Below are 57,671 nucleotides of genomic sequence, written 5' to 3'. Positions count from 1 at the left end.
GAAGCGGCATTTCAAAATGTGTATCGTTGGTTTGTGCCTGATAAGTGCTTCGCTCTTGTACCCATCCTTCAAAATCTTTTTCAGTAATGGTGTTCGGATAATTCAATACACTATGTTTGGGTAATACGAATTCTACGGGTGAATTTTCTTCTGTAACCCGTGGACTTCCATTTACCAAAAAAGAATAAGGCCCTGCTTTTACAGGTTTGTTATTAATATAGTTGCTTTTGAAATATTGAATAATCAGGTTACCCCCATTGTAAATGTAGCGATTGAGAATATCGTTTTTAGTGGTTAAAAACTCATGAATATTATAGGCACGAATGCCAATAATAACGGCATCAAATTGACGTAACTTTTCATCCGTTATATCTTGCTCCTGCAACATTTGCACGGAATAACCTAATTGCTGAATGGCTTCGGGTAGTTTATCGCCTGCACCGGCTACATATCCAACTTTCGTACCCACCACCTTTATAGGCTCGGTAATTACTTTTACACTGTCGGTATAAAAATAATGTATGGTAGGAATATGATTGTAGGCTATACGTTTTAAATTGTAATGATAGGTTTCTTTTTGACCCAGTACGGGCAAGGTTACCGAAGGTTGAATTATTTGTGGCTGATTGGTTTGAAATACTGTATTTAAAGGAACAGTCCATGCATAGTTTTTCCCGTTTTCAAATTGCAATACCGTATCTTTTGAATAAATAACGTTAGTCCCTTGTCGTAATTGAAATGTTACCGGTACAGAAGCGGCATTGTAATTGGCCTGTAATTGCAAATGCATGTCGGGCGTGCGTATAGGCTTCCCATTACGAATAACATTATTCAATGCTACATTGGGTTGCAAGCCAACAATAACGGGCGGCGTAACAACAAAGGGATCATACACTTCTCCCCTAACAGGATCAACATACTTGTATTGCACAGGCTTTTGAATAGTAAAAGCAATATCATCTACCATAAAAGTAAAAGTTGCAGTATAAGCAGGCTTACTTTCAGGTCTGCCAATTAAGGTTTGGTCCGTTACCGTAAACATACCCTCATTCTCCATGGGTTTGGCCAACCAATAAGGTTGAGAAATGGGCTGTTGCAATGCCACGGGGAATTGTTTATCGAAGGCAATATTATTGTTGGTTGATAAGTTGGTGCGTAAGGTTGTATCAAATAAGGTAGTTTGTTCGCTGGCTAAGCTAATTTGCTGTAACTGTACAGCAGCGGGTAACCGTTTGTTTACAAAAAATTGTAATTGCATGTGTTGGCCCTGTACGGCATATTCATTGTTACTGGCAACTTCTGCCATTAAACCACTGCAGGCAACTATTAAATCTTTCACTTCTTTCAACTTCTCTTTTGTCCAGTTATTTTGTTCAGGCAGTTGTTCTATGGCATGATAGATTTCTACCAATGCAGGAATTGATTGTTCGGGATGTTGAATATCATATTGTTTCAACAATGCATCAACTTTTGGTATAATGGCAGCGCCACCTTTAATTCTTGTCCAGGTAATATTAATCCCATCCATCAAAGTACTATCGGGTGGTGTACCCCCGGTAGTGGTAAAATATTCCGTAATATTGCCTGCTCTTCTTGGCCTGCCTTCGCCTTGGCTTTTGTGCATACTTCTTGCTTCACCGCCAATTTCTCCATAGCTCTCGCCTAACAAAGCATTGTATCCGCCTACCTCAATTTTCAACTGATCATTAGCAGTTGTATTCACACTTCCAAAGTTGTATGTGTTCCACAAAATACGCTTGGCTTGCCAGGGCTTCACGCCGTATTGAAATTGTTCGGGAAATTGTGTTGGGTCGGCGGCAGCTTTAAAGGCTTCATTGGCTAAAATAGCCGAAGCCCAATGGTGGCCATGGCCTGCACGCTTATCGCGTGGAAATCGGGTAATAATAATGTCGGGCTGGTATTTGCGTATAACCCATACAATATCTGCCAATACTTTGTCTTTATCCCAAGTGTGTAAAGCCTCGTCGGCACTTTTACTAAATCCAAATTCGTAAGCACGGCTAAAATATTGGCCACTGCCGTCAATGCGGCGGGCAGCCAGCAATTCTTCTGTTCTTATTAAGCCCAATTCAAAACCCTGTTCATCACCAATTAAATTTTGTCCCCCATCACCACGGGTTAAACTTAAATAAGCAGTTTTATACAATGCGCCCTTCGCTAAATATGGCAATAAAGTATTGTTTTCATCATCGGGATGCGCAGCAACATATAAAACACTACCCAATACATTCAATTTTTTCATTTGCAAGTAAATGGTAGCACTGTTTTCTATAGGAGGCAATTGTGCCCACAGTGACCCATTGCACAGAAAAATAAAAATGCTTGCCAATAATAAATTAATTTTTCGCATAAAATAATTTAATAATTAATTTCTGAAAGCCAACAGAAAAAAACAGATATTGGGTGGCAACCCTTATTTAAAATGTGTACGAAGATAACTGAACCTTTTAAAACTTAACAAGGCATCAGGATGAATGGCTGCATACACACAACGCCACATTAATACCTTTTTAATGTATGGGCATTTGTAGTATGGCCCTTGCAGCACGTAAACCGGCTTCAACTGCTCCATCCATATAGCCGCCGAATTGCTGTGCTGTTTCAGTGCCCGCCCAAAATAACCGTTCATTCATATAACTGTTGGTATATAAATAATGACCGTTATTTTGGTGTGGCAACAAGTGGTTTTGTTCTTCGCCACAGCCTACCCAAATATTACACCATACATAATCCGTATATTGAATAAATGTATTAGCCATAGTACCAAAATAGCGCTGAACTTGTTGTGCCACCCACTCTTTTCTTTGTAATGGCATTGCTTTACTCAATTGGGGCAATAAAAATCCTTTTAAAGCAAAATGCTGCTCCGTTGCATCGGTATGGTCGTACATTTCTGTAGCCGGACCTTTATCGCTATATATAGTGCTTATATTGAATGCTTGTTTCCAAAATGGGGCTGTATAGGCTAAGGCAAATTTAATGGAACCGGCCATCCAGGTTTGGGTTTGCTGCATTACTTGTAATAATTGATTGGGTAATGAAGGTTGAAATGTGATAGTTTTAGCAGCCACTTGTGGGGGAATAGCAATAATAACGGAAGTAGAAGTGTATGAATTTCCATTGCTACACATTACTTGCACATAATTATCCTTCAATTCAATAGCGGTTACTGCCGCATTCGTATGAATGGTTGCAGGGCCTATGGTTTTAGCAAGGTATTGTATAATGGAAGAACTGCCACCGGCTATTCTATAATAAGGCTCTGCCGCCGGCATGGCATATTGTTCCATTACACCTTGTGCTTCAATAATGGCATTACCACCTTGCCATTGTTCAAACAAGGTTATACCGGATTGCTTTAATAATTGCCGTAAAAAAGTATGCTTGTTACCCAACCAGGTAGCACCCATTTCCATAGGTGTACCGTTGATACCGGTATAAGTTTGAATTCTACCCCCAATAATTGACTGAGCTTCCAGCACCAATATTTTTTTACCGAATTGCTGCAACTGCTGCGCAGCCACCAATCCACTTAACCCGCTACCCACTATAATTACATCATGCATACTTAAACATTTTTCCGCGTATAATAATGCCTTACTCAAAAGCGATAAAAAACTTTCAAGTCTTTTACCTGCATTTCACTTTATCAACAAAAATAGTATTGGGTTGTTGTGAATTTTTGCCTATTGATCAACAAAATGCTGTTTTAACCAATTACATTATAAAAATAAATACTGTTTGGCAGTTGATTAATAGAAAAAAATGATAAGAAACTACTTCAAAATATTGTAGCTTCGGGCAACCGAATTATAAGATAGATTCCATTCAATTATTACAAATTTTTCTTAATCATGAATGCACCCATTAAAACAGCGCTACTTTCATTTGGAATGAGTGGTAAAGTATTTCATGCGCCTTTTATTGATGCACATCCGGGTTACCAGCTAAAAGGAGCCTGGGAAAGAAGCAGAAAACAAATACAACAAATTTATCCGCATGTAAAATCGTATGATAGTATTGATGAATTGTTGGAAGATGATATTGATTTAGTAATTGTGAATACCCCTAACGATACCCACTTTGAGTACACCCAAAAGGCATTGTTAGCCGGAAAAAACGTTGTTTTAGAAAAGCCGATAACCGTTACAGTACAAGAGGCAAAGCAACTAAAACAATTGGCCATTGAAAAAAATAAAATAATATGCCCTTACCAAAACAGGCGCTACAATAGCGATTATTTAACCACTAAACGCATTATTACATCGGGGGTATTGGGCAATATTGTAGAAGCGGAGTTAAGGTTTGATCGCTATGCGCCTCAATTAAGTTCAAAAGCCCACAAAGAAACCGGTAAACCCGGTACCGGTGTTTTATACGATTTAGGATCGCATTTAATTGATCAGGCATTGCAACTGTTTGGCAAACCCGAGGCATTATTTGCCGATATTGCTTATACCCGCCCCGGAAGTGTAATTGACGATTATTTTGAAGTATTGTTGTATTATCCTAAAACCAGGGTTCGTTTAAAAAGCGGCTATTTTATTCGGGAACCTTTACCAGGATATATTGTATTTGGCACTTTAGGCACTTTTTTAAAATCGAAAGCAGATGTGCAGGAGAAACATTTAATTGAAGGTATGAAACCCACTATGCCAAATTGGGGTATTGAACCGAAAGAAGAAGAAGGCTTACTGCATACCGTAATCAACGGCAAAGTGGTAAAAGAGCATGTACCCACTGAAAAAGGCGATTATATGGGCTATTTTGAAGATTTATTTCAGGCGCTGGTTCATGGCAAGCCCTTACCCGTTACCATTGATGAGAGCACTGAAGTGATTGATATTATTGAAAAAGCATTTGAAAGTAATCGATTAGGCCGCAAAGTATTATTAACTTAATTTTATGTAGCCGGCTGTGTGTTGAATGATGCCGGATTTTGATGAAATATTTTTTCTAACAGCTCATACAATTGCGGATGATGTTCCGCCAATAAATGGGGTTGTGAAAAAAAATATTCACTTACAACTGCCAAAAATTCTGCAGGATTGGTTGCCCCATAAATGTTAATGTCTGAATGTTGTTGCTGCATTTGTTGAATGGTTTCATGCATCAACTTTACCCAAGGCATTACATAAGGTTTGGATAATAAATTTTCGGGAATACCATCGGTAGCACCATCCGACTTGTCTAACAAATGCACAAATTCATGAATGGCTGTATTGCTTTTTGAATAATTGTTCAAAAAACCTTCCCTAAGTGCATCTTGCGATAATATCATCATCTGATTCATGACTCCCGTTCCTACCATACCCAATACATCGCGGTTTTCACCTTGTATATCAAAAGTTTGTGCCTCAAATGCGTTGGGATACAATAGAATATGTTTTAAATTAAAATATTGCCATTTAGGAAAACCCCAAATAGGAATAATGGCACTGCTGCCAATCAACACCGTATCTAAATCCGTTAAAGTAGTTTTCACCGGATGAATAGCTACATTACTCAAAAATTGCATTACCCTTTGCTCAAATATTGCTTTTTCAGATGCGCTTAAAGCCCTGTAAAATTGAACATTTTGTTGCAACAATTGCCGCCAATTATTGGGCATGGGTTTAACCTTTTTATGGCGTGGCCAAAAAATAATGATGGCAATTATGATAATTGTTGCAGCAATAAGTACCCAAGCAAGCATAAAGAAAGATTTTCTATTAAAAAAAATCTACATACAGTGTATGTAGATTTTCTGATATAACTATGAAACTAAACATTACATTTTTTTAGCATCTTCTAAAAACTTGGCTAAACCAATGTCAGTTAAAGGATGTTTCAATAAACCTAAAATTGAATCGAGGGGGCAAGTGCAAACATCGGCACCGGCTTCTGCACACTTTACTATATGTAATGAGCTGCGAATTGAAGCAGCTAAAATTTCTGTTTCAAAACCTTGTACGGAGTAAATGTGCGCAATTTGAGCAATTAAATCAACCCCATCCCAATTGCTGTCATCAATACGACCCAAAAAGGGAGATACATATTTTGCACCTGCTTTAGCAGCTAAAATTGCCTGACCGGCTGAAAACACTAAAGTACAATTGGTTTTAATACCATTGTCCGTAAACCATTTTATGGCCTTTACACCATCTTTAATCATGGGCACCTTAACCACAATGTTTGGATGAATGGCTGCTAACTTTTTACCTTCAGCAATAATGCCATCAAAGTCTGTAGAAAATACTTCTGCACTGATATCACCATTCACCATTTCACAAATGGTTTTATAATGATTCATAATTGCGTCTGTTCCTTTAACACCTTCTTTTGCCATTAGTGAGGGGTTGGTGGTAACACCATCTAAAATACCTAAATCGTTGGCTTCTTTTATTTGAGCCAAATTAGCGGTATCAATAAAAAATTTCATGATAAACTATTTAAACCGTGAATAATAGACTGAAGCTGTAATATCATTTCACGAAGTGAAAAGAAAAATGGCAGGCTACTCACATCGCACCGCTACAACCGCCTATCCTTGCTGCATTCCTGCCCTGGGGAGGTTCAGCAGGAGCTGGTCGTGTAAGACCTGCCGGGTGCAAATGTAAGACAAGTAATTAAATTATTACGAATTGATGGTATCGTTTTTTTAACGAGTGCCATTATTTGTAAACCATCCGCAGTAAAAAAAGTAATGCTTTATGTATTTTTTTTACAAGTTGTGTGACTTTTGTTCTTTTGAAGCCGAAAAAGAGTAATTAATTTTGCAACGGTAATAAAAAGCAATATCACCTTGCTTTAGTTCACCCGCTTTTTCACCATTACCCGCTAAACAAATTCTTTATAAAAAAAGTTTGGCAATGAAGGGTAATAAAAAATTTTACATATTTCTGGCAGTTTGGTTCTTCATCAATCTGATACAAGCCATATATACCAATATTCAAGAAGATGAGGCTTACTATTTTTTATACAGCCGGCATTTAGCGTGGGGTTATTTTGATCATCCGCCATTTGTTGCATTATTAATTCATCTCAGCAGCCTTATTTTTCATAATATTTTGAAAGTGCGTTTTTTTAGTGTTGTTTTACAACCCATTGTTTTATGGCTTATTTGGCAACAATTAAATTTAAAAAACAAACCCACCAACCAACAAATTAATTTCTTTTTTCTTTCAGCCTTTTCTGTGGTAATGTTCACGGTATATGGTTTTTTAAGTACCCCCGATGCACCGCTGCTTTTTTTTACGGCACTTTTCCTGTATGCTTACCAACAATTCCTGTATAAAATAAATGTATGGAATGTGGTATTACTTATTTTAAGCAGTACAGGCCTTTTGTACAGCAAATACCAGGGTTTTTTAGTGATAGCACTTACCTTATTTTCTAACCCTGCCTTGTTTAAAAAACCGGTAATGTATGCTATTGCAAGTGCAACCTTACTGCTTTTTTTACCTCATATTATTTGGCAGTTTAACAATGGGTTCCCTTCTGTAAAATTTCATGTAGTTGAAAGAGCTGTAACGTTTAAATGGGCCTATTTCTGGGAATACATTCCTAACCAATTATTATCGTTTAACCCCATAATTTTCATTACTGCCATTTTTATGATAATAAAATATCACAAATCCGATTTATATCATAGGGCACTTTATTACAATATTGTAGGATTTGTTGTATTATTTTGGTTAACTACATTCAGAGGGCATGCAGAACCGCATTGGACCATTGCTGCGGCAGTACCCATGTTAATTGTTGTTAATGAATACTTAACAGATAGTACTTCATTTTTAAATTTGAGCAGAAAACTAATAGTAGCTTCTGTAATACTGATTTTAGGTTTACGAACAGCATTAATATTAAATATTTTGCCAAAACAAATGGGCTTTTCGGGCAATGCACTGAAATATGAGGCCATTGCAAAAATGGCCAAAAATAAACCCGTTGTTTTTATAGACAATCATATAGAACCTGCCTTGTATTATTATTTTACCGGAAAACCTGCCGTGTCTATTGCCACCATTGATAACAGAAATTCGCAATTTGATATTTGGAATGAACAAAAAAACTGGATTGGGAAACCGGTACTCATTGTTGGAAATTTACCCGATACGATTGCCGCTAGCCCCATACCCTATTCACAAGAAAAAGAATGGAGTACCAATGCTTTTTTTTCAACACAATTTTTACAAATCCATTATACTTTACCCGATAAAACTTTACACAGCGGCGACACCATTCATGTTCCCATTATAGTTAAAAACACACTGCCTAAACCTTATTACTTACACACCAACGATTTTAAAACCGATGTTGGCATTGTATTGATGCATAAAGGACAAAACAAAATCATTAAAAGCTTACATTATCCGGAATACCGGCATATTGCAGCTAACCACTATATTGTTGATACGTTGAAAATTGCCTTACCTTCTTTAAATAAGGGGGCTTACAAAATGGCTATTTGGGCGGGTAATAATTTGGGACAAACTTTGAATAGCAACATTTCAACCGTTGAAATTGTAGATGAAGAGAATACGCACTAATTATCGCTGCCGATTGAATCGGGAGTTAATGGTAAGCATGCCCACTAATTCATCATATCTGTCGTTTAATGAACGATAATATACAAAAATGGTATAATCATTTTCCGTTTCCCAACTATTACCATCGGTAAGTTTCAAAAATCCCGGTCCCGAAGTTTCATCGGCAGGACGTGTAACATAAGTATAATTGTAATATCCCTGTTTCAAAAACAAAGTTTTCTCATAAACACCTTTATCTGCATTAAAATGCATTTTATTCTTTTCTGTTAATTGATTGTTGGTAAGTGCTCCTAAAATATAAACATTCTGCCCGGTAAATGCATGATTGCCGGGAGGTACAAAAGTGAAATGCACATAAGCATAGTCGGTTTGCCACCAGGGATTCACCATTTCAGTGGTACTAATGGTGTACCAACCATTAATATCGTTCATTAACAAGTAGGGTTGCCCCGATAAGTCATAATCATTCTTCAAATATACCTGATATGGAAAGGTTGATTTATCAACCGCAGCCACTCTTTCACTTTGATAACGGAAGCTTTCTAAATTAGCCCAACGGTATTCTTTTCCACCCGGGAATACGCAATCTTGCTCAGCATTGTATTGATAAATATTGTTATTAATAAATACAGGTTGAATACCCGTAATGGCATTATCCCATCGATAATTTTGCATAATCATTACCTTTAGCTGCTGCTGCGGATTTAATATATTTAAATCTTTTATGTTAATGCTTAATTGCACTTTTTGATGGGTTAAAAACAACTGGCTATTGAATGGCTGAGCAATATTCGCAGCAATATCAACCCTGTTGTGCACCACAAAAAAGCGGCGGGTAAATGCCAATTTGGAAGTATCGCCATCTAAAAAAACTTTTAAAATATAATTTCCGCTTACTGCAGGCATAGCATTGGCATCAGGTAATAATAATTGGTAAGCCACATACCTTTCGGGTGTAATGGATGAAATGCGGTATTGATTAATGGTTTGCTGTTGAAATCCTTTTAAGTAATCGAAAATACTAACATCGGCAGGTTGCCAGTCGGCATTGCATAAGACAAATGTATAGTAATAATTACGGGGATAACTAACCATATCATCAAAATGCAATTCCAACTGTTCGCCCGAGTTTAAGTGAATAACGGGCATGCTTTGCTGATTGTTTTGAATAAAAAAAGAAACATTGCCAATGGTGGGCATATAAACCGAATCAACATATACCTGTGCTTTTAATACCGACATACAACAGGTGAACAACAGCAGTGATAGCCATTTCATGTTTCAAACTTTTAAATAAAAATACAGTACTATGTTTGAATGTCATAATTTAATTGCGTTTTGCCGATTGGCACCTACCCCTTAGTTTTGACCATTCAAAATACATTAGCTTGAATGTTGCTTTCCACATAGCCCGAAAAATTACTTTTAATCATCAAAAAACCTTTTCACGGTTTATTATTCGTTTGGCCATTGCTGCTACAGCGGTAAGTGTAATGGCTATGATTGTTACATTGGCTTTTGTAAACGGATTTCAACAAACCATCTCACAAAAAGTATTTAGCTTTTGGGGAAACATTCGGGTACAACATTTTGAAACCGATAAAGCTTTGGTAGCTGAAGAAAGTCCTATTGAACGAAATGATACCGTTGAATATATTTTAAAACATCAACCGGGCATTAGCCATTTTCAGGTATTTGCCACTAAAAGTGCGGTATTGGCACACCAAGGTGAAATTGAAGGAATTTTATTCAAAGGCATTGATGCGGGTTATGACAGTGCTCGCCTAAAACCCTACTTAACGCAGGGGCATTGGCTTAAATGGAATGACAGCAGTTATTTAAAACAAATTATTCTTTCCAATAACATTGCCAATAAATTGAACATTAAAGTTGGCGATACGTTGCGCATTTTTTTTATAGCTACCGACGGCAGTAGCAATACCTATCGCAAACTTAAAGTAGTAGGTCTTTATAAAACCGGTATTGAAGAATACGATAAACTTTTTGCCATTGGCGATATTAAACTGATTCAATTGATTAATAATTGGCCGGCGAATGCTATTGGCGGTTATGAAGTTTTTGTGAACAACTACAAAAACATGAATGCCATTAATAATGATTTATTAAATGAACTTCCAAATGTTTGGGGCAGCAAAACAATAGCAGATGTATATCCGAATATTTTTGATTGGCTTAATATTCAAGACGTCAATCGCAACGTAATATTTATTGTAATGGCCATTGTTGCCATTATAAATTTGGTTACCTGCCTGCTTATTCTGGTATTGGAACGTACCCGAATGATTGGCGTTTTAAAAGCAATAGGCGCCCCCGACAAACTAATACAAAATATTTTTTTGTTGTATGCATGGTTTATTTCCGTTTTTGGTATCGGCATTGGGTTAATTGCAGGGGTAGGCATTTGTTTGCTGCAACAATACACGGGCTTTATTCATTTAGACGAAAGCAACTATTATGTATCGGTTGCTCCGGTACATTTAATAGCCTGGCAGGTAGTAATGGTATGTGTGGGTACCGCAATAGTTTGCTTATTGGCTTTAATGATTCCTACTGCCTTGGTAAAGAAAATACAACCTGTTAAGGCAATTACATTCCGGTAAGATGTGAAATTAAAATACCGCTTGCCACTGCTGCATTTAATGATTCTGCACCACCCTTTTTTACAATGGTTACCGGCTCAGTTAAGTAAGGAAATAATTCGGGGCGAATACCTTTTCCTTCACTGCCAATTACCAAAACAGCATTATTATATTTTTGAATTTGTTGTACGGGTTTACCATTTAAAACGGCCCCTAATATTGGCACATTTAGTTGCTGTAACCAGGTGGGTAATGAGGTGTACCAATGTTTTACACGCAAAAAACTGCCCATGCTGCTTTGAATAACTTTAGGATTATACCATTCCACGGTATCATTGCTGCATACAATTTGCTGAATACCAAACCAGTCGGCAATGCGAATAATAGTACCCAAATTGCCCGGATCTTGAATACCGTCTAACACCAATACCCAACCATTAATTTGCTTGCTTAAAATGCTCGCAGGCTTTTGTTGTACCACTAAAAGCACTTCATTGGGAGTTTGCAGCTGACTAATGCGTTTTAATTCAGCTTCCGTAATAACTTGAACAGGCACATTCATTGCCTTGTGTCGGCTATACCATCCCTCAGTTGCATATATTTTTTTAATGGTATAATCTGATGCCAAAATTTCATCGGCAATTTTTACCCCTTCTGCTAAAAATACCCCATCTTCGGTACGTTGTTTTTTGTGGCACAAAGATTGAATATATTTGACCTCATTCCGACTAAGCATTGATATGTATTTTAAACTAAAGCAATTATTTTTATATGTTTTCCTTTTGCTGCTATTGATATATTTAGCTGCTTGTTCTATTGTAAAAAATTACCCCATTAATAAACCCTTTGTTTTTGATAACAAAATTGAATTAAATGGTAAGGTTTCCAAAGATGAGAAAAAACGTTTAAAAAATGAACTAAGTAATTATTGGGATGATAGCTTGCAAGCCAGGTATATTAACGAAATAAAACTTTCCTTTAAACAACCCCTTATTAGCAAGGTTTTAAAAAATCCCCCGGTTTTCGATACAGCCAATATTAGCCGAACCATCCGTTTCATGAATGCCTATTTAAACTCGCAAGGTTATTATTATGCACAGTTTAAAGATTCAGTACCCAAATTCGATACCGTTAAAAACCAAATTAGGGCAACCATTATCATGCAAATCAATTTGGGAAAAAACATTACTATTGATTCTGTAAGTTATCATTTAATTGATACGGCCATTAAACCAATTGATTCCAGCTTACAAAAAATGGCTTTGGCCAACAGCAATAAAACGCTGTTAAAAAAGGGAACGCCTTACACCAAACAAGTTATAAGCAATGAGTTAGACCGGCTTACACTTTTGTTTAGAGATAGTGGTTATTATAAAATAACCAAAGACAACTTTTATGCAGAAATAGACACTACTAACACGCAACTTTTACAATTGGCATTCGATCCGCTTACACAAGCCAAATTAATTGAAGAAGCCAATAGAGCCCGATATGAAAACCCCAAATGGAATGTTGAAATTAAGCAAAGGCAAACAAAAGACAGCTCTATACTTGAGCAATACTATATTCACCACATTTATTACTATCCCGAATTAAAAATTACCGACCAACCCGATAGCGTAATGCTGCAAAAAAATTTAAAACAATTCAATTACAAGCATTTAACCATGCGCTATAAAGAAGGTAAGTTTGTTTACAAACCTTTAATTGAACATACCTACCTGCGCTACAACCAACTGTACAGTGAAACAAAATACTATAAAACCATTAACGACCTTAGCCATTTACCGGCATGGCAACAGGTTGACGGAAAGGTGATACCGTATACAAAGGACTCATTAGACTTATACCTTTTTTTAACGCCTGCACCCAAACAAAGCTATAGTGTAAATTTGGAAGGCAGCCGTAATACCGGCGACATCACCATTGGTAACTTATTTGGTATTGCCACCAACTTTTCCTATACTAATCGCAATATTTGGAAACGCTCTATTCAATCGTTAACCAACCTGCGTTTAGGAACAGAATTAAATATTGGACAAGCCCAAAATCCGGGTGTTACAGGTGCCCCCTTGTTACAAACTTTTCAAATAAGTCTTAGTCACGCATACAACTTTCCCAAGTTAATTATACCCAGAGTTATTGATTCTAAGTTTTTCAGATCGGCCGATAACAAACGTACCTTATTATCCATGGCAGGTTCCTATACCGACCGCCGCGATTATTATCAACTTCGTTCCCTAACTACCAGCTGGGGATACGAGTTTTCAAAAAATGCACGCAAATCCAATGCCGTTACCAGTATATCATTCAAACCTTTAAATGTAGAATTGTATAAAATTGATACCCTTCCCGGTTTAGATACATTATTTAAAAACAACCCCTTCTTACGCAATTCTTTCCGCGATGGAAATGTTGCAGGGTCGGCCATTTCAGCTATTAGAACCTTTAACAGTAACAGAGATCCATCTAAAAGTCATTACATTCGTTTAGGCTTGGAAGAGTCAGGCACACTTACTTCTTTATTAAACATATATACCGATCGCATTTTTAAATACATTAAAACAGAGGGTGAATACCGCTATTTAAAAAAATACCGAAAAACCGAATTGGCCACTCGTTTTTTTATTGGTGCTGCCTTTCCTAAAGCAGGTCAAAGTATCCCTGTTTTTAAACAATATTTTGAAGGGGGACCCAATAGCATGCGTGCATGGAGTTTAAGGGAATTGGGTTTAGGTTCTTCCATTTTAGTTGATACTATTTCTTACACTAACTACAAAGAACGTTTTGGCGATATGGCATTAGAAGGAAACATAGAATTCCGTTTTCCCTTGTTTACCTTCAGTGCCTTTAAATTAAGCAGTGCTTTGTTTACCGATATGGGTAACGTATGGAGCTTGACGCCCAACCCCGCCGATCCGAATTCTGTTTTTCAGTTACACCGCTTAGGCAAAGATTTGGCCATTGGTGTAGGTACCGGTTTGCGTTTTGATTTTTCTTACTTCTTGCTTCGCCTTGATTTTGGCTACAAATTAAAAGACCCTGCTCGCCAATACAACAATGGATGGGCTGAGCTAAATAAACTAACCTGGACCGAAAACAGAGGCAATGCAGTAGTGAATAACTATGCCATACAATTTGGTATTGGCTTACCATTTTAATGAATGTTATACCGGCTGTTGTTTTTCATAGCATCGCCTGTTGCGTCGCAATCACTTCATCGTTCCGCACACTGGGCAACCATTTGTACTGAAAAAAATTATGTATTAGAAGTATTTTTTAGCATAGCTATTTGTGCTTCAAAAGCTGCAATTTCCATGGCATTGTCCAATGTGTATTCACCAATAGCAGTTCTGCACAAGCTGCTTAAATAGCCACCTACACCTAATGCAGCGCCAAAATCGTTAGCCAAACTTCTAATATAAGTACCGGTTGAACAATGCACCCTAAAATGAACAATTGGTAGTTGTATATTGGTAATTTCAAAAGCATGAATGGTAATAGGCCGGGGTTGTACTTCAACGGTAATGCCTTTGCGTGCAGAAAGGTATAAAGGTTTACCATCTTTTTTAATGGCAGAATGCTGTGGTGGCATTTGCAATATATTACCAACAAATTGCTGTGTGGCTGCATAAATAGCCTGTTCAGATACATTGAGGGCATCAGCTACAGGCTCCGGTTCCGTTTCTAAATCGTATGATGGAGTTACAGCGCCTAATGTAATGGTGCCGGTATATACCTTATCTAACCCCATAAAATCATTTATTTTTTTTGTAAACCCACCGGTACATACAATAAGCAAACCTGTTGCCAGCGGATCTAAAGTGCCGGCATGCCCAACTTTAGAAATGCCGGTAGCAATTCTCACTTTTTTCACCACGTCAAACGATGTCCAATGCAATGGCTTATTCAACAGCAACAACTTGCCATCTAAGAATGGCTGTAATGCAGCACTTACAGGCTTTTGTTTCAACTATTTTAATTTAAATGAACATTAATTTACTTAACGCTACAAAGCAAAAACAATCATTGTACCACTAATAAGCACGAGCAAATAATACCCTTTGGGTAGAGGGTTTGCCGGTTAATATACATTGCCCTGCCTCCTTTGGATTGTTTAAAGGAATACAACGTATGGTAGCTTTTGATAATTCTTTTATTTTTTCCTCAGTTTCTGAGGTTCCATCCCAATGTGCTGAAATAAAGCCGCCTTTATTTTCCAAAACATCCATAAATTCATTCCAAGTGTTTACAGGTGTAATGTGTGCATTTCTGTAGGCTAAAGCTTTTTCATAAATACTGCTTTGAATGTTGGCCAACAATTTCTCAACATGCACATCAATTCCGTTTAATGAAACTGTTTCTTTGGTTTTAGTATCACGGCGGGCAACTTCAACCACATTGTTTTCAATATCGCGTACACCTAAGGCCAATCTAACGGGTACACCCTGCATTTCATACTGTGCAAATTTCCAACCCGGGCGAGCATTTTCGCTATCATCAAATTTAACAGATATGCCTTTTTGTTGCAGTTGATGCACAATTTGCAAAGCTTTTTCAGCAATAAGTGCTTTCTGTTCATCACCCTTATAAATAGGCACTATTACTACCTGTAAAGGAGCAATTTTGGGTGGTAAAATCAGTCCGTCATCATCGCTATGCGCCATTACCAATGCCCCAATTAACCGGGTACTAACACCCCAACTGGTAGCCCATACATAACTTAATTTGTTTTCTTTATCACTAAATTTCACATCAAAAGCTTTGGCAAAATTTTGTCCTAAAAAGTGTGAAGTACCTGCTTGCAAAGCTTTCCCATCTTGCATTAAAGCTTCAATACAATAAGTATCCTCAGCACCGGCAAAACGTTCATTAGGGGTTTTAACTCCTTTTATTACCGGAACTGCCATCCAATTTTCTACAAAATCAGCATATACATTCAGCATTTTTACTGTTTCCTCCAATGCTTCTTCTTTGGTTGCATGCGCTGTATGCCCTTCTTGCCATAAAAATTCAGCGGTACGTAAAAACAAACGGGTACGCATTTCCCAACGTACCACATTCGCCCACTGATTAATTAATAAGGGTAAATCGCGGTATGATTGTATCCAATTTTTATAAGTATTCCAAATAATGGCTTCACTGGTTGGCCTAACCACCAACTCTTCTTCCAATTTAGCATCGGGATCAACCATTAATTTTCCGGGTTTTTCGGTATCGGTTTTTAGCCGGTAATGTGTAACCACCGCACATTCTTTGGCAAAGCCCTCAGCATTTTTTTCTTCTGCTTCGAACAAACTTTTAGGAACAAAAAGCGGGAAATAAGCATTTACGTGTCCGGTAGCTTTAAACATCCTGTCTAAGGCATCACGCATATTTTCCCATAATGCATAGCCGTAAGGTTTAATCACCATACAGCCCCTTACGGCACTGTAATCGGCCAAATTGGCTTTAATTACCAAATCATTATACCATTGCGCATAATCTTCAGCACGAGCGGTTAATTCTTTTGCCATAACTTTTTCTATAGTTTTTTGTTATAGTATTGCAGCATTTGGCATATTATTAACATAAAAATTAATTAATGCTTAATACAGGCAATATTTTTGATGTAATTTTAATTCGTAAATAAAGTGCAGCAAATGTATGTAACTTAGTATTACGAACTTTGTAAAACGCATGAATATGAAAACAAGTTTTTTAAGCATAATAAGTTGGGTTGTTGTTTTAAGCAGTTGTACTACAGCTTACAAATCAACGCAAACACCTGACGATTTATATTATTCGCCTACCACCGGCAATGCCATGGTAGCAGAAACTCGTTCGGAAAATCGTTATCAGGAATTTCAAAATTATAACGATGACCGCTATTTAAGCATGAAAGCGCGCAACTATTATTTGTGGGCACCATTAGATGACTATAGTTATTGGAATGATAGCCGTTATGATTTTCCCATTTATAATAATTGGGCATACATGAGTAATTGGAGCCCATATTATAATCCTTATTGGAATATGTGGAGCCCTTACTATACAACTGGCTTTGGTATGATGCCATTTTATGGTTACGGTTATGGTTATGGTTTAGGTTATGGATGGAATAGTTGGTATAACCCGGCTTCGGTATTAATTGGCTATAAAAGTCCTTCCATCATCAGCCGCTCTACTTCAGGCAGCTATCTTTCTGCTTATTTAAACAGAAATTACAGCAACAATAATTACCAACGCCAATTGAAGAGTGACAATATTTACGCACCGGGTAATAATTTTGGCAGCTTGGTAAGAAGGGTATTTTCATCATCACCATCTACTAATGGCAACTTGCCCAGTAATAATAACAGTTGGTACAGACCAGCCAGAACATTCAATACTAACGGTAACACCTTTACGCCTAGCAGTAATGCCGGCGGAAGAAGTGGTGGCTTTAACAGTGTGGGAAGCAGTGCTTCCGGAAGCCGAGGGCCAAGAAATTAAGATACCCTGATTTAAGAAACACTTTTAATTATTTAAGATTCAGCACCAAAGCCAATCTATGAAGAAAGTACTACCCTTTTTATGCCTGCTATTGAGTCAATGGGCAATTGCGCAAACACCTGAAGATGCTTTAAGAACCGCTTGGTTTACCCAAAATGGATCTGCACGAAGCATGGCGGCCGGTGGCGTAATGGCCTCATTGGGTGGCGATATTGCAGCAGCCAATATTAATCCGGCAGGTTTAGGTTTATATAAAACTAGAGAATTGGTATTATCGCCCGGCTTTTTAATGAACAACAATAAATTAAATTATCGCGGCACCGACACTACTGCTAAAAAAAATGCATTTATGTACGGCGCCAGTGGATTAGTGATTGGCTCACCCAGCCGTTACAGCGACAGCAAATTTACCAGTACAGCTTTTTCTATTTCCGTGAATCAACTGGCTAATTATAATAACCATATTCAATACACAGGTTTTAATAATGTCAGTTCATTCACCGAGCAATATTTGGAAGAGCTTACCCGCGACAGGGCTGACACCAACGCCGCTTTAAGCAATTATATTTTTGGTTCATCATTGGCATTTCGTGCTTTTTTAATTGATACCATTAGCGGACCCGGTGGAACTGTTGCCGGTTACCAAAGTTTAGTGCCCATTTCAACCGGTGTTATACAATCATACGATGCCATTACGCGTGGCGGTTACAATGAAATTGCATTGGGCTTAGCCGGTAATATGGCCGATAGACTATACATTGGCGGTAGTTTAACTGTTCCGGTGGTTTATTATGAACGGAATTTGACTTACTCAGAAACTGACCCTACCAATAATCCTAATAACAACTTTTCGAGTTTTACTTATCAGGAAAACTTTAAATCGCAAGGTGTTGGCGTTGGGCTTAAATTAGGAATGCTATACAAACCTAAAGAGTTTTGGCGGATAGGATTTGCTTTGCATACTCCGCAACTCATTTCTTTTAACGATCAAATACGCTCGTCCATAACAGCCAATACGGAATCTTATGCCGGCATTAGAACAGTTACCAGTGATGAACTAAACAGTGGCAATCCCGGCACACGTCAATACAGTATCGTTACACCATGGCGTGCCATTGCCAGTGCCAGCTATGTATTTAGGGAAGTAGCCAATACACACCAACAACGTGCATTTATAAGTGCCGATTTGGAATATGTAAATTACAGAGGTGCACGCTTTCGTGCTGCAGCCAATGCCGACCAGTCGAGCATTGATTATTACAGCCAATTGAATAGCACCGTTAAGAGTTATTACAAAGGAAACATTAATGCCAGAATTGGCGGTGAATTAAAATTTGATCCCTGGATGTTTCGCTTAGGTGCTGCTTATTACGGTAGCCCCTATGCAGGTTCCGACATTAAAGCCGATAGAATTGTTACCAGTGGTGGTATTGGATATAGAAACCATGGAATATTCATCGACTTAACTTATGTGTACACCTTTGTTAAGGATGCTAATTTCCCTTACTACTTAAATGATAAGCCCAATACTTATGCCATTCAAACCGGCAATTTGGGTAACATAGTAGCAACTATAGGTTTCAAGTTTTAATTTAATAAGCGCACATTTTATTTGAATAAATCAACAACACCGCTTGCAGGCTTAATTCTTTTTTAAGCAAGATGGTGCATTGGCTATTCATTAGCCTGAGAATATTTCTGTAAATTGCTGTAATAAATTGATTACTGCTATTCATAAAAAAATTACCATGTTCGTCCCCAATTGCTTTAAAGCCATTCAATGGAATAAGTTTTTCGTTGCTGTTTTAATTGTAAGTTGTTCTTACCAAACTTCTTTCAGTCAGAGTGAATTAATAGGTGCCGGTAAACAAATTGATCCCTATCATTACACCATTCCAAAAGATGCAACTTTTCAGCATGCATCTGTAGCTTGTGCGCATCCTTTAGCCAGCATGATTGGCGCTGCAGTTATGCAAAAAGGCGGCAATGCGTTTGATGCTGCCATTGCTACACAATTGGCATTAGCTGTGGTTTTCCCGGAAGCCGGCAACATTGGCGGCGGTGGATTTATGGTGGCCCGAACTGCTAAAGGACAAACCTTGGCACTTGATTATCGGGAAATGGCACCTGAAAAAGCTTCACGGAATATGTATTTAGATAAGGATGGTAATCCTAATATGCATCTTTCGCAAGACGGGCATTTGGCCAGTGGTGTTCCCGGAAGTGTTGCCGGAATTTTTGCCATGTATAAATATGCCAAATTACCCTTTGAACAATTAATTACACCTGCCATTATTTTAGCTGATAAAGGTTTTGTAATTAGCGAAAAAGAAGCCCATTTATTAAATGCTACACGTGCCGATTTTATTAAATACAATACAAAACCCAATGCATTTGTAAAACCAACACCATGGAAAGCCGGTGATACTTTGGTACAAAAAGATTTGGCCAAAACTTTGATGCGTATTAGTCAATTTGGGGCAAAAGGATTTTATGAAGGCGAAACGGCAAAACTAATTGTTGCTGAAATGCAAAGAGGTAAAGGCATTATTAGCTTAGAAGATTTAAAACAATACAAAGCCATTGACAGAACGCCGCTTTCTTTTCAATTTAATGAATATACCATAGTTGGTATGCCACCACCAAGCAGTGGCGGTATTATTGTTGAACAATTAATGAAAATGATTGCGAATCGGCCTTTGTTTAGTTATGGTTTTGAATCGGCTAAAATGGTACAATTAATGGTAGAAGCCGAGCGTAGAGCCTTTGCAGATAGAGCTGCTTACATGGGTGATCCTGATTTTTGGAAAGTACCGGTTAAAACGTTAACCAGTAACGCCTACTTAGCACAACGTATGGCGAATTATGATAGTACCAAACCAACCCCTAGTTCAATGATTAAAGAAGGGCAAATTCCGGAACATGATGAAACCACACACATCAGCATTATGGATGCTGAAGGCAACATGGTAAGCATTACCACCACATTAAATGGTTGGTATGGCAGCAGAACCGTAGTAGGCGGTGCCGGCTTTTTCTTGAATAATGAAATGGATGATTTTAGTGTAAAGCCGGGTGTGCCGAATATGTTTGGTGCCGTAGGTGGCGAAGCCAATGCCATACAGCCCCGCAAACGCATGCTAAGCTCAATGGCACCTACCCTGGTGCTGAAAAACAATCAACCTTTTATGGTTTGCGGAACTCCGGGTGGAACTACCATTCCCACCTCAGTTTTCCAAACTTTGGTAGATGTTTTAATATTTAACATGAGTGCGGAACAAGCCATTGCAGCACCCAAGTTTCACCACCAATGGTTACCCGATGTAATTTTTGTAGAACCTAATTTTCCTAAAAACACCATTCAGCAGTTAGAAGCAATGGGATACAAAATTCAACAACGCGGCCCCATTGGCCGTACTGAAATTATTAAGGTACTTACCAATGGTAACAAAGAAACTGCTGCAGATATTCGTGGCGATGATGCAGTGGCCGGTTACTAACTTTATTATGATTAATACATTGATACTTTTTTATGGCAATACCTCCTTTCGGCGTGGCATTTGATTTAGATGGCACTATTATTAACAATAACGATTACCACATAAAAGCATGGCAGGAATTTTACAAAAAAAGAAATTTACCCACGCTTACCAAAGAGGAATATTTAAAGCAGTTCAATGGCAAAACAAATGCAGATGTTTTAAAATATATTTTTGGGCCTGATATAGATGCAGCATCCATTAAAAGCCTTACTGATGAAAAAGAGGCCATTTACAGGGAAATTTATGCGCCTGATATTCAGCCTGTAAAGGGATTAATACCATTATTGAACACCCTTGCAGAAAAGAACATTCCCATGGTAATAGCTACTTCGGGTATTAAAGACAACATTGATTTTATGTTGCAACACATACCTATAGCACACTTTTTTAAAACCATTCTTTATTCAGTACATATTACGCATGGCAAGCCACATCCTGAAATTTATGAAAAAGCAGCCCGGGCTTTAGGTTTACCCCCTTATCAATGCATAGCATTTGAAGATGCAGTTGCGGGTATTCAATCGGCAAAATCAGCCGGTTTAAAAACCATTGCACTAACCACTACTCACGCTGTAAATGAATTGGCAATAGCCGATAAAATTATTACTGACTTTTCAGAAATAACATTTTTACAACTTCAGCAACTAGTGCATATATAACAAAATGTTTACTTTCATTCGGAATTACTTTTTATTAAGCACAGAGAAACCTTAGTTTTGGTATTGAATTTGACCTATTTTTAAACCAACTTTTTTTGTATTAATAACCCATTGCTCTGAAAAGAACATTAACCATATTAAGGCGCACTGTTTTCATTATAATTGCACTTCTATTATTGGCCTTCATTGCCATACAAACCACTTTTGTACAAAATTGGTTGGTAGGCATTGCTACCAAAAAATTATCAAAAGCATTAGGCACTGAAGTGCGCATACAAAAAGTAAATTTTACACTTCTTAATAAAGTAAATTTAGATGGCACTTTAGTTCGCGACAAACAAAAAGATACCCTACTATATGCAGGTGCATTGAAACTAAGAATTACCGACTGGTTTTTTCTAAAAGACTCTGCCGATTTGAAGTATATAGGCTTAGATGATGCCTATGTGAATATAAACCGAAAAGACAGTACCTGGAATTTTCAATACATCATTGATCACTTTGCTTCACCCAAATCATCCGGCAACAAAAATGGCATTACGTTAAATTTAAAAAAATTAGAACTTAATAATATTCGCTTTATTAAAAACGATGAATGGCGAGGGGAAAAAATGATTGCCCAATTAAATTCTTTATTGCTAGATGCCGACAATATAAATTTAAACAAAGGCATTTTTTCTATAAACCAATTAAACCTTGATAAACCTTTCTTCGAAATTATTGATATGCCGGCTTTAAGGCCTGATTCTATCAGAATAAGAGACCAACAAAGCAATTCACCCGATACAGGTTTACAATTGAATACAGGTAACTTGCTAGTGCACTTAAAAAAATTGCATCTAAAAAATGGAACACTTTCTATTCAAGGCAATAAAGATAAGCCATTACCATATTTCGATGGAAGCCATATATACATTCAAGGCCTTACAGGCGACTTTAATAACATTAGTTTAATTAAAGATACGTTGAAATGCAATCTAACCCTTGCTGCGCATGAACGCAGTGGCATAGAAATTAAAAAATTAAAAACCAAATTAACCATCAATCCTCATATTATTGAATTAGCCGATTTAGATTTATTAACCAACAGAAGCAGATTAACGAATTACTATGCCATGAAGTTTAAACACTTTAATGATGATTTTAGTGAATACATTACTTCAGTAACCATGGTAGCTCGTTTTAATGATGCTTCAGTGAACACCGATGATATAGCCTACTTTGCTCCCGAATTGAAAGACTGGAAAAAACAAATTGTACTAAATGGTCATTTCGATGGAACAGTAGCTAATTTTTCGGTGAATGACTTATTTAGCAGAGTTGGTAGTAACAGCTATATTAGTGGTAGTTTAGCCATGAAAGGTTTGCCCGACCTGAATAAAACCACCATTCATTTTAACAATGGCGTTATTAAAACCAACTATAATGATATTACGTTATTTGCACCCGTTGTAAAAAACATCAATGTTCCCGACCTAACTACCTTGGGCGATGCAATGTTTAAAGGAAACTTTAATGGTACTATTTACAACTTTACAGCAATGGGCACTATTACTTCGGGCTTAGGTGGTGTAGCTGCAAATGTTACTATGAAAATTCCCCCGAAAAAAGATATTACCTATTCCGGTAATATTACTACAAATCATTTTAATATAGGAGAATTTTTACGCATCAATCAATTAGGCTATGTTGATTTTACGGGAAAAATTTCAGGCAGCAACTTCGATATTGATAAATTAAAAACACAAATTGAAGGTAAAATTGCTTCACTCGATTTTAATAGTTACACTTATTCAAACATTACTACCAACGGTACCTTCCAAAAAAAATATTTTAATGGTGAAGTAAAAATTGATGATCCCAATATGAACTTTAACAGTAATGTTGAAGTTGATTTAAGTAAACCGGATCCCAGCTTTAATATTTTGGGCGACCTGGTAAATGCCAATTTAAAAGTGTTGAATTTTTATAAAGACAGTTTGCAGTTAACCGGTTTGTTAGATATTTATTTTACCGGTAAAACAATTGACCAATTTTTGGGTAGTGCTAAATTTTTAAATGCCACCATTACATCCGCCGACTCGCAATTAAGCTTCGATTCACTGAATGTAACTTCCGGATACACTGCTGATTCAATTAAATTCCTAAGAGTAGGCAGTAATAATTTTAATGGAATGATTACCGGTAAATTTACCATACTTGATTTACCGAATAGTTTCCAATCATTTTTACATCGTTATTATCCTGCTTATTTTGAATTACCTTCTAATGTTGCACCTAATCAAGATTTTACGGTTAGTCTTAAAACAGATTACATAGAACCCTTGTTAAAAATTTACGATAAAAAAATTGCCGGATTAAATGACATGAATATTTCCGGTCGTGTAAATACTGCCCATAGTTTGTTTCAACTATCTGCTTCTATACCCTACGCCAAATATGATATTTATACTGTTTCGGGCATCAACATGCAATGTGTGGGTAACTATGATAGTTTGCTGTTAAATGGTAATATCAGTGCCATTCAAATAAAAGATAGTCTTTCATTTCCAAACACACAAATATTAGTAAAATCGGCTAACGACCATTCCGTGGTGCATTTATATACCAGCACCAACAATGTTTTAAAAAATGTGTATTTAAATGCAGATGTGTTTACCCTAAATGATGGCGTTAGATTACACTTTAATCCTTCTTCCTTTATATTAAACGAAAAAAGATGGAACCTTGATAAAGAAGGGGAAATAGTAATGCGGAAAAATTTTGTATCGGCTAACAATGTAAAATTTATTCAAGGCTTTCAGGAAATTACCGTAGAAACCGATGAAGAAGAAGGCGGTAACACCAATAACCTAATTGTAAAACTTAAAAATATTTACTTGGGTGATATTACTGCACTGTTTTTAAAGAACCCCAAACTGGAAGGCATCACCAATGGTGAAATATACTTACGCGATTTTTACGGCCCTTTTACTGCCGAAGCCAAACTTAACTCACGCCAATTTAGATTGAATGATGATTCAGTTGGCGTTGTTAATATTGAATCAGTATTTGCCAGCAAGTCAGGCAAGTTAGATTTTAAAGTAATAGCTCCAAATAAAGAGTATAACATAAGCGCCACCGGATACTATAAAATAAAAGATTCGACCAACAGGCCTTTGTATGTAGACATTCAACTGCAACACACAAAAATTAATTATGTAGAACAATTTATCGGCGACATTTTTAATAGAATTAAGGGCTATGGAACAGGTAATTTAATTATTCAGGGCAATCCCTCAGAGCCGGAACTGAGCGGCAATATTGTTTTAAAGAAAGCAGCATTGAATGTATTATACACACAAGTTTACTACACTATTGATTCTGCTAACATTGTATTTGAAAATGATGGCATAAACTTCAATGAATTTTATATAAAAGATAGTTTAAATAACACCGGTTTGGTAAAGGGTAAGCTTTATGAAAAAGGATTTACCGATTTGGCATTTGACTTTGATTTGTTTACCAACAAATTAATTATGCTAAACACAAAAGCCGTTGATAATAGCCAGTTTTATGGAAACGCTACGGGTAAAGCAACACTTAGCTTTAAAGGGCCTGAACAAAATGCACGATTAACCATTATCGGCGATATTAATGAACCCTCGCACATATATATACCCAATACCGTTAGTAAAGAAAGTGGTGATGCTGATTTTATTGTTTTTAAAACCTATGGTACAGAAATGGTGAATGAAAACAAAAACAGCAACTTTAATTTATTGGTTGATTTAGATTTATCGGCCAACAACAAATTAAATGTAGATGTTATTTTAGATCCCCTTAGCGGTGACGTAATTAAAGCGAAAGGTAATGGCCGGCTTAGAATTAGAGTAGGTACTCGCGATCCTTTAACGATAAGAGGAAGATACAATATTGAAGAAGGTAGTTACGATTTTAACTTTCAATCATTCATTCGAAAACCCTTTATTTTAAAGCCTGACGCCGGTAATTTCATTGAATGGAATGGAGATCCTTTCAATGCCGACGTGCACATTGATGCACAATACACTGCAGAAAACATTAGCGTGAATGATTTAATTAGTAACCAATCCGGACAATTTAGTGGAACTAGTCGTGCCTATCGGGGTACCGTTTACGTAATTGCGGAATTACGCAACCGACTCAGTCATCCGGATATTTCATTTAAACTAGATTTTCCACAGGGAAGCCCACTTAAAACTGATCCAACTTTCAGTGAATTCATCAATCGTATTGAAAACAACCAAAACGAAATGCTAAAGCAGGTTACGTACCTAATTGTATTAGAGCGTTTTGCACCTTATGGTGATATTGGTGGTGCCAATACAACTTTTACTAACCTTGGCGTAAATACTATTTCTCAAATCATTACCAAAGAATTGAATAAAGCAGTATCGAATATTGTATATAAAATAACAAAAGACAAAAGCCTGAAAGTAGATTTAGGTACATCTGTATATAGCAGCAGCGATATTTTGTCAAGTGCAACCGGATCAGGTATTAGTAGCGGATCTAACGCATTAGATAGAAGTCGCATTAATTTTAAAGTGGGCAAAAGCTTCTTTAACGATAATGTTATTGTAAGCTTTGGTGGTGATTTTGATTTTGGTATCAGTGCTGCAGCGCAAAGTGGCAACTTTCAATGGCTTCCCGATTTTAACCTGGAAATTGTTTTAACCAAAGACAGACAATTACGTGCCATTATATTTAGTAAAAACAGTCTTGATATTAATGCAGGTGCATTAGGGCGCACCAGCAGACAAGGTGCCGGTATTTCTTACAAAAAAGATTTTGAAAAAATATTCGGTAACCGCGAGAAAAACAAAACCTTACAGCCCCCCACTTCCGACAGTACTTTGCACAACTAAACAAGATAAACTATAAAGCTATGGGTTGTGGTAATGCTTTACAGTTTTTCATTCTATATATATAAAAATAACGAACTATTTTTCCGCCCCGTATTTGCGGTATTATTTCCGGTTGCTCAATAACAGAAAAATATTGCGCAAAAGCTTCATTAGGATTGAAAGGCAAGTTTGAGGGCACAACACAATAGGCATCATCACCAATTTTCAAGGGCTTTCTATCTTTATTCAACCATGCAAATTTGTGAATTTCATCTAAGGGTCCAATGGCTAACACTCTGTGTCCTGTTATTCTATGCGTGTAATACTCTAAATGTCCACCCGGAAACATTTTTCCCACTATAATAGGTGCATCAGGTTGCATAATGCCTTTTGCAATATCATGTTGCATTAAAGTATCTAACTCATGGCTAAAATGGTTCCAACCACTTACATCTAATGTTGGACAATATTCCCCAAAGTTGGCCTTATCCTGACTACCTAAGTTAAAAGGCGCTAACTGAACTATAAATACACCTAATATTAAAACACCCAGCAATAAGCCATAAGCCGTTTTTAAAAATGCAGGCACCACTTTTACCGATTTTTCTTGCAAATAAACGGCAGCAAAAAAATACAAAGGAATATAACCGGGACCACTCCAATGCGGCAGCGTTGCATTAAATAAGGAAATACCCCAAAACAACGCAATCATAGGGATACTCATACACACTAACCAAGTGTTAATGGCATTGTTGAAAATAGCTTTTCTATTTTTAATAGCATAAATTAAAGCCACTACAATAAGTACAAATACCACAGGATTTTGATAAGCAAATTCACCTAGTACTTCACGGAAAAAATCATCAATATGTAAGGAAGTGTGGGTTACCCTTTCAGAATGGTAACGATAGGTAATAAAATTATTTTGAACATTCCACCAAACAATGGGTATTACAAACAACAAGCTGATTATTACACCTGCATATAAACGATAATTCAACAGCCATTTAGGTCTTTTAATTAAAATAAATAATCCAAAACCAGCCCACAAATACAAACCATGTACTTTGCTGTATAAAGCCATCCCAATCATTAATCCCAACAAAAGCCACAACCCAAGCGATTTTTCTTTATTATTCACAATAAGCACCGCCATGATATATAGTGCCGCCGTCCAAAATACCATTTGCGGACTATCGGGCATTATAAACATTCCGGCAATGATAGCGGTATAAATGGCGCAATTGTAAATAAGTGCTGCATACCAGCCCACCACTTCATTCTTTAATAATTTCCCTGTTTTAAAAATGAATAATGTGGCAACTGCACCGGATATAATAGCCCCTAACCGCATACTTACATCGTTTACCCAGTGCATATGAAAGGTAGATAATTCAATTAAAAAGCCTACCATGGGCGGATGATCAAAATGATTCCAATCGGGCTGAATAGCATACATCCAGTAGTACGACTCATCAATTCCCAATTCTACAAATAAAGAAAGGATGATTTTAATGGCGATTGTAATGAAGATGAGCCGGTAAACTAATTTGTTGTATGAAATTGCCTGCATGAAATTCATTTAATTCAGCAAAAATAATTGATGTAGCATTAACCCTCTATCTTAGAAGAAATGGGTTTATTCTATCTGGAAAAAAGGTTCACATGGGTAGCATTACAATTTTCTTACTTTTGCACTTTCAATTCACCGTATTTTTTTGATTAATTTTAAAGAAAGTAGCCCCAACTGTTTGTTGCAATAGCTTTTACATGCAATTGCATTGAGCATGACTTATATTCCAATACCGGGAATATAAACACATTTTTTAATGCGATAACGGATGAAAAAGATAAAACAAACAGCTCGGCAAAAATAAAATTTACATGAAAGTAGATACCATGCGTGAAATAGATAGGTATGCGGGCGTCCCCCTTACTTTTCTATTGTCTATTGTTGCTTCTATAGCCCGAATTTTTAGAAAAATTCCAGCGAAACCTAACTTACAGCGCACCCTTTTTATCGAATTATCGGAAATGGGTAGTGCCATCATTGTTGACCCTGCCATGCGGAAATTACAACAAGAAGCACAAGCAGAAATATTTTTTGCCATTTTTAAATCGAATAGTAAAAGTTTGGAAATATTGAATACAGTTCCTGCTGATCAAATTTTCAAAATGCGTTCGGAAAATATTTTTGTTTTAACAGTTGATGTTTTTCGGTTTATAGGTTGGTGCAGAAAGAAAAAAATAACAACTGTGATTGATTTAGAATTATTTTCCCGATTTACTGCCATACTTACTTTTTTTTCAGGCGCACTATCAAGAGTAGGGTTTGCCAGTCCGCACGATGAAGGCTTGTATAGGGGGAACCTCATCAATTACCCGGTGCGTTATAATCCGCATGTACACATAGCCGTAAATTTCTATTCATTAATTAATACGGCATTGGGCTATCATGACACATTCTATGCCACTACTCCGGTTCATTTTAATGACATTCAATTACAAAAAGCAGCAATAGATGAACAAGCAGTGCAACAAGTAAAAGCTAAAATAAAACAGCTTTATCCTGCTTATACCAATCAACCGATTTACCTGTTAAATGTAAATGCATCTGACTTATTACCTCAACGCAAATGGCTACCCGAACGCTTTGCAGAAATTGCTGAATTGTTATTACAGGCCGACAAAACTTGTATTGTACTGGCAACAGGCGCCGCAGCGGAGTATGAGTATGTAGCCAATGTTGTGAATATGGTAAAGGATGAACGTTTTGTAAACTCAGCAGGCACCTTTAAATTTGAAGAATTGGTCCCCCTGTATTCAATTGCACAATTCATGCTAACCAATGATTCAGGCCCTGCCCATTTTGCCGCTGTTACTAATTTAAAAGTGTTTGTAATTTTTGGCCCGGAAACCCCGCATTTATATTTACCATTGGGTGGAAATGCCACGCCTATTTATTTAGGTTTACCTTGTTCGCCCTGTGTAAGTGCCACTAACCACAGAAAAACAACGTGTATTACCCGCCCCTGCATCACCGGAATTCCTACACAAATGGTATGGGGTTATTTGCACAATTTTTTACAGCAACAAAAATTAGTAGAAGTTGGTTGATTTAAAATAAAGAAAGGTTTATTGTTCACTTAAAAACCGAACAGCCAAATCATATCCCTTTAAGCCCAAGCCAATAATGCTGCCTTTTGCTTTAGCACTTACATGAGAAATTTTTCGAAAATCTTCTCTTGCATGTACATTGGAAATATGCACTTCAATAACGGGGGCTTTAATGGCGGCAATTGCATCGCCAATGGCTACGGAAGTGTGCGTATATCCACCCGGGTTTAATATGATGCCATCATAGGTAAATCCATATTCTTGTAACGCATTAATTAATTCGCCTTCCACATTGCTTTGAAAATAGGTAAACGTAATGTTAGGAAAATTACCTTTTAACTGTTTCAAATAATCTTCAAAAGTTTGGCTACCATACACATCAGGTTCTCGCTTTCCCAATAAATTTAAGTTAGGTCCATTAATAATGGCAATTTTCATATTATGCAAAAATTTATTTTTTTAAAATGGTCTTTGCAAATATTACAAAATAAAACCCATATTGCTGAAATAGTTTACAATATGGGTTAATAGTGGTAAAGCAACTAATTTACTTAGTTTTTATGCTGTTGCACCAGTGCAATAAAATCGTCGAACAAATAACGAGAGTCATGTGGACCCGGTGTTGATTCGGGATGGTATTGCACACTAAATGCAGGTTTATTTTTCAACCGAATACCTTCAATACTTTCATCATTCAAATTAATATGCGTGATTTCAATATCAGGATGTGCTTTAACTGCATTGGGTTCTACTCCAAATCCATGATTTTGAGTTGTAATTTCCGATTTGCCGGTGATTACGTTTTTAACCGGATGATTTAAACCTCTATGGCCATGGTGCATTTTAAAAGTAGGTATGCCATTGGCTAATGCCAATAATTGATGGCCCAAACAAATGCCAAACAAAGGTTTGTTTTCAGCTAATAAGGCTTTTACGGTTTCTACAGCGTAAGGCATAGCTGCAGGGTCACCTGGGCCATTGGATAGGAAATAACCATCGGGTTTCATTTCCTGAATTGTGGCAATGGGTGTTTTAGCGGGAAATACTTTTAAATAAGCACCACGTTGTTCTAAGTTTTTTAAAATATGGTGTTTAACACCATAATCAATAACAGCAATTTTACAACTGGCTGTTTCTGGATTTCCCATTTCATAAATTTCGGTGGTACTAACAGTACTGGCTAATTCCAAACCATTCATATCAACACAAGCATCTAACACCTTCTTTAATTCATTCAAATCGGTTATTTCTGATGAAATAACACAATTCATGGCGCCTTTTGTGCGAATATGTGTTACCAATGCCCTGGTGTCAACACCCTCAATAGCAACTATTCCATTTTGCTCCAAGTATTGTTGCAAGGAAGCTTCCGCCAAATAACGGCTGTATTGTTCTTCTAAATTCCTTCCAATTAAACCTTTAATTTTTATACTATTACTTTCTGTATCAGAACTTTTTACCCCATAATTACCAATATGCACATTATTCATAATAATAATTTGCCCTGCATAACTGGGATCGGTAAATACTTCCTGATAGCCTGTCATACCGGTATTAAAACAAATTTCGCCGGCAGTGGTACCAATTTTGCCAAAAGCAAAACCATATAATACAGTACCATCGGCTAATAATAAAATGGCGGGGCGTTGTTCCTGGTTCATGTTGTATGGAAATTGTTGTGCAAATAAAATTGTTTTTATTGGTGTTTTACTGAAAAAGTTTTCCTCAAATACGCACACACATAAAAAAAGCAAGACGGTAAAGTCTTGCTTTGATATGTTATTAAAGTATTCACTTATTCAGCTGCTTTATTTTCGGTTGAAGTTGTTTCCGGTGCGGCTGCTTCAGTAGAAGTGGTTTCAGTAGCTGCTGCTGAATTTTCAGTGGCAGTTTCTGCAGATTTTTTAGGACGACCTCTTCTTGTTTTCTTAGCAGGTTCAGCAGCGGTTTTAACAGCTTTACCGTAAATTTCGTTGAAGTCAACCAATTCAATCATTGCCATTTCACCGTTATCACCGGGACGAATACCTAATTTAATAATACGGGTATAACCACCGGGGCGAGAAACTATTTTAGGAGCTACAACTGTAAATAATTCTTTTACGGCTGCTTTATTTTTTAAATAGCTAAACACAATTCTGTGTTGATGACTAATTTGTTCTTTTGTTTCACCTTTTTTAGTTTTAGTTAATAAAGGTTCAACATAAGTACGTAAAGCCTTGGCTTTAGCTAAAGTAGTAACAATACGCTTATGTGTAATTAAAGCGGTGGCTAAGTTGGCCAAAAGCGCATCTCTGTGAGCTTTTTTGCGGCCTAGGTTTTTAATTTTGTCTCCGTGACGCATGACTTTTTAATTTTGAAGCTTATACCGTGTCAGGAATTATAAGCTGTGAATAAATAGAAATGTTTATTCGAACACTTCTGTATTAGTTATCAAGATTATCTAATCCTAATTTTTGTAAATCCATTCCGAAATGCAAGCCTCTTTCGTGTAAAACCTGCTCAATTTCAGATAAAGATTTTTGACCGAAGTTTCTAAACTTCATTAAGTCTTCTTGTTCGTATTGAACCAATTCACTTAATGAATTAATTTTAGCAGCCTTCAAGCAGTTGAAAGCACGTACAGAAAGATCTAAATCTTCTAAAGGTGTTTTCAATACTTTGCGTAACTGTAAAACTTGTTCATCAACCACATCCTCTTTCTTATCTTCTTTATTATCGAATGTTATATTTTCATCGGTAATAATCATTAAGTGCTGAATTAAGATGCGAGATGCTTGCTTAACAGCTTCTTCAGGATGTATGGTGCCATCGGTAGCTACTTCCAAAATTAATTTTTCGAAGTCAGTTCTTTGTTCTACACGATAGTTTTCGATTGAATAGCGAACATTCTTAATAGGAGTGTGAATTGAATCTATGGCAATGTACCCAAATGGAGCATCCTTAGGTTTGTTTTCTTCAGCAGGTACATAACCACGACCTTTGGCTATGGTTAATTCAATGTCTAATTTAGCGGTAGTATCCATGGTGCAAATAACCAAATCAGGGTTCATTACCTGGAAACTGGCAGTTGCAGCACCAATCATACCTGCGGTAAATTCAGTTACACCTTTTACAGACAAGGTAACTTTTTCAGAAGTAACATCTTGATCGGTTGTACGTTTAATTCTAACTTGTTTTAGGTTAAGAATCATTTCCGTAACATCTTCAGTAATGCCTTTAATGGTAGCAAACTCATGATCTACACCATCAATTTTAATACCTACAATGGCAAAACCTTCTAAGCTACTTAATAATACACGACGCAAAGCGTTACCAACCGTTAAACCATAACCTGGTTCAAGTGGGCGAAATTCAAATAAGCCTTCGAAATCAGTTGCTTTTTGTAAAACAATTTTATCGGGCTTTTGAAAGTTTAATATGGCCATATTAAAACTTGGTTTTTTATTTTTCATCAATCTTAATACAAGATTGAAAAATTTGGTTTGTAAGAATGTGCTGAAAGAATTATTTAGAATACAATTCCACGATTAATTGTTCTTTGATATTTTCAGGAACTGCTTCTCTTTCGGGGTAGGTAATGAAAGTACCTTTTTTCTCGCTTTCATTCCAATCTAACCAGCTTATCTTAGCATTTTTTCCGCGAACTTTACTGGTTATAGAAGAGTTTGCAGCACTTTTGGGTTTATAGCCAATAATATCGCCTGGTTTACATATATATGAAGGAATATTCATGGTTTCACCGTTTACGGTAATATGTTTATGGGAAACCAACTGACGAGCTTCAGGACGAGAAGCGGCTAATCCTAAACGATATACGGTATTGTCTAAACGAGCTTCTAATAATTTAATTAAGTTTTCACCTTTTACACCTTTCATTCGTGAAGCCTCTTCGAAGTGTTTGCGGAACTGACGTTCTAAAACACCATAAGTGTACTTGGCTTTTTGCTTTTCTTTTAACTGTAAAGCATATTCGCCTAAAGTTTTACGCTTCTTAGAAGCACCATGCTGTCCGGGAGGATTGCTGTTTTTGTCTAAATATTTGGCATTTCCTAAAATAGGTTCGCCAAACTTTCTGCAAATTTTGGTTTTTGGACCTGTGTACCTTGCCATAAATAATAAAATTTGTGATTTTTTAGTGACGAACAGGTATCATTAAAAATCTAAAATCAATACCTGCCCCTTGTTTATGAAATAAAAAATTAAACTCTACGTTGTTTGGGCGGACGACATCCGTTGTGGGGTATAGGCGTAATATCTTTTATAGATGTAACCTCAATACCATTTTGAGCAATAGAACGAATGGCACCTTCCCTACCGGCACCGGGTCCTTTAACATAAACATCCACTCTTTTCAAACCGGCTTCTGAAGCAACTTTTGCAGCATCGGCAGCAGCCATTTGTGCAGCATAAGGTGTATTCTTTTTTGAACCACGGAAACCCATTTTACCAGCAGATGACCAGCTTATAACCTGACCTTGCTTATTGGTAAAAGAAATAATAATGTTGTTGAAGGTAGCGCTGATATGAACGTCGCCGGCAGCATCTACTTTTACAATTCTTTTTTTGGCTGCAGCTTTAGCGCTGTTTTGTGCTTTTTGTGTTTTTGCCATAACTTTTTTGTAGGTGATCGTTAAAAATTCATGTTTAAAAACTTCATTCAAGAAGTTCGGATGTAATTCTCCTCCTGTGTTTCAGGTATCCAATACTACATCCTATAAAAAAAGAAACTTCCCTGAACAACAGGGAAATTCCAATTATTTATTTCTTAGCTGCTTTTTTCTTACCGGCAACTGTTTTACGTTTACCTTTACGAGTGCGGCTATTGGTTTTAGTACGCTGGCCACGAACAGGTAAGCCTTTACGATGGCGCAAGCCTCTGTAGCAAGCAATATCCAACAAGCGTTTAATACTCATTTGCACTTCACTACGTAACTGACCTTCTACCTTAAACTCATTAGTAATGGTATTTCTGATGGCTGCTAACTCATCATCATTCCACTCACTTACTTTTTTATTGTAATCAATGCCACATTTGTCTAAAATATAGCGGGCAGTTGAGGGGCCAATACCATAAATGTAGGTTAAACCTATTTCGCCTCTTTTGTTTTTGGGTAAATCTATACCGGCAATACGAGCCATATCTAAATTTTAATTTTATACGTTCAATAATTATCCCTGACGTTGTTTATAACGAGGATTTTTTTTGTTAATAACATACAGCTTGCCTTTGCGTTTTACGATTTTGCAATCGGCACTGCGTTTTTTAATTGAAGCTCTTACTTTCATAAAAAGGTGTTTTGCTATTCGCTTAAATTGAATTCCCTATCATTTTATTTGTATCTGAATATAATTCTACCTCTTGATAAATCATATGGACTCATTTCCACACCCACTTTATCTCCTGGCAATATTCGGATATAGTGCATACGCATTTTTCCTGAAATAGTAGCCAAAATTTCGTGGCCATTTTCCAATCTAACTCGAAACATTGCGTTACTCAATGCTTCAATGATAACTCCATCTTGTTTAATCAAAGGTTGTTTCGACATACAAATTTTGGGGCTGCAAAGATATACTTATACAACCGAAATATGAAAATTTTAATAAAAAAAATGTTCTTTTTTTATGTTTTTTATGGGATTACCCCTTTAAAATGTGCAAAATTAGGGTTTTTAGAGGAACTTTCCGGTATAACTATCTTTAATATCTTTTAATCCGGCGGGTGTACCGGCATAAACCAAATACCCCCCTGCATCCCCAGCTTCAGGTCCTAAATCTATTACCCAATCAGCACACTTAATTACATCAGTATTGTGCTCAATTACTAGTATAGAATGCCCTTGATCAATTAAGGCTTTAAATGATAGCAACAATTTATTAATATCATGAAAATGTAAGCCGGTTGTGGGTTCATCAAATATAAATAAAATGTGTCCGTGCCCTTTGCCTTTACCCAAAAAGCTGGCTAACTTAACCCTCTGCGCCTCACCACCGGAAAGGGTACTTGATGACTGCCCCAGTTTTACATATCCCAAACCCACCTGCTGTAAGGGTAGTAATGCTTGAAATATGTTTTTTTCTTCTTTAAAAAATTCTAAAGCCTCATCTACACTCATTTCTAATACATCAAAAACAGACTTGCCTTTATAGTTTACTTCCAGCACCTCCTCCTTGAATTTTTTTCCATTACAAACTTCACAGGTTAAATGAATGTCAGCTAAAAACTGCATTTCCACTAATTGTTCGCCTTCACCTTTACATGCATCGCATCGGCCACCATCTACATTAAAAGAAAAATGTTTGGGCTGATAGCCCCTTATTTTGGATAAAGGTTGACGCGAAAACAAATCACGAATGGCATCATAGGCTTTAATATAGGTTACAGGATTACTGCGAGATGATTTGCCAATGGGATTTTGGTCAATCATTTCTATATGATCAATGTCCTGCACATTACCTGAAATGGTTTTGTGTAAGCCTGTTTTATCGGCCGGCTGACCTTTAAGCTTTAAAAGGCCCGGGTACAATATTTGTTTCACCAAAGTGGTTTTACCACTGCCACTAACACCACTTACTACACAAAATACATTTAAGGGGAAATGAACGGTTATGTTTTTTAAGTTGTTTTGTCGTGCCCCTTCAACCGTAATAAAATTTCCGGGTTTCTTGGTATGTGCAGGTGGTTCAATACGAAGTTCACCGGTTAAATATTTCCCCGTTAGGCTATTTTTATTTTGTATAATGGATGTATAATTTCCGGCAGCAATTACTTCACCCCCCAGATGTGCCGCCAATGGCCCCATATCAATAATATAGTCGGCTTCCCGCATCATCAACTCATCATGTTCAACAACAACAACGGTATTTCCTAAATCGCGAAGGTTTTTAAGCACTTTGATGAGTTTTTCCGTATCGCGTGAATGTAACCCAATAGAAGGCTCGTCTAATATGTACAAAGAATTGGTAAGATTACTGCCTAAACTCCGCGCCAATTGTATGCGTTGACTTTCACCACCGCTTAAGCTATTGGCTAATCGGTGCAAGGTTAAATAACCTAATCCAACATCTATCATGGTTTGTAATCGCTGATTAATTTCAAGCAGTACGCGCTTGGCTACTTGCTGTTGGTATTCTGTTAATTGAATATTGGTGAACCATTGCAACAAATCTTTAATGGGCATGGTACACAACTCACCAATATGCTTGTTATTAATTTTTACATACAATGCCTCTTTACGCAACCGATAGCCATTACAATCGGGACAGGTAGTACGGCCACGATACCTACTTAGCAAAACCCGATATTGTATTTTATATAAATTGTCTTCAACCTCTTTAAAAAATGCGTGTATTCCTAAAGCATTACCGGTTCCATTCCACAACTTATTATATTGCTCGGTTGTTAAGTCGGCAATGGGTTTGTGTATAGGAAAACCTTTTGCGTGTTGTATAAACTGCTCTTTCCACCAACTTAATTTTTCCCCTTTCCATGGTGCTACCGCCCCATCGTAAACACTTAAACTTTTATCGGGTATTACCAAATCTTCATCAATTCCCAACACTTGACTAAAGCCTTCACAGGTAGGACAGGCACCGTAAGGATTATTGAATGAAAACAAGTTAGGCACCGGCTCTTCAAACAAAATACCATCTAACTCAAACTTGTTACTGAAATGCATAACGGTTGTTTCATTTACTTCCAGAAACATTTCCCCTTCACCTTCATAAAATGCGGTTGTAATAGAGTCGGTTAACCGATGAATATCTTCTTCTTCAAATGCTTTTACAATAATTCGATCAACTAACACATAGGCCTTGGCAATATTTGCAAAAACGGTTTTTGCTAAAGCACCTTCATCTTCCAATAATTCTTCAATATCCAATAATCGCGCATTGTTGGCAGATGCTGCATTTTCTGTCAAATAAATTCTTGAGAAACCCTTTTGTACTAAAATATTTAATTCCTCAATAACGGAACGATGCGCATGTTGCTTAAACTGAAACAAAAGATAACATTTACTACCGTGTTTTAACTGTTGTATAGCATCAATCACATCATTAACATCATCTTTCTTAACCACCCTTCCGCTTATTGGTGAAATTGTTTCACCCACTCTGGCAAATAACAAACGCAAGTAATCATAAATTTCTGTCATGCTACCCACAGTGCTTCTTGGAGTACGGGTAATTACCTTTTGCTCTATTGCAATTGCCGGGCATAACCCTTTAATGTAATCCACATCAGGCTTTTCCATGCGCGACATAAATTGTCTTGCATAGGCACTTAAACTTTCCGCATAACGACGTTGTCCTTCTGCAAACAGCGTATCAATAGTTAATGACGATTTTCCGCTTCCGCTCACTCCCGTTACAACAATTAGTTGGTTGCGGGGAAAAGTTACGGTTATGTTTTTTAAATTATGAACACGGGCACCATGTACCAAAATATCATTTGTTGAAACCGGTGTTTCATCAACAATTGTCATTTTTTTGCTTTCCTTACTACGCATACTAATACAAATAAACACAATTATAGCTTTTATGTTGCAAGGCCCATTTTAAAATGTGCATATTGTAGAATACATTAAAATAGTTTTCAACATTAACCATAAATGTTTGTAAAAAAAAATAGGTTATTTAATTTCAAATTATTAAGCATAATTGAATAGCCTTTTGCAAACATCAAAACTAAATTGGCATTTAATAAATGTAAAGAAATAAAACACCCTAAAACCAAAATATATTTAAAAAATAATACATTTTTAACCATAAAAATCCAATGATTATTTTTTAAATAAAACCTTTAACAAACCTCTTATGAAATCGTTACAACATTTGCCCGACAATGATTTAATACACTCGTTTCAGGCGGGGAATCAAGCAGCTTTAGAACTATTGATAAACCGGCATAAAGAGAAGATATTTACTTCCATATTGTTTATGGTGAAAGATAAATATTTAACGGAAGATCTTTTTCAGGAAGTGTTTATTAAAATAATTGATACACTGCGCAGTAATCGATACAATGAAGAGGGTAAATTTATTCAATGGGCTTTGCGTATAGCCCATAACTTATGTGTTGACTATTTTAGAAAAATTAAACGCAACTCAATCATTAGCAGTGATGATAAAGATGTATTTGATTTATTAAATCTTACCAACGAAAGTGCCGATACCCGTATAGTACAACAACAAACCCGGCAAAAACTGCATTTAATGTTAAGCTGTCTTCCCGATGAACAAAGGGAAGTAATTGTGCTTAGGCATTTTGCTGATATGAGCTTTAAAGAAATTGCCAAAATTACCAATACCAGCATTAACACTTCACTTGGAAGGATGCGTTATGGCTTAATTAATTTGAGGAAAATGATGGTAGAAAACCAAATTGTATTATAGCTGATTGATTATTGCATCTTTTTTTCGAATGCTTCTTTTACGGCATCTAAGTGTTGAATAAATTTAGTAACATCAGGGTCATATCCATATTTGATATTACTTAGCGGCTCGCCATTTAAATCTAAAAACATATATAATGGTTGAGCATTTAACCCAAATTTGGTAACCTCATAGTTTAGATTTTTCTCACCTACCGTAGTAAGTTTAGCGCCATTGGGCAAAGTAACCTGTTCGTTTAAAGGCAACTCAGTGCTTTCATCAACATAAAGACTCACCAACACAAAATTGTTTTTAATTCTATCTAACACTTCAGGATTCTTCCAAACCTGCTCTTCCATTTTTCTGCAATTGGGGCAAGAATGGCCTGTGAAATCGAGCATGATGGGTTTTTTCAAAATTTTAGCAGCAGCCATTCCTTCATCTAAATCAAAATAAGCTGTTAACCCAAAAGGTACTTCTAAACGATCAGTATATTTTTGAGGCGGTAATGCTTTAGCTCCATCCGAATTAGACGAATGAAAGGAAGCGCCTTTCAAGTCATCAATTTTATATTTCAGATTGTCTAAATTAAAGTCCTGCGTAGTAGCCGGTGGAATAAAACCACTTAAGGGTTGCAAAGATGCACCCCATAAACCGGGTACCAAGTATAACGCAAATGAGAATGTAATGATGGCAAAAAACAAACGGGGTACCGTTAGGTATGGCAGGTCGCTATCGTGGGAAAATTTCAATTTACCCAATAAATACATCCCCATTAAAAAGAAAACAACAATCCAAAGTACCAAAAAAACGTCCCTGTTCAATAAATGCCAGTGATAAATTAAATCAACATTTGATAAAAACTTTAATGCTAATGCTAATTCAATAAAACCAAATACTACTTTTACCGAGTTTAACCATCCGCCACTTTTGGGTAATGCAGACAACATAGAAGGGAAAAAAGCAAACAATGAAAAAGGTAATGCCAACCCTACCCCAAAACCCAACATACCCAATACCGGCGCAATACCTACACCTTTTGTACTGGTTTGCCCCAATAAGGTACCTACAATTGGTCCGGTGCAAGAAAAAGAGACAATTACCAAGGTTAATGCCATAAAAAATATTCCGATTAAGCCGCCTTTGCCTGCTTTTTGGTCGGCTTTATTGGCCCAACTGCTGGGTAAATTCAGTTCAAAAGCGCCAAAAAAAGATATAGCAAATACAATGAATATAGCAAAGAAGAATAAGTTAGTAATGGCAGCTGTGGAAATAGTATATAAAATAGTATCGCCAAAAATTAGGGTTAACAATAAAGTAGGTATGGTATAAATGGCGATAATTGAAATAGAATACCACACGGCATTACGAACCCCTTCCGCTCTCGATTTACTGCGCTTTAGGAAGAAACTAACCGTTACCGGTATTAAAGGAAATACGCATGGGGTAATGATAGCTAATAAGCCGGCACCAAAAGTTAATAAAAAAATTGACCATAATGATTGTGATTTTCCATCACTTCCATTATCAGTTAAAGTGTTACCGTTTGCTGCAGGTATAATGACTTTTACTTTTTCCTCATTACTGGGATAATCATCGCCCTTTTTGCCCAGCCATACAAAACTGCCTTTTAATGTTGTACTGTCTTTTGTAAGATGCAATGGATAAATAAAAGTAACACTATCCATATACAGCGTCAATGAGTTGCCCGTTGCATCTTTTTGAAAAATGGGTGTACCCAATGTTTTTACTTTATTCAAAACAACCATTTGCGAATCAATTCCGCTTAAATGTAATTGTGCCGTAAATGGATTATTATTGGCTGTTTGCTCAGCAGCAAAAAAAGCTGTGCTGTCTGTACTTTTCAATTGTATTTTTAAAATACCGGAAGTATCGGTTAATCGCTCAGCTTGAATTTGCACACTAACCGAGTTCTGTGCATGAAGTGAAGACACACCCAATAATATAGTTATTAGCGTTGTAAAAAGAAACTTCATGCAATTAATTTTAATGGTACAAAAGCAGGAAATAAATTTTTAATGTATGATGATATCAATTTAGATGAAATCTTAAGTGAAAACTTTTGAGACATTAGAGTTTTATCTCAAAACTTTTTTTGGTGGGTGGCAAACATTGTTGATCATCACATACCATGTATTCTACAACACCGGAAACATTGGTTTTTACATTACCTTTTACTTTTACCAGTTGTTTAAAAACTACTTGACCGGAATAATACAATACATTGGTTTTAAAATTATTGTCGTAGGTTTTTTGAAGCTTTCCCACTTCTTGTGTCTTCCCGCTAAAATCAACCAATGGATTTTTCTTAAATGTAAAGTTGGTAGGAACGGGTCCACCGGCACCTGTGTTTTGCGAATAAATGTGCCAAGGTTTTTCAACAGTGGCAGTTATTACTAACTCATAAGTATCACCACTTTTCTTAACAGCCTCATATTTCCAACTTACAGGATCTTTTATTTGTGCATGTATGTAAGAAAAAAAGAACATTAAAGCAAATGCAAAAACAATTTTTTTCATAGCTTCTTTTTAAAATTTGAATTTATTAACACTTTAGATATTAATTTGTTAGGCAGTGAGGCCTAATAAAGCAAATATTTTTTTTCCATCTTCATTGCCCAAAAGCGGCGAACTTGCCCTTTCGGGGTGAGGCATCATACCAAATACGTTACCGGCTTTGTTCTTAATACCGGCAATATTCTGCAATGCACCATTCGGGTTAGCATCTGCAACTATATTTCCTGCTTCATCACAATACTGAAAAAGAATTTGATTATTTGCTTGTAATTCCTCTAAAACCTCATTAGAGGCGTAATATCGCCCGTCGCCATGCGCAATGGGAATGGTAAAAACTTCTTTTCCATTTGTAATATTTACATTTTTGCAAACGTACTTCTGATGGATATTCTGCAATAAAACACCGGGCAGCAAACCGCTTTCACACAAAATTTGAAAACCATTACATACCCCCAGTACCTTTCCACCCCTTTGCGCAAATTCAATAACACTTTCCATCATATTACTAAATCGAGCAATAGCACCACAACGCAAATAATCACCATAGGAGAAACCACCCGGTAAAACAATGCAATCATCTGTTGTAAACATGCTTAAATCCCTGTCTTTATGCCATAGCATTATTACTTCCTTGTTTAGGTCATTCTGTAATGCGTCTTGCATATCTCTATCACAATTCGATCCCGGAAATACTACAACACCAAACTTCATATAATATATTTATATAATTAATTATTTTTTTTACACAACACACATTAACAAATGTTACACAATTTCCAATTAATGCAAATTTACAAATGCCATAGCTAAAACCACGCTAAATTTTGCTAATGAACCAATTATTGTAAAAAACAAGTGCCAATGCTGCCCAAAAAAACAAATTGGGCAAAAATGTTTTACTTGGATACAAAAAATAATTGGCGAAAAATGCTGACAAAGGAATAATCCAAATAAATGCAGCGGTGAGACCTGCATAAGCAAATACAAAGGGACTAATTAAAATTACCAGCAAAAAAACCAGTACTATCATCCAATTTTTTCTAATTTGAATGACCATTCGGTTTACATGCAACTGCCAATAATAAAATGATAAAAGCAACAAAAGAACGGCATAGGCAATAGTAATACTGAACCAATAAGTGGGAAAAGGCAATGGCCAGGCAATTTGAAAATGCGGTAAAATCCCTTTAATTAAATTGGTTTGATTGGTAATAAACAAAATTGCTGCAGTAAAATAATATGGCAAAATAACACCAAGTAATAATACCAACCATTCTGCCAATCGAAATGGACGTACCACCAACAAAGCAAAAAATATTACCAATATGAAAATTACGGTTGGATGGTAACATAAAATTACTGCACCGGTAATAAATCCAATATTAAACAACAAAGTTTTGGGTGATGGATTATTGTACAAACGAATTAGCTTAACAAAAATCCAAATAATAAAACTATTTACCAGTAAAGCAGCACTTATATAATTCCATTGTGGCAATAAACCGGTTAAAAGTATATAAGCCATTCCGGTAGTATAGCCCTGTTGTTGAAACATGTGCGCATTATTCAAAGCTATATTAAAACGAATAGCTTGAAAAAGTACCAATAATGCATATATTAAGAATAAAGCAATATCAGGTAAGGGTTGAATATATTGTTGAATGATTACTTCAAAAAAACCACTGTGTGTTGGTTTAGTTATTTCGGGCGCATGCACAAAAAAATTAGCATGCACTACCAAAAACAATAATGCTAATAATACAATGCCACTATATGATTTATTTCGGAATAATTGAACCACATTACTTGCTTTAAAGTTATATCACAACTTTAGCAAAAGTAATGTATCCGCGATATTGACAAGGTATAATCATTTGCCGCAAACCTGTTTGCTTTCCCTGACGAGGCATAAACTGGTAGCCTCTATCTAAATTTTTAAACAATGGATTGCGAATGATTTGGCCATCGGGTGTTATGCTCTGATCAGTTAATAATAGCTGCCTTCTTTCTACCGAATTAAATAAAAAATGCAATTGATCGCCTGAATTCATTAAACCATATCCAATAAAGGCATCCGTGTTATCATCAAACTGCGATTTATGAATAACATTGCTCCATTCTAATGAGTCGCCGGGATTAAAAGACAACACCATAATATTATCCGCATAAAAACGATTCATATTATACATGGGATTGCCGAACGACCAAGGATAAAAATAGGAACCCATTAAGCCCATTCCATAACCGTAGCCATAATAATAGTTGTAAGGATTAAAAAACGGTGAACCGTACATATAATCCCAACGGTTATAAGGATTTCCTCGTGAAGAAGAGTAAGCCGATTCTGCAGCTAAAATATACCCGCCATCTTTACGCATAATAATGTTGTGAATATAATAGTTGTTAAATGCAGTTCGCATACCACTTTCACCTCTGGCATCCGCTCTTAGCTCATCGGGGAAGGTAAGAATGCTGTTGTGCATAATTTTTTGTTGTATTTCATCCCAAATACAATTATAAAGTCCTTCAACATTACCCCGCCTTTGTTTAGCAAAAAAACCTGTAATTAAGCAGTGATGATTTTCATTGTCAAATTTCACATGCATATCATCTAAAAACAAGCTTTTGGTATTTAGCGGTGTGGTAACAACAGAATTTTCAAGCGCAGGTTTAAAATAAAATTCAAGACCGGTAATATTATCGTTTTGAGAAGAACCCCATGCCCGTAAAAAAGCCAAATTACCATCATTATCTAACTCAAAGCCTGTTAGATAATCGTTTTTTTCAGGCATATCAATATTTAAAACACTTTTGTGTAATAATGTTAAATCAGGGTTATACAATAAAGTTGTAACTACATATTGTTTGTCGCTTTTAGTGTTTATTTTAAAAAATGTAATACGCTGCTTATTTTCACTGTATGCTGATGAATAAATTTTATTGCTGGCATTAAAAGCTAATACAGTAGTATCTAATTCTAAAGGTTGCCCTACTTGTTTGCCCCTTGCATCAATTTTTTGCGCCATACAATACACAATATTCTTTTTTTGGTATTGATAAAACATGTAGGCATAATTGGGATAGGTAATAAAATCGGCATTGAACAATTTATCCGGCAACCCCTCTATTCTATTTTTTTCAATCAACTTCATGTTATCATCATATACGCTAATGGTATGTATATTCCGATAATTTTTATAGATTAAAAAATTGCCTTGTAGTTTTCCCAGCACTTCAAAATTCATATTGCGAGCATCATCCCTATCGGGTGCTGAGTAGGTAATGGATTGTGCATTTACTGCCACACATATAAACAAAGTAATTCCAAGAAATAAACAATGCTTTAATTTCATACTTATTGTTTTATACAACTATACGTTCGTTTAATAAGAATAATGTTAATACAAATTTGCAGTCTTTACAAAATTAAGCGAACCCTGTAAAGAAATAGTGAAAAAGATTTCAGGTTTTCTTATACAGATACCTTTTGGCAAAATAATTTTACTATACATTTGTTAATATTTTTTTACGCAATTATTTACTGTGAACAAATCCCTTAGTAAAGTAACGCCGGCCAGTTTGTTAATTGCTTTAGGTATAATTTACGGCGACATAGGTACCTCACCATTGTACGTATTGAATTCGGTAATTAGAGACCGACCTATTAATGACCTATTAATTATAGGAAGTCTATCCTGTATTATATGGACATTAACCTTGCAAACCACTGTAAAATATGTAATCTTAACCTTACAAGCCGATAATAAAGGCGAAGGTGGAATATTCAGTTTGTTTGCTTTGGTACGTCGCAGAAGAAAATGGTTGGTATTTCCGGCAATGGTGGGTGGGGCAGCTTTATTAGCCGATGGAATAATTACGCCGCCTATTTCCATTACTTCAGCTATTGAGGGTTTGCGACAATTGCCGGGACTTAGTATTCAGGAAGGCGATCCGATTATCGTTTATATAGTTCTTGCAATTCTTACATTATTGTTTTTTGTTCAACAGTTCGGCACCAATTTTATTGGCCGATTTTTTGGGCCGATTATGTTTATTTGGTTCAGTATGTTGGCTGTAATTGGATCAAGCCATTTGCTCGATGACATTTCAATTTTTCGTGCTTTCAGTCCGCATTATGCCATAGAACTATTAACAATTTATCCTAAGGGTTTTTGGATATTGGGTGCCATCTTCCTGTGTACAACCGGTGCCGAAGCCTTGTACAGTGATTTAGGACATTGTGGCAAGAAGAATATTCATATATCTTGGATTTTCGTAAAAATTTGTTTAATTCTTAATTACTTAGGTCAGGGAGCGTGGTTGTTAGCTAAACACAATCATGGTTTAATTACATCTGAAATGATTGACGGTGGTTTTAATCCATTTTATGGTGTAATGCCGCAATGGTTTAAATTAGCAGGCATTATCATTGCCACTGTTGCTGCCATTATTGCCAGCCAGGCGCTAATATCAGGTTCATTCACCTTGATTAGTGAAGCATTACGCCTGAATTTATGGCCCAAAATGAAAATTAATTATCCTTCTGAAGAAAAAGGACAATTATATATACCCGGTGTTAACCTATTACTGTTTATTGGTTGCACCGGCATTGTGCTTATTTTTCAGAAATCGTCGAACATGGAAGCGGCTTATGGATTGGCCATTACCATGTGCATGATTAGCACATCCATTTTATTTGCAAACTACTTGGTGAGTCATAGGGTATTCCCGTTATGGATATATTTATACCTTGTCGTTTATCTTACCATTGAAATATCTTTTTTAATTGCCAACTTAGAAAAATTTCCACATGGCGGTTACATTACCTTGTTAGTAGGAGGCGGATTATTTTCAGTAATGTACATTTGGTTTAGAAGTAGAAAGATTAAAAACCGTTATGTTGAATTTGTTCGCTTACAACATTACATTCCTTTATTGAAAGAATTGAGCCAAGATGAATCCATACCCAAATATGCTTCTCATTTGGTGTATATGACAAGTGCCAATAACCCAAAAGAAATTGAGCATAAAATCATTTACTCCATTTTAAACAAAAAACCCAAACGTGCCGATACCTATTGGTTAATACATGTTGATGTATTGGATGACCCTTATACCTCAGAATATAGTGTTGAACACATAATGGCCGATGATATTATTAGAGTAGAATTCAGATTAGGTTTTAGAGTAGAACAACGCATACATGTAATGTTTAAAAAAGTAGTGCAAGATTTGGTTGCTAATAAAGAAGTAGATATTACCAGCCGTTATGCAAGTTTGGAGAAAAATAATATAGCAGGTGACTTTCAATTCATTGTATTGGAAAAATACCTTAGCTCTGACAATGAATTGCCTTTTATAGAACGCATTATTATGAAAATGTATTTTTGGTTGAAAGAAATTTCATTGAGTGAAGAACGCGGCTTTGGTTTGGATCCCGGTTTTGTAACTGTTGAAAAATTTCCGCTAATAGTTGCGCCCTACTCTAGTTTAAACTTAAAACGAGTACAATAATTATATTAAGTTTCATGCTTACCGGCAAACATTAATTATATTACTTTGAACGCAACAAAGTAATAATTATTAGCGGCTGCAATTAATTGTAAATTGCAATAGTACGATTGAATGAAATCCTGATAAGCTTTAAACTCATGGGTAGGCACAACAAATTCATCAAAGAAAATAATGTCACCTTTTTTTAAATAAGGGGCCAATGTGGTTAATGTATATAAAGTTGCTGAAAACAAATCAGCATCCATCATAATTACATTGCGTTTATTGTTATTAAACTCTTTTACAAATCCGGGAAGTGTTTGTTGAAACAATCCTTTTAAAAATTGTGCCCGATTATCATTACCAATATCAGGCAAAGCCTGGTTGCTGCTGAATGCACCTTTTTTGAAAGGGCCCCAATCTTCAGGCAACCCGTCAAAGGTGTCAAATCCATAAAATGTACTTTCAGCATGATTGTTTTTTTGTAACCACCATTTAAATGATTCGCCCCAAGCCACACCAAATTCCAAATAATTAATTGGGTTTACGTCAAGCCTCTCCTGTTGTATCACCCATTCATACATTTTTAATCTGCGTTGATAATCCCATTTACAAGGAAAATCATTATAAAGTACTTTCCTGTTTTCATAGGCCCATTTTGAAAACAAAGTGAGATAATACATATTGGCAAAAAATCCACTTAACCAACCCAGTATGCGATGCAATTGCAACCAAATAAATAACAATTTCGTGTAACGTATAAAAAACAACTTCATGATAGTATATTTAAGTGGAATGAACCGACCATTTTAATTCCGCAATAATACGGTAAGTTTTTACAGATTAAGTTAAATGGGCACCACTTTTGTTTTTTTGTTTTGCTTTATTTTATCCGGAATGGCTAATTCTATTTGTTGTTTCAGCACTTCTATCAAACGCCTTTTTACAAAATTTCGGTGTGTTACTAAACTAACTTCTCTAACAGGTGCCGGACTTTTAAAATACCTTAAACAGGCTTGCTGTTTAGCGGTCATATCTAATGTAGCCAATTCGGGTAATATAGTAATTCCATCATATAAATCAACCATACGGCGTAAGGTTTCCAAACTACCGGCCTCATATTCAAAATGACCTCCTTCTGAAGTTGCTTTACGTAATTCACAAAGATTTAAAATTTGTGAACGAAAGCAATGCCCTTCTTCCAGCAACCAAAGCTTACACGGATCAATATCTTTTGGTAAAACATATGTTTTTTTAAACACTTCATTGTTTTTAGATACATAAGCAAGCATCTCTTCATAAAACAAAGGCTCCTCTTTAATACCGGCATCGTTTAAAGGTGTCACTAAAATACCGGCATCTAAACTGCCTTCTTTTAATTTTTGCACTATTTGATCTGTGGTAAACTCACTAATTTGCAACCGAACATCAGGATATTTTTTTGTAAAAGCATGAATGAATAAAGGCAATAAATAAGGTGCTAAGGTTGGAATAATTCCTATTTTCAATTCGCCGTGTATAATACCTTTTTTTTCATCTACCATTTCTAACAACAAATCACGTTGCGCCAATATTTTTCTGGCTTGTTCTATAATATTCACCCCATATTCCGTAGGCAAAACAGGTTGTTTACTCCTATCAAAAATTTTTATGCCTAATTCCTCTTCTAATTTTTGAATTTGCATACTCAAAGTGGGTTGCGTTACAAAACATGCAGCTGCAGCTGAGGAAAAATGACGAAAAGTATCTAAAGCAACTATATACTCTAACTGTACTAAAGTCATATCGTTCATCAATTTTATTGATGGAAAAATACAAAAAATTGTTTCAATCTATGATATTTTAACGTAGGTTTTCAATTTTATTCTTGCCCTATTCTTTATGCTCCTTTCATTCATATACCAAATAAAAAAACATGTACACTGCTTTCAAAAAAATACATAAACCCATTACCTTTAAAAGAAAAAAGTATGACACCCGAAGAAAACTTTGCACGCTTACAATTAACATTACCACCCCCACCGGAACCCTTAGGAGTGTATAAACCTTTTTTAGTAGATGGTAATTATGTATATGTTTCAGGTCATGGCCCATTAATCAGTAAAGGGAATTTTATTATTGGCAGAATTGGGGAACAATTAACTGCTGAAGAAGGTAAAGCCGCAGCCCGACAGGTGGGTTTGGCTATACTGGCTACTTTAAGAGCCAATTTAGGTTCATTAAATAAAATTGAACGTGTAATTAAAATACTGGGCATGGTCAATGCAACAAACCAATTTCATCAACACCCTTATATCATTAATGGTTGCAGTGAATTGTTTGCTGAAATTTGGGGTAACGATGCGGGCATTGGCGTACGAAGCGCTGTGGGTATGGCGAATCTACCTGATAATATACCTGTTGAAATTGAAGCAATGTTTAAATTGGCATTACCTATTAATTAAATAATATGAGTTGGTTCGAGATTACGAATGCAGAAACGGTTGATTCACCGGCTTTACTAATTTTTAAAGACAGAATGGAACAAAACATTCAAACTGCAATAAACAGATTAGAGGGTGATGTGTCAAGATTTAGGCCTCACATCAAAACCAACAAAACCCCTGAAGTTTGTCAAGCACTAATGCAAGCAGGTGTTACACAATTTAAATGTGCTACTATTGCAGAAGCTGAAATGCTGGCACAGGTATGTGCCAAAGATATTTTATTGGCCTACCAGCCTGTAGGTCCTAAAATTAATCGTTGGATAGCACTTCAACAACGGTATCCCAATGCTGTATTTGCCTGCTTAACCGATAATAAACTTACGGCAAAAGCTTTAGCCGATGCACATGCAGCAGCCAACTTAACTGCTAAGGTTTATATTGATGTAAATAATGGCATGAATCGATCAGGAATTGAGGTAAATAAAGTTGCTGCATTGGTCAATCAACTCATGCAACTACCGAACCTTTCAATTATTGGATTACATGTATATGATGGGCATATTAGAAAACCATCAGCCGACGAAAGGAAAGCAGCCAGTGATGCGGCATTTGAGCCGGTTGAACAATTACAAAAAGTGTTGCAGCAACAATACCAGCGTACATTTCGCATTATTGCCGGTGGCTCTACTACTTTTGCAGCGCATGCACAAAGGAAAAACGTTATATGCAGTCCGGGTACTTTTATTTTTTGGGATGCCGGCTATCAACAACTCATGCCGGAAGAACCATTTGAATGGGCTGCTGTATTGATAACCAGAGTGATTTCTGTTATTAATGATACCACTATTACCACCGATTTAGGACATAAATCCGTTGCTGCAGAAAATCCTCAGCCACGGGTAAAGTTTTTAAACGCCCCAAATGCAGAACCCATAGGACAAAGCGAAGAACATATGGTAGTAAAAGTTCCGGATAGTAGTCATTATCAACCGGGCACACTATTGTATGCTATACCCATACATATATGCCCTACCGTTGCCTTATACAATACTTTGCAAGTGGTAGAAAACCATAAAGTAGTTGGCTCATGGAAAGTAGTTGCTCGTGATAGATTCATTCATATTTAATACCGAAGCTATGTTACTCATTGACGCCCATTTAGACCTGAGCATGAATGCCATGGAATGGAACAGAGATTTACGACTTCCGGTTGCTACCATCCGAAGCAATGAAGCCGGCTTAACGGATAAGCCTGATAGAGGCAATGGCACTGTTTCTTTTCCTGCATTACGTGCAGGAAATATAGGAATTGTAGTAGCTACTTTAATTGCGAGGGTAAAACTTCCCGGCCAAATATTATCGGGTTGGTCTTCAGCTGAACAGGCGTGGGCGCAAATTCAGGGGCAATTGGCTTGGTATAAAGCTATGGAAGCTGCAGGTGAAATTCGCATAATAGAAACACAATTGCAATTGCAACAGCAAATAGATATTTGGAATGATAATAGTATTTTGAATGAGCATAAACCAATTGGCGTTATACTAAGTTTAGAGGGTGCCGATAGCTTAATAACACCCGAACATGCCATTATTTTACAACAACAAGGTTTAAGAGCAATAGGTCCTGCGCATTATGGTCCGGGGCGTTATGCTAACGGAACCGATGCCACCGGACATTTAAACCACAACGGTATTGCCTTGCTGCAAATAATGCAACAACATGGATTAGCATTGGATATTACCCATTTATGTGATGATGCTATGGGCGATGCATTACAACTATTTAAAGGGAATATTTGGGCTTCACATCACAACTGTAGAAAATTAGTACCCCACAACCGACAAATCAGCGATGAGGTTATACAATCAGTAATTGAACGAAATAGTGTAATTGGTATGGCTTTCGATGCATGGATGATGGTGCCCGGTTGGGAACGCGGAAAAAGCAATCCCAAAACAATGCAATGCAACTTAGCTGCTATCATTCCGCACATTGATCATATTTGCCAATTATCGGGCAATAGTTTACATGTGGGTATTGGCAGTGATTTAGATGGAGCATTCGGTACAGAACAATCGCCTTATGATTTGAATACCATTGCCGATTTACAACAACTGAAACATTTGTTAGTAGCAAGAGGATATTCTGCTAATGATGTAGAAAATATTTTTTACAAAAACTGGTTACGGGAATTTTCTAAAGTTTTGCCTGCTTAACAATTGAATGGTCAAGCGGGAAGTTGTTATATCATTTCAATAAAAATAAGATTGAACAGATATACTAATAACAGCAATGCATTAGCGTTGTTCATCTACAATTTTGCCATCTTCCATTCGTATAATTCTATTGGTTTTAGCGGCAAAATCAGGGTCATGTGTTACAATAAGCATGGTTTGGTTCAATTGCTGCGATAATTGTTTAAATATATCAAACACCAACTCACTATTTTTTTTATCTAAATTTCCGGTAGGTTCATCACCCATAATTATATCAGGGTCATTAATTAAAGCACGGGCAATGGCTACCCGTTGTTTTTCACCGCCCGATAATCGAGCGGCATTTTTCAGTGCCAGTTCACCAATGCCCAGCGTTTGCAATTTTTCATAAGCACGGGCCTCAACTTCTTTTTCAGAATATCGATTCAATTTTAAACCGGGTAACATTACATTGCGCAACACCGTAAATTCATTCAGCAAATAATGAAACTGAAAAACAAAGCCTATTTTTTCATTCCGAATTTTGGCTAAATATTTTTCTTTTTTTCGCTGCATGGAAACACCATCAATTTTCACTTCGCCTTCATAATCGGTATCCATGGTAGAAAGCACATACATTAAAGATGACTTACCGCAACCCGATTTACCCACAATAGAAACAAAGTCGCCTTTTGCAATGGAAAAGTTCACGCCATCCAGTACTTTCACTTTTACCGGATCATAAAAATATTTTACAATATTGACTGCTTCTAAAATTGTTTCCATAAATTATTTTCCTCTTATAATTACAACAGGGTCAATTTTACTGGCTTTACGTGCCGGTAACCATCCGGCCAAATAAGTTGTAATTAGTGAAAAACTAATACCGATTATATAAAACAACGGATTGTAATTAATAGGATAAGTTTTTACCGTGGGTAATGCAGCAGTATGAAAAGGAATATGATTAATAACAACCGATAAACCATACCCGGCCAATAAACCTGTTCCGCCACCAAACAAACCAATCCCTATTGCAATTACTAAAAAAATGGTTTTAACATCGCGACCGGAAAAGCCCATGGCTTTCATAATAGCAATCGTATCCATTTTTTCATAAATCATCATATTTAAAATGTTGTAAATACCAAAACCTGCTACAATTAACAAAGTAATACCAACCGCATAAGAAATTAAACTTCGAACAAAACTGCCCGTTTCAAATTGAGAGTTAGCCGTTTGAATATCTTCAGCATCCACTCCGTAAATGCGCCCAAACGTTTTAGCCAAAGCAGGCGCCTCATTAATATTATGCAACTTGATGCGTATATCTGTGATATACAAAGAGGACTTACCCAATATTTTCTGCGTAGTTTGAATAGATGCATAACTCTGTGCTTTATCAAAATCATTTAAACCCGATTGAAAATAGCCTACTACTTTTAATTGAAATATGGTTCCTGTGCTGGTCGTTATTTGTACCACATCGCCCACATTGGCTACTAATTTTTCTGCCAATGCTTTTCCTAAAATAATGCTATTGGGTATGGTATTTAAGTCAGATGATTTCCCGGCAACAATATAATCATCAAAGAAAAAAAGTTTACGCTCGGCAGCCACATCAATACCATTAATTACTCCATTTATAGCTACTGTTCCATCATTAAAAAAAACTTGTGCAGTAATGGTAGGCGCCACCCCCAATACCTGCTTATTTTGTTCCAAGGCTTGAATGATTGGGCCACTATTGTATATTTCTTGACGAACATTACCTGATTTTAAGGAACTGATAATGGGATAATCATTTTTATAGGCAGGCCATTTTGTAACGGCCTGGTGTTGACGAGGACGAATATCATTGTATAAACGAATATGTGGTGTTCTATTCACTACTAAACCATCAAGTAAATCATTCAGCCCACTCATAAAACTTAATAAAGCAATAAACATGGTGATACCAAAAGTTACTCCAACTGCTGCAATTAACGTTTGCCGCCAGCGCGCCATGAGTAAAGATTGGGCAATATTGAAAAGTAATTTTGGTTTCATGAATGATGCAACAATTAATCAAGAAAGTAACAAACACCTGCTATTCCATTAATTCATCTTGTGCAGAAATACCGGAAACAATTTCTACTTTTTGATAATCACGTATTCCTACTACTACTTTTTGTTTTTTGCCATTGGCTAACAAAACAGAATCGCCGGGAAGCAAATAATTGGCAGGTATGGTTATAACGTTATTGTGTTGACGAATAACAATATTAGCCTCTAAGGTTAAATTAGGATACAATACCGGCGGTGATTGCACTAAAATAGCATCAACTTTAAAAGTACGGGTTTGTGCATCCATAGAAGGGTAAATTTTAACCACTTTCGCTTCAAACACTTTGTCTTTATAACTATCCATGGTGTACAATACCTGCATACCATTTTGTATGCGGGCAATATCATGTTCATCTACTTGTAATTCTAACAAAAAAACACCTGCTTCACCTACCAATGCCACAGCCGATTGAGGACTTACCAACTCCCCTTTCTTTTTGTTTAATTGATAAACCATACCATCTACATCGCTTCTTACAATAAAATCACCGGCGTTGGTGCCCGCAATAGCCAAATTTTTTTTCGCTTGCTGTGCGCCAAAATCAATTTGCTTTTTCAAATCATCGTATTGCAATTGTGCTGCTTGCCAGGCATGCAGTGCATTGGTATAAGCCAATTCACGAGCATCTAAATCATTTTTAGTACCAATTTGTTGTGCCCACAAATTGCGTTGACGTTGTAATAACGTAGTAGCATTGTCTAACTGCGCTTTAGTAGTAGCAATATTAATTTTAGCTTCATTTAAGCGAGCCGCATTAGCTGCTACTGATGCATTTTCAGCAGCAATAGCAGCATTTTCCGTACTTAAGCGAGGGGCGGTATTTTTAATATGTAAAATAGGTTGCCCTTTTTTAACACGTTGCCCTTCGGTTACATAAATAGTATCTATTAATCCCGTCACCGTTGCAAATGCCTGGTATTGATTATTTGACTTTACGATTCCCGAAGCATATACTGCTTCAACAATGTTTTGTTGCGTAGGATGAATAGTGTTTTTATTAGAACGACAACCAACCAAAATACCGAACAATATTAAAATGGCAAATGTTATCCGCATATGGTATAAATATACTTACAAAGCTATTGAAATGTAACGGATTTCCTATATGATGTTCCTCATAATTAAATGTAAACAAAGCAATATTAAAAGCGCAGTCGGAATAGTTGGATTGCCATTATTTTTAATAGAAAATTTTTAGCGGCAAAATTTAGATAAAATAAGAATGCCTTAGCATTGGTGAGAAAGTGAAATGAATAGCAATGCCCTTATGAAAAAGTAAAACTTACATTGATTCCGTTATTTCTTTTAATACTACTTCATTTTCGCAAACCGATAAATGATAGGAAACTCCCAGTTTAACCGCCAAATTAGGCTCGCCATGACTCACTGGAAAATGAAAGGCCACCGGATAATTATATTCAGCCACATGTTCCCTTACAATTTCTTCAACCGTTTTCCCGAAAGGAATAGTGGTATCTTTCATATCGGTAAAGCCACCCACTAAAAGGCCGGCCAGGTTTTGCAGCATTCCAGCCCGTTTTAATTGAATCAGCATACGATCAACATTGTACAAATACTCGCCCACATCTTCCATCACTAAAATTTTATTCGTAGTATCTATACTATCCGCACTACCAATTAAGTGCGCAATAATGGTTAAGTTACCCCCTACCAACGGCGCAGTAACATTACCTAAGCGATTGAAAGCATGCGGCGCAAGGCAATAATGAATAGGTTGACCGGATAAAACAGCTTTTAGGGATTGTACAGAGGCGCCTTCTACCCCACCATCATTAAAAGCATTGGCCATAGGGGCATGTAAGGAAGGGAAACCCAGCCGTTGCAAGCGTGCATGTAAAATTGTAATATCACTGAACCCTATTACCCATTTAGGGTGTTGTATAAAAGCAGTAAAATCTAACTGATCAATAATTCTACTTAAGCCATAACCGCCACGGGCACAAAATATAGCCTGTATATGGGGGTCATTCAATGCCTGTTGCAAATCATGCAATCGTTCTTCATCCGTTCCGGCAAAATAATGGTTTTGCAAACCTATGGTTTTCCCCACCTGCACCACGTAGCCCCATTGCTGTAGCGTTTGAATACAAGTTTCAGCTTTTTGTAAAGGGAAATAGCCGGATGGGCAAAGCATTGAAATTATAGTTTGTTGGGAAGTGAGATTGGATAATTTTTTCATTATGCAATGATATGAACTAAATAAAAAAACCTGCTGATAATAATTCAACAGGTTGATTAAATTAATTATACTAGATGTATTTTATTGAATAATAGTAACATCGAATGTTCTATTATTTCCGATGGCTCTCGCCGTTGCATCGGTATTAGTGAAAGCTATAGTCAAAGTACCATTTGCAGCAACCCTAGACCAAGCAATACCCATACCAGTTGGTAATGCAAATCTTGGATTAATAATAACACTTGCATTAGTATTTATATAATTTGGAATACTTACATTAATAGTTAATGTTTGCGTATAATCAATTTGGGTATTACTGCTTATAGTAATAGTAGTTCTTATAATACCATTTAGGACTGTTCCTAAAGTGCCTATTTTAGCAGTACCATTAACATCTAAATTCGCTTGAGGTGCAGTTGTCCCTATACCTACATTACCCGCATTTACACCACTACCCACTATTCGCATTTGTTCTGTACCGCCTGTTTTAATTACTAGTGAGGCAGAGTCTGAAGTTCCTATATAGTTAGTACCCGGAGTTGTACCTGCATTACCGGTTAAATTCCAAGCAAAGGGTGAAGTTGGTAAAGCCCATGTCAAGTTACCAGAACCATCATTGGTTAATACTGAGTTAGCGGCACCCTGCGCAGCAGGGAAATTAGTAGTAACATTATTTAAACTAATAATATTACCAGAACTATTTACTTGGAATTGCCCAGTATTACCAATAGTTAATGGTGATGCGGGGGTAGTATTCAATATACCGAAATAACCGTTATTATTCACTACACTCTGCACTGTAGTACCCTTTGTCCATTGTTGTAAATTCCCAGTTTGACCAGTCAGTCCTTCTATAGATAGTCCTATAGAATTAGTATTTGAATTTTGAATTCTAACATTATAGTTAGAACCTGTACCGGTGATAAAGCCAGGTACAGTAGTACTTTGTCTGCCACCATTAAAAATAATTTCATGATAGGCCGCCATTTGCAATGCTTTAGTCCATCCACCTTGCCATACAAAGTCAGAACTATTAAGAGGAACAATTTGAGCAGTACCACCAGAAGGATATGCTAAAGTGATTTTTGAATTACCACTAGCATCTGAAGAGTCATATAAACCTATACTTGCAACGGTACCAATTACTTTTAAGGGGAAATTAGGTGTTGAGGTTCCTATACCTACATTACCAGTACTTAAAATTCTCAATCTCTCCAAATTGTTGGTTCTAGCAACAAAATCAACTGCATTTGTGGTCCCAATAAAATTCGAAGCTGGGCTAGTACCAGCATTACCAACTAAAAGCCAGCCATTAGTTGCACCAGTTGGTCCTGTTGCACCTGTCGCACCAGTGGCACCTGTTGCACCGGTAGCACCATTTATACCATTAGTTCCATTTACACCAGCGGGACCTTGAGGACCGGTCGCTCCGGTAGCACCAGTGGCACCCGTTACACCTTGTGCACCGGTTGCACCAGTTACACCCTGAGCACCGGTTGCACCAGTTACACCCTGAGCACC

The 57,671-nt window shown here is 36.5% G+C and carries 45 protein-coding genes, 1 other RNA gene and 1 pseudogene (1 of these 47 running past the window's edge); 15 read left to right on the top strand and 32 right to left on the bottom strand.

The window, feature by feature from the left end; all coding sequences use genetic code 11:
• Positions 1 to 2,371, bottom strand: the 5' portion of a protein-coding gene (locus tag LX80_RS13570) for a PIG-L family deacetylase (RefSeq protein ID WP_111297193.1). The gene continues 170 nt to the left of window position 1, outside the view; the window shows 2,371 of its 2,541 coding nt (coding positions 1-2,371); its start codon is at positions 2,369 to 2,371; its stop codon lies off the left edge, out of view.
• Between the two features lie 160 nt (positions 2,372 to 2,531).
• Positions 2,532 to 3,587 carry a flavin monoamine oxidase family protein gene (locus LX80_RS13565; RefSeq protein ID WP_111297192.1) on the bottom strand — a complete coding sequence of 352 codons (1,056 nt, stop codon included), beginning with the start codon at positions 3,585 to 3,587 and terminating at the stop codon, positions 2,532 to 2,534.
• Between the two features lie 288 nt (positions 3,588 to 3,875).
• Between LX80_RS13565 and LX80_RS13560 the strand changes: the two genes are divergently transcribed.
• Positions 3,876 to 4,922, top strand: a complete 1,047-nt coding sequence (locus LX80_RS13560; RefSeq protein ID WP_245898066.1) for a Gfo/Idh/MocA family oxidoreductase — start codon at positions 3,876 to 3,878, stop codon at positions 4,920 to 4,922.
• A gap of 2 nt (positions 4,923 to 4,924) precedes the next feature.
• On the opposite strand, the gene LX80_RS13555 is transcribed toward LX80_RS13560, so the two are convergent.
• From LX80_RS13555 to ffs, 3 genes are all read right to left on the bottom strand, one after another.
• Positions 4,925 to 5,716: a M90 family metallopeptidase gene (locus LX80_RS13555; protein WP_111297191.1), complete on the bottom strand. Its 792-nt coding sequence runs from the start codon at positions 5,714 to 5,716 to the stop codon at positions 4,925 to 4,927.
• 75 nt (positions 5,717 to 5,791) lie between these two features.
• Positions 5,792 to 6,442: a fructose-6-phosphate aldolase gene (gene fsa / locus LX80_RS13550; protein ID WP_111297190.1), complete on the bottom strand. Its 651-nt coding sequence runs from the start codon at positions 6,440 to 6,442 to the stop codon at positions 5,792 to 5,794.
• A gap of 65 nt (positions 6,443 to 6,507) precedes the next feature.
• Positions 6,508 to 6,607: signal recognition particle sRNA small type (ffs, locus tag LX80_RS13545), an RNA gene on the bottom strand.
• Positions 6,608 to 6,872: 265 nt separating this feature from the next.
• Here ffs and LX80_RS13540 point away from each other — a divergent pair.
• Entirely contained in the window at positions 6,873 to 8,555 is a 1,683-nt protein-coding gene (locus LX80_RS13540; protein WP_111297189.1) for an ArnT family glycosyltransferase, read from the top strand.
• Here the strand turns inward: LX80_RS13540 and LX80_RS13535 are convergent, their stop codons facing one another.
• Positions 8,556 to 9,833 (bottom strand): type IX secretion system plug protein, encoded by a 1,278-nt coding sequence (locus tag LX80_RS13535; RefSeq protein ID WP_111297188.1) that lies wholly within the window; start codon positions 9,831 to 9,833, stop codon positions 8,556 to 8,558.
• Between the two features lie 110 nt (positions 9,834 to 9,943).
• Here LX80_RS13535 and LX80_RS13530 point away from each other — a divergent pair, with 110 nt between their 5' ends.
• Positions 9,944 to 11,176, top strand: coding sequence for an ABC transporter permease (locus LX80_RS13530; RefSeq protein WP_111297208.1), 1,233 nt, complete (start codon positions 9,944 to 9,946; stop codon positions 11,174 to 11,176).
• Here LX80_RS13530 and LX80_RS13525 read toward each other — a convergent pair.
• On the bottom strand, positions 11,163 to 11,891 hold the full coding sequence (locus tag LX80_RS13525) for a TrmH family RNA methyltransferase (RefSeq protein ID WP_111297187.1): 729 nt from the start codon (positions 11,889 to 11,891) through the stop codon (positions 11,163 to 11,165). The genes LX80_RS13530 and LX80_RS13525 overlap by 14 nt on opposite strands.
• A gap of 46 nt (positions 11,892 to 11,937) precedes the next feature.
• Between LX80_RS13525 and LX80_RS13520 the strand changes: the two genes are divergently transcribed.
• Positions 11,938 to 14,316 carry a BamA/TamA family outer membrane protein gene (locus LX80_RS13520; protein ID WP_170120468.1) on the top strand — a complete coding sequence of 793 codons (2,379 nt, stop codon included), beginning with the start codon at positions 11,938 to 11,940 and terminating at the stop codon, positions 14,314 to 14,316.
• A gap of 98 nt (positions 14,317 to 14,414) precedes the next feature.
• On the opposite strand, the gene truB is transcribed toward LX80_RS13520, so the two are convergent.
• Both truB and proS read right to left on the bottom strand, forming a co-directional pair.
• Positions 14,415 to 15,128 carry a tRNA pseudouridine(55) synthase TruB gene (gene truB, locus LX80_RS13515; protein WP_111297185.1) on the bottom strand — a complete coding sequence of 238 codons (714 nt, stop codon included), beginning with the start codon at positions 15,126 to 15,128 and terminating at the stop codon, positions 14,415 to 14,417.
• Between the two features lie 64 nt (positions 15,129 to 15,192).
• Positions 15,193 to 16,671, bottom strand: coding sequence for a proline--tRNA ligase (gene proS / locus LX80_RS13510; protein ID WP_111297184.1), 1,479 nt, complete (start codon positions 16,669 to 16,671; stop codon positions 15,193 to 15,195).
• Positions 16,672 to 16,840: 169 nt separating this feature from the next.
• Here proS and LX80_RS13505 point away from each other — a divergent pair, with 169 nt between their 5' ends.
• The 5 genes from LX80_RS13505 to LX80_RS13485 all read left to right on the top strand — a co-directional run bounded on the left by LX80_RS13505 (position 16,841) and on the right by LX80_RS13485 (position 26,719).
• Complete coding sequence (locus LX80_RS13505) at positions 16,841 to 17,629, top strand: hypothetical protein (protein ID WP_146250536.1); 789 nt, start codon at positions 16,841 to 16,843, stop codon at positions 17,627 to 17,629.
• A gap of 58 nt (positions 17,630 to 17,687) precedes the next feature.
• The gene (locus LX80_RS13500; RefSeq protein ID WP_111297182.1) at positions 17,688 to 19,220 is read left to right on the top strand and encodes an OmpP1/FadL family transporter; all 1,533 of its coding nucleotides are present in this window, start codon (positions 17,688 to 17,690) and stop codon (positions 19,218 to 19,220) included.
• A 157-nt stretch (positions 19,221 to 19,377) separates the two neighbouring features.
• A complete protein-coding gene (gene ggt, locus LX80_RS13495; RefSeq protein ID WP_111297207.1) occupies positions 19,378 to 21,129 on the top strand; it encodes a gamma-glutamyltransferase in 1,752 nt (583 codons plus the stop codon).
• A 32-nt stretch (positions 21,130 to 21,161) separates the two neighbouring features.
• Positions 21,162 to 21,830 carry an HAD family hydrolase gene (locus LX80_RS13490; protein WP_111297181.1) on the top strand — a complete coding sequence of 223 codons (669 nt, stop codon included), beginning with the start codon at positions 21,162 to 21,164 and terminating at the stop codon, positions 21,828 to 21,830.
• A gap of 176 nt (positions 21,831 to 22,006) precedes the next feature.
• A complete protein-coding gene (locus tag LX80_RS13485; protein WP_111297180.1) occupies positions 22,007 to 26,719 on the top strand; it encodes a translocation/assembly module TamB domain-containing protein in 4,713 nt (1,570 codons plus the stop codon).
• A 10-nt stretch (positions 26,720 to 26,729) separates the two neighbouring features.
• On the opposite strand, the gene LX80_RS13480 is transcribed toward LX80_RS13485, so the two are convergent.
• The gene (locus tag LX80_RS13480) at positions 26,730 to 28,271 is read right to left on the bottom strand and encodes an ArnT family glycosyltransferase (protein ID WP_170120467.1); all 1,542 of its coding nucleotides are present in this window, start codon (positions 28,269 to 28,271) and stop codon (positions 26,730 to 26,732) included.
• Between the two features lie 311 nt (positions 28,272 to 28,582).
• On the opposite strand from LX80_RS13480, the gene LX80_RS13475 reads away from it, so the two are divergent.
• The gene (locus LX80_RS13475; RefSeq protein ID WP_111297178.1) at positions 28,583 to 29,815 is read left to right on the top strand and encodes a glycosyltransferase family 9 protein; all 1,233 of its coding nucleotides are present in this window, start codon (positions 28,583 to 28,585) and stop codon (positions 29,813 to 29,815) included.
• 18 nt (positions 29,816 to 29,833) lie between these two features.
• Here LX80_RS13475 and aroQ read toward each other — a convergent pair whose 3' ends face one another.
• The 10 genes from aroQ to uvrA form a co-directional block, all read right to left on the bottom strand.
• Positions 29,834 to 30,253, bottom strand: a complete 420-nt coding sequence (aroQ, locus tag LX80_RS13470; RefSeq protein WP_111297177.1) for a type II 3-dehydroquinate dehydratase — start codon at positions 30,251 to 30,253, stop codon at positions 29,834 to 29,836.
• Positions 30,254 to 30,366: 113 nt separating this feature from the next.
• Positions 30,367 to 31,476: a glutamine-hydrolyzing carbamoyl-phosphate synthase small subunit gene (carA, locus tag LX80_RS13465; protein ID WP_111297176.1), complete on the bottom strand. Its 1,110-nt coding sequence runs from the start codon at positions 31,474 to 31,476 to the stop codon at positions 30,367 to 30,369.
• Between the two features lie 134 nt (positions 31,477 to 31,610).
• Positions 31,611 to 32,159: a 50S ribosomal protein L17 gene (gene rplQ / locus LX80_RS13460; RefSeq protein ID WP_111297175.1), complete on the bottom strand. Its 549-nt coding sequence runs from the start codon at positions 32,157 to 32,159 to the stop codon at positions 31,611 to 31,613.
• Between the two features lie 82 nt (positions 32,160 to 32,241).
• On the bottom strand, positions 32,242 to 33,243 hold the full coding sequence (locus LX80_RS13455) for a DNA-directed RNA polymerase subunit alpha (protein WP_111297206.1): 1,002 nt from the start codon (positions 33,241 to 33,243) through the stop codon (positions 32,242 to 32,244).
• A gap of 79 nt (positions 33,244 to 33,322) precedes the next feature.
• Entirely contained in the window at positions 33,323 to 33,928 is a 606-nt protein-coding gene (gene rpsD, locus LX80_RS13450) for a 30S ribosomal protein S4 (RefSeq protein ID WP_111297174.1), read from the bottom strand.
• 89 nt (positions 33,929 to 34,017) lie between these two features.
• Positions 34,018 to 34,428, bottom strand: coding sequence for a 30S ribosomal protein S11 (gene rpsK / locus LX80_RS13445; RefSeq protein WP_111297173.1), 411 nt, complete (start codon positions 34,426 to 34,428; stop codon positions 34,018 to 34,020).
• A 148-nt stretch (positions 34,429 to 34,576) separates the two neighbouring features.
• Positions 34,577 to 34,957, bottom strand: a complete 381-nt coding sequence (gene rpsM / locus LX80_RS13440) for a 30S ribosomal protein S13 (RefSeq protein WP_111297172.1) — start codon at positions 34,955 to 34,957, stop codon at positions 34,577 to 34,579.
• A 30-nt stretch (positions 34,958 to 34,987) separates the two neighbouring features.
• Positions 34,988 to 35,104, bottom strand: coding sequence for a type B 50S ribosomal protein L36 (gene ykgO / locus LX80_RS13435; RefSeq protein ID WP_026774906.1), 117 nt, complete (start codon positions 35,102 to 35,104; stop codon positions 34,988 to 34,990).
• Between the two features lie 44 nt (positions 35,105 to 35,148).
• Complete coding sequence (gene infA, locus LX80_RS13430) at positions 35,149 to 35,367, bottom strand: translation initiation factor IF-1 (RefSeq protein ID WP_111297171.1); 219 nt, start codon at positions 35,365 to 35,367, stop codon at positions 35,149 to 35,151.
• A gap of 123 nt (positions 35,368 to 35,490) precedes the next feature.
• The gene (gene uvrA / locus LX80_RS13425) at positions 35,491 to 38,328 is read right to left on the bottom strand and encodes an excinuclease ABC subunit UvrA (RefSeq protein WP_245898065.1); all 2,838 of its coding nucleotides are present in this window, start codon (positions 38,326 to 38,328) and stop codon (positions 35,491 to 35,493) included.
• Positions 38,329 to 38,635: 307 nt separating this feature from the next.
• On the opposite strand from uvrA, the gene LX80_RS13420 reads away from it, so the two are divergent.
• A complete protein-coding gene (locus LX80_RS13420) occupies positions 38,636 to 39,214 on the top strand; it encodes a sigma-70 family RNA polymerase sigma factor (protein WP_111297170.1) in 579 nt (192 codons plus the stop codon).
• Between the two features lie 8 nt (positions 39,215 to 39,222).
• Here the strand turns inward: LX80_RS13420 and LX80_RS13415 are convergent, their stop codons facing one another.
• From LX80_RS13415 to LX80_RS13395, 5 genes are all read right to left on the bottom strand, one after another.
• Positions 39,223 to 41,190 carry a protein-disulfide reductase DsbD family protein gene (locus LX80_RS13415; RefSeq protein WP_111297169.1) on the bottom strand — a complete coding sequence of 656 codons (1,968 nt, stop codon included), beginning with the start codon at positions 41,188 to 41,190 and terminating at the stop codon, positions 39,223 to 39,225.
• Between the two features lie 94 nt (positions 41,191 to 41,284).
• Entirely contained in the window at positions 41,285 to 41,734 is a 450-nt protein-coding gene (locus tag LX80_RS13410; RefSeq protein ID WP_111297168.1) for a protein-disulfide reductase DsbD domain-containing protein, read from the bottom strand.
• Positions 41,735 to 41,782: 48 nt separating this feature from the next.
• Positions 41,783 to 42,442 (bottom strand): phosphoribosylformylglycinamidine synthase subunit PurQ, encoded by a 660-nt coding sequence (gene purQ, locus LX80_RS13405; protein ID WP_111297167.1) that lies wholly within the window; start codon positions 42,440 to 42,442, stop codon positions 41,783 to 41,785.
• Positions 42,443 to 42,548: 106 nt separating this feature from the next.
• Complete coding sequence (locus LX80_RS13400; protein ID WP_111297166.1) at positions 42,549 to 43,532, bottom strand: DUF6427 family protein; 984 nt, start codon at positions 43,530 to 43,532, stop codon at positions 42,549 to 42,551.
• Positions 43,533 to 43,548: 16 nt separating this feature from the next.
• Positions 43,549 to 45,084: a hypothetical protein gene (locus tag LX80_RS13395; RefSeq protein ID WP_111297165.1), complete on the bottom strand. Its 1,536-nt coding sequence runs from the start codon at positions 45,082 to 45,084 to the stop codon at positions 43,549 to 43,551.
• Between the two features lie 190 nt (positions 45,085 to 45,274).
• Here LX80_RS13395 and LX80_RS13390 point away from each other — a divergent pair, with 190 nt between their 5' ends.
• Positions 45,275 to 47,245, top strand: a complete 1,971-nt coding sequence (locus tag LX80_RS13390) for a KUP/HAK/KT family potassium transporter (RefSeq protein ID WP_111297164.1) — start codon at positions 45,275 to 45,277, stop codon at positions 47,243 to 47,245.
• Positions 47,246 to 47,280: 35 nt separating this feature from the next.
• On the opposite strand, the gene LX80_RS13385 is transcribed toward LX80_RS13390, so the two are convergent.
• Positions 47,281 to 48,000, bottom strand: coding sequence for a class I SAM-dependent methyltransferase (locus LX80_RS13385; RefSeq protein WP_111297163.1), 720 nt, complete (start codon positions 47,998 to 48,000; stop codon positions 47,281 to 47,283).
• 72 nt (positions 48,001 to 48,072) lie between these two features.
• Positions 48,073 to 49,008: a hydrogen peroxide-inducible genes activator gene (locus tag LX80_RS13380; protein ID WP_111297204.1), complete on the bottom strand. Its 936-nt coding sequence runs from the start codon at positions 49,006 to 49,008 to the stop codon at positions 48,073 to 48,075.
• 186 nt (positions 49,009 to 49,194) lie between these two features.
• Here LX80_RS13380 and LX80_RS13375 point away from each other — a divergent pair, with 186 nt between their 5' ends.
• Genes LX80_RS13375 through LX80_RS13365 form a run of 3 tightly spaced genes read left to right on the top strand, consistent with a single transcriptional unit; the run spans position 49,195 to position 51,864 of the window.
• Positions 49,195 to 49,668, top strand: coding sequence for a RidA family protein (locus LX80_RS13375; protein ID WP_111297162.1), 474 nt, complete (start codon positions 49,195 to 49,197; stop codon positions 49,666 to 49,668).
• A gap of 5 nt (positions 49,669 to 49,673) precedes the next feature.
• Positions 49,674 to 50,777 carry a D-TA family PLP-dependent enzyme gene (locus tag LX80_RS13370; RefSeq protein ID WP_111297161.1) on the top strand — a complete coding sequence of 368 codons (1,104 nt, stop codon included), beginning with the start codon at positions 49,674 to 49,676 and terminating at the stop codon, positions 50,775 to 50,777.
• Positions 50,755 to 51,864 (top strand): dipeptidase, encoded by a 1,110-nt coding sequence (locus LX80_RS13365; protein ID WP_245898064.1) that lies wholly within the window; start codon positions 50,755 to 50,757, stop codon positions 51,862 to 51,864. The genes LX80_RS13370 and LX80_RS13365 overlap by 23 nt, the downstream gene beginning before the upstream one ends.
• Positions 51,865 to 51,945: 81 nt before the next feature.
• On the opposite strand, the gene LX80_RS13360 is transcribed toward LX80_RS13365, so the two are convergent.
• From LX80_RS13360 to LX80_RS14675, 5 genes and pseudogenes are all read right to left on the bottom strand, one after another.
• Positions 51,946 to 52,629 (bottom strand): ABC transporter ATP-binding protein, encoded by a 684-nt coding sequence (locus tag LX80_RS13360; protein WP_111297160.1) that lies wholly within the window; start codon positions 52,627 to 52,629, stop codon positions 51,946 to 51,948.
• Between the two features lie 3 nt (positions 52,630 to 52,632).
• On the bottom strand, positions 52,633 to 53,892 hold the full coding sequence (locus LX80_RS13355; RefSeq protein ID WP_111297159.1) for an ABC transporter permease: 1,260 nt from the start codon (positions 53,890 to 53,892) through the stop codon (positions 52,633 to 52,635).
• Between the two features lie 40 nt (positions 53,893 to 53,932).
• Positions 53,933 to 55,006: an efflux RND transporter periplasmic adaptor subunit gene (locus LX80_RS13350; protein ID WP_111297158.1), complete on the bottom strand. Its 1,074-nt coding sequence runs from the start codon at positions 55,004 to 55,006 to the stop codon at positions 53,933 to 53,935.
• 226 nt (positions 55,007 to 55,232) lie between these two features.
• Complete coding sequence (locus LX80_RS13345) at positions 55,233 to 56,150, bottom strand: S66 peptidase family protein (RefSeq protein ID WP_111297157.1); 918 nt, start codon at positions 56,148 to 56,150, stop codon at positions 55,233 to 55,235.
• Between the two features lie 81 nt (positions 56,151 to 56,231).
• A pseudogene (locus LX80_RS14675) lies at positions 56,232 to 57,671 on the bottom strand (hypothetical protein); the annotation flags it as partial.

This window comes from Hydrotalea sandarakina (assembly GCF_003254115.1).
GTDB classification, from domain to species: domain Bacteria; phylum Bacteroidota; class Bacteroidia; order Chitinophagales; family Chitinophagaceae; genus Hydrotalea; species Hydrotalea sandarakina.
Note: the sequence above shows the minus strand (reverse complement) of the source record. Positions and strands in the feature narration are given on the sequence as shown.

Bases quoted from the DNA above. Each gene is read 5' to 3' on its own strand.
- LX80_RS13380 (WP_111297204.1), bottom strand. From the start codon at position 49,008: ATGACTTTAGTACAGTTAGAGTATATAGTTGCTTTAGATACTTTTCGT.
- fsa (WP_111297190.1), bottom strand. From the start codon at position 6,442: ATGAAATTTTTTATTGATACCGCTAATTTGGCTCAAATAAAAGAAGCC.
- LX80_RS13355 (WP_111297159.1), bottom strand. From the start codon at position 53,892: ATGAAACCAAAATTACTTTTCAATATTGCCCAATCTTTACTCATGGCG.
- LX80_RS13415 (WP_111297169.1), bottom strand. From the start codon at position 41,190: ATGAAGTTTCTTTTTACAACGCTAATAACTATATTATTGGGTGTGTCT.
- LX80_RS13490 (WP_111297181.1), top strand. From the start codon at position 21,162: ATGGCAATACCTCCTTTCGGCGTGGCATTTGATTTAGATGGCACTATT.
- LX80_RS13565 (WP_111297192.1), bottom strand. From the start codon at position 3,587: ATGCATGATGTAATTATAGTGGGTAGCGGGTTAAGTGGATTGGTGGCT.
- infA (WP_111297171.1), bottom strand. From the start codon at position 35,367: ATGTCGAAACAACCTTTGATTAAACAAGATGGAGTTATCATTGAAGCA.
- LX80_RS13540 (WP_111297189.1), top strand. From the start codon at position 6,873: ATGAAGGGTAATAAAAAATTTTACATATTTCTGGCAGTTTGGTTCTTC.
- ykgO (WP_026774906.1), bottom strand. From the start codon at position 35,104: ATGAAAGTAAGAGCTTCAATTAAAAAACGCAGTGCCGATTGCAAAATC.
- LX80_RS13345 (WP_111297157.1), bottom strand. From the start codon at position 56,150: ATGAAAAAATTATCCAATCTCACTTCCCAACAAACTATAATTTCAATG.
- LX80_RS13455 (WP_111297206.1), bottom strand. From the start codon at position 33,243: ATGGCCATATTAAACTTTCAAAAGCCCGATAAAATTGTTTTACAAAAA.
- LX80_RS13535 (WP_111297188.1), bottom strand. From the start codon at position 9,833: ATGAAATGGCTATCACTGCTGTTGTTCACCTGTTGTATGTCGGTATTA.
- LX80_RS13525 (WP_111297187.1), bottom strand. From the start codon at position 11,891: ATGCTTAGTCGGAATGAGGTCAAATATATTCAATCTTTGTGCCACAAA.
- LX80_RS13475 (WP_111297178.1), top strand. From the start codon at position 28,583: ATGAAAGTAGATACCATGCGTGAAATAGATAGGTATGCGGGCGTCCCC.
- carA (WP_111297176.1), bottom strand. From the start codon at position 31,476: ATGAACCAGGAACAACGCCCCGCCATTTTATTATTAGCCGATGGTACT.
- LX80_RS13360 (WP_111297160.1), bottom strand. From the start codon at position 52,629: ATGGAAACAATTTTAGAAGCAGTCAATATTGTAAAATATTTTTATGAT.
- aroQ (WP_111297177.1), bottom strand. From the start codon at position 30,253: ATGAAAATTGCCATTATTAATGGACCTAACTTAAATTTATTGGGAAAG.
- proS (WP_111297184.1), bottom strand. From the start codon at position 16,671: ATGGCAAAAGAATTAACCGCTCGTGCTGAAGATTATGCGCAATGGTAT.
- LX80_RS13505 (WP_146250536.1), top strand. From the start codon at position 16,841: ATGAAAACAAGTTTTTTAAGCATAATAAGTTGGGTTGTTGTTTTAAGC.
- LX80_RS13555 (WP_111297191.1), bottom strand. From the start codon at position 5,716: ATGCTTGCTTGGGTACTTATTGCTGCAACAATTATCATAATTGCCATC.
- LX80_RS13370 (WP_111297161.1), top strand. From the start codon at position 49,674: ATGAGTTGGTTCGAGATTACGAATGCAGAAACGGTTGATTCACCGGCT.
- LX80_RS13500 (WP_111297182.1), top strand. From the start codon at position 17,688: ATGAAGAAAGTACTACCCTTTTTATGCCTGCTATTGAGTCAATGGGCA.
- uvrA (WP_245898065.1), bottom strand. From the start codon at position 38,328: ATGCGTAGTAAGGAAAGCAAAAAAATGACAATTGTTGATGAAACACCG.
- LX80_RS13410 (WP_111297168.1), bottom strand. From the start codon at position 41,734: ATGAAAAAAATTGTTTTTGCATTTGCTTTAATGTTCTTTTTTTCTTAC.
- rpsM (WP_111297172.1), bottom strand. From the start codon at position 34,957: ATGGCTCGTATTGCCGGTATAGATTTACCCAAAAACAAAAGAGGCGAA.
- rpsK (WP_111297173.1), bottom strand. From the start codon at position 34,428: ATGGCAAAAACACAAAAAGCACAAAACAGCGCTAAAGCTGCAGCCAAA.
- LX80_RS13480 (WP_170120467.1), bottom strand. From the start codon at position 28,271: ATGCAGGCAATTTCATACAACAAATTAGTTTACCGGCTCATCTTCATT.
- rplQ (WP_111297175.1), bottom strand. From the start codon at position 32,159: ATGCGTCACGGAGACAAAATTAAAAACCTAGGCCGCAAAAAAGCTCAC.
- ggt (WP_111297207.1), top strand. From the start codon at position 19,378: ATGTTCGTCCCCAATTGCTTTAAAGCCATTCAATGGAATAAGTTTTTC.
- LX80_RS13560 (WP_245898066.1), top strand. From the start codon at position 3,876: ATGAATGCACCCATTAAAACAGCGCTACTTTCATTTGGAATGAGTGGT.
- LX80_RS13420 (WP_111297170.1), top strand. From the start codon at position 38,636: ATGAAATCGTTACAACATTTGCCCGACAATGATTTAATACACTCGTTT.
- purQ (WP_111297167.1), bottom strand. From the start codon at position 42,442: ATGAAGTTTGGTGTTGTAGTATTTCCGGGATCGAATTGTGATAGAGAT.
- LX80_RS13385 (WP_111297163.1), bottom strand. From the start codon at position 48,000: ATGAAGTTGTTTTTTATACGTTACACGAAATTGTTATTTATTTGGTTG.
- LX80_RS13395 (WP_111297165.1), bottom strand. From the start codon at position 45,084: ATGAAATTAAAGCATTGTTTATTTCTTGGAATTACTTTGTTTATATGT.
- LX80_RS13375 (WP_111297162.1), top strand. From the start codon at position 49,195: ATGACACCCGAAGAAAACTTTGCACGCTTACAATTAACATTACCACCC.
- rpsD (WP_111297174.1), bottom strand. From the start codon at position 33,928: ATGGCAAGGTACACAGGTCCAAAAACCAAAATTTGCAGAAAGTTTGGC.
- LX80_RS13350 (WP_111297158.1), bottom strand. From the start codon at position 55,006: ATGCGGATAACATTTGCCATTTTAATATTGTTCGGTATTTTGGTTGGT.